This is a genomic window from Faecalibacterium sp. BIOML-A1 (assembly GCF_009679715.1).
In the GTDB taxonomy this organism is placed as follows: Bacteria; Bacillota; Clostridia; order Oscillospirales; family Ruminococcaceae; genus Faecalibacterium; species Faecalibacterium taiwanense.
Genome location: NZ_WKZJ01000011.1, coordinates 1 through 57,351, shown reverse-complemented (window position 1 = coordinate 57,351; position 57,351 = coordinate 1). Strand labels below are relative to the sequence as shown.

The window sequence follows — 57,351 nt, the reverse complement described above, 5'->3', positions numbered from 1 at the left end:
CTCTGGAGACTCCTGTCGCTGAGGGCGGCAAGGAAGAAGTTGGCAACGGTATCTACGGCGATTACGCTGTGTGCGAAGGCCCTCAGCCCTACTACTGGGGCGGCACCTGGATCTGCGGCGCAGCCGGCAGCGACAACATCGAGACCATTAAGGATGTTATGCAGAAGCTGACCTGCGATGAAGCCATCATGAAGCAGATCACCATGGATACGCAGGACTACACCAACAACGAGAAGGCTATGAACGAGATTGCAAACAGCGATTACAGCTCCGCTTTCCTGGGCGGCCAGAACCACATCGCTCTGTTTGCAGAGGCTGCAGCCAAGATCGATATGTCCAACGCCGGTCCGTACGATCAGGGCCTGAATGAGAGCTTCCAGAATGCATTCAAGGATTACTTTACCGGCAACGTGGACGAAGATACCGCAAAGGCAAACTTCGAGACCGCTATCAAGGAGAAGTATCCTGAGCTGACCGACGTGGTGTGGCCCGCATAATAGCAGCCGACCCTAAAACGGAAAAGTGAATACGCAGGGGCGGGCCGGACGCTGTTCCCGCCCGCCCCTGTTCTTTCCGCAAATTTATCAGGAGGCGATCCTATGGGAGAAAAGAAAAAGAAAGGGTCGATCAGCTACGCGAAATGGGGCTACATCTTCATTGCGCCGTTCTTCATCATCTTCGCGGTATTCCAGCTGATCCCTCTGGCATCCACCATTTACTACAGCTTTTTTGAATATTACCGCAGCGGCCTGAAGATCATCGGCCCCAGCTTTGTGGGCCTGAAAAACTACATTACCCTGTTCGCAACCGATCTGCCCAAGTACTTTGGCAACACGCTGATCCTGTGGATCATCGGCTTTATCCCGCAGATCGCCGTCTCGCTACTGCTGGCGGCATGGTTCACCGACCTGCGCCTGAAGCTGAAGGGCCAGACCTTCTTCAAGACGGTCATCTACATGCCCAACCTGATCATGGCCTCCGCCTTTGCAATGCTGTTCTTCGCGCTGTTCTCGGACAACGGCCCGGTGAACGCCGTGCTGCAGAGCATGGGCTGGATCGATGCACCCATCAGCTTTTTGAACACCGTGTGGGGCAACCGCGGGCTGATCGGCCTGATGAACTTCCTGATGTGGTTCGGCAACACCACCATCATGCTGATGGCGGCCATCATGGGCGTAGACCCCACCCTGTACGAAGCGGCTGAACTGGACGGCTGCACTCCGAACCAGATGTTCTGGAAGATCACCATTCCGCTGATCCGTCCCATCCTTGTTTACGTCATGATCACCTCCATGATCGGCGGCCTGCAGATGTTCGATGTGCCGCAGATTTTGACCAACGGCAAGGGCGGCCCGGACCGCACCTCCACCACCATGATCATGTACCTGAACAACCACCTGTTCAGCAAGAACTACGGCATGGCCGGTGCAGTCTCGGTGGTGCTGTTCCTCGTGTGTGCAGTGCTGTGCGTTGTGGTCTACTTCTCCCTTACCAAGGAGGATGACGGCCTGACCCGCGCCCAGCGCAAAGAACTGAACGCCGCCAAAAAGGCAGCAAAAGGAGGGAAATGATTATGGCACACACTCCTAGAAATCAATCGGAAAAAGCAACACTGGCTGCACGCCGCGCATGGTGTTATCTGGTGCTGGTGCTCATCAGCTTTTTGTGCCTGTTCTTCTTCTATGTGCTGGTGATCAACTCCACCCGCACCCACTTCGAGATCCAGAAAGGCTTCTCGCTGCTGCCGGGCAAATCGCTCATTACCAACTTCCAGAACGTGCTGGCCGATGCTAACATCCCTGTCATCACCGGCATCCGCAACAGCCTGATCGTCTCTGCCTGCTCGGCGGCGTTCAGCGTGTACTTCTCGGCCCTGACGGCCTACGGCATCTACGCCTATAACTTCAAATTCAAAAAGGCCGCGTTTGCCATTATCCTGCTGATCATGACCATGCCCACGCAGGTGTCGGCTCTGGGCTTTTTGCAGCTCATCACCAAGATGGGCCTGAAGAACAGCTTTATCCCGCTGATCCTGCCCAGCATTGCAGCGCCCACCGTGTTCTTCTTCATGAAGCAGTATCTGGACGCTTCCCTTCCCATGGAGATCGTAGAGGCTGCCCGCATCGACGGTGCAGGCGAGTTCTACACCTTCAACAAGATCGTGCTGCCCATTATGAAGCCCGCTTTGGCAGTGCAGGCCATTTTCTCCTTCGTGGCCAGCTGGAACAACTACTTCATTCCCGCTCTGGTGCTGGACAGCGCCGACAAAAAGACCCTGCCCATCCTGATCGCACAGCTGCGCAGTGCAGACTTCCTCAAGTTTGATATGGGCAAGGTTTACATGATGGTGGCTATCGCCATTCTGCCCGTCATCATCGTGTACCTGCTGCTTTCCAAGTTCATCGTCCGCGGTGTTGCTTTGGGCGGCGTGAAAGGCTGACGGCATTTTGCCTCAAACAACAAGAGGGTCCCGGAGAAAATTCCGGGACCCTTTTGCTGTTTGTTATTTTCAGGCCTTTGCCAGCTCGTCGCCCAGCAGATAGCCCTCGGTCAGGGTGCGGCCAATGGCCACGCCCACGATGTACTCAGGGTAATTGTGGGCAAAGAATCCGCCGCTGCAGTCACCTGCAGAGTACAGGCCCTCAATGGGGTTGCCCTCAGTATCCAGCACCTGCATCTTGGTGTTGATGCGCAGACCGTCCAGCGTGCACAGCACAGTAGCGCCCTGACGGCAGCCGTAATACGGCGGGTTCTCCAGCGGCAGCATACGGTAGCTCTCCTTGCCGAAGTCCTCGTCCTCGCCCTTGGCGCACAGCTCGTTGTAGCGCTCCACAGTAGCTACAAAGGCATCGGCGGGCATGTTCAGCTTTTCGGCCAACTCTTCCAGCGTGTCGGCCTTCTGGATCAGACCGCCCTGCTCCATGCCGGCCAGCAGGCCCTGCTCAGCTTCCCAGCTGAAGATCTGCAGCTTGCCGCCACTCTGGCTCGGCTCAATGCGGGCGCAGCCGATCTGCTGGAACTGCTTGACATGCTCCATCCAGTTGCTGTCGTAGATGGTGTTGTACAGATGGCCCGGCTCCATAAAGGCTGCGTGCAGGATAAAGTCGTAGGGCACGCTCTCGTTGCTGAAGCGCTCACCGTTCAGGTTCACCTTCAGCCAAGGCTCACTGCCCAGATGCATGTAGCCGGACTTCTCCCAGTTGCCGTCCACAGTCTCGTTCGGGGCAATGATGCCGCGGTCGAACAGCATCACAGTGGGGTCGGGGTCCTTATCAGCACCCACCCACATAGCAGCACGGATGCCGTCGCCGGTGTCCAGTGCAGATGCATCCGAACCAACGATGCTCTGGTAAGCATCCGGGTTCAGGGTGGCCAGCATCTGCTTGTCGGCTGCGTAGCCGCCGCAGCACAGGGCCACGCCCTTGGCTGCCTTGATGCGGATATAGTGGCCGTCGCCCGCCTTGGCGATCACGCCGGTCACCTTGCCGCCGTCCTGCTCCAGCTTGACCATGGCGACCTCGTACACGATCTCGCCGCCATTGTCGGTGACGCACTGCTGCAGGCTGGCAAAGCCGTATTCTGCAGTGGCAGAGCTGTAATCGTGCTCCGGGATATCATCTTGGAAGTTGTGCATGGTGGCGGGCACATAGTAGGTATCGTGGCCGCCCTTACCCACGTCCCACTCCATGTGGAACTTCACGTCCGGGTTGTACTGCTTGACCACCTCCTGGTACCAGTCCATGGCCTCGCCGCTGTGGTTCACCCACAGACGGATCAGGCGTTCGTCGCAGCGGTGGCTGGCGTAGCGGCACAGCTCTGCCACCAGCTTGTTCTTGTCCACTTCCACGCCGGCTTCCTTGGCAGCAGTGGTGCCCACAGCGCCGATCCAGTGGCGCTCGTTCATGCTGCTCATGCCCTTTTCGATCACCAGCACCTTTGCGCCCTGAGAAGCAGCGCGGGCAGCGGTCATCAGGCCGGCATTGCCTGCGCCCACCACCAGAACATCGGTCTCGATGGTCTCGGTGATGTCGCTTTCGGCCACTTCCGGAGCGGTGCCCAGCCAGTCGGTATTGCCGCCCACGGTCACATCGTCGGTCACGGCCACGTCGCCGCCCTCCACGATGGCACCGCCGCTGGCCTGACTGATGCAGTCGGCCACAGCCTGCTTGACAGCCTTGCTGGTCTTGGTGGCACCGGTCACGCCGTCAATGGCGCTGCTCTGTGCGCTGAGCACCTGGTCTGCCAGCTTTTCGGCGGCAGCAGCACCCACGTTCTCAGTCTCGCCGGAGGAATCCACCACCACGTTGGTAATGCTGGTCTCGTCAAAGGTGACGGTAACGGTCACATCGCTGCCGTAACCCTCGGCGGAAGCGGTGTAGGTGCCGGGAGTGTACACAGCACCGGAAGTGCTGGCGGCAGAAGAAGATGCGGTCTCCTTGCTGCTGCAGCCGGTCATCACGCCCAGTGCGCCCATGCCCAGTGCACTGGCAGCCGCGTACTTCAAAAAGCCGCGGCGGTTCATGTCGTTTGCCATTTTTCTTTCTCCTTGTTCTGTTTGTGTGTTGGCCGGTCTTGTTTCGGCCCTTCGTTAATATTATAGCAAGCTTTTTCTTGTATTGATAATGCTTTTGCTGTATTATTGATAACAAGAAAATTATTACAGGAGGATTCGCCATGACCTTTACCCAGCTGCGCTGCTTTATTGAAGTCGCTCGTCAGCTCAACTTTGCCCGCGCTGCCGAGACCCTTTATATCTCACAGCCCGCTGTCTCCCGCCAGATCCATGCACTGGAAAACGAGCTGGGCGTGCGCCTGTTTGACCGCACCCGCCATGTGGTGGCCCTGACCAGCGCCGGTGAGTCCTTTTACCACGACACCGTGGACATGCTGGACCGGCTCACCCTTGCTGTGCAGCGTGCGCAGAACACGCAGGCCCTGTTCAGTGAAGAGCTGCATGTAGGCTACAGCGGCAGTATGCAGATCCAGAAACTGCCGCAGATCTACCAGCAGTACCAGAAGCGCTGCCCGCAGGTGCATATCCTCAACGATGCGCGCTCCGGGCCGCAGTGGTCCCGCTCCTTTGACAAAAGTGTACCGGACATCGTGTTTGACAGCCGGGACGACCTGCCTGCGGACAGTATTCTGGAATACCGCAGCCTGTATCACGGAAAAATGGTGTGCGTGATGTACGAGGAGCACCCGCTGGCAAAGCACAAAACTGTCACACTGGAACAGCTCAACGGCGAGGTGCTCATTCTGCTGGATATGGCCCACATTTCCGCCCGTATGACCACTGCGCAGGAGTTGATCCGTCAGAAATGCCCGCAGGCTGTGTACTACTTCAGCAGTTCATCGGAGCATGCCCTGCCTATGATCCAGGGCCATGTAGGCCTTGCTGTGATGCCGGATTTTGTGTATGTACCGCTGCCGGGCCTTACCACTGTGCCGCTGGAGCCAGTGCTGGATACGGAGTTTGGCATTGCATGGCGCTCCGGCTGCACCGACCGCAAGGTACGCGAATTTATAAAGACCGCCTGTGCCGCATACGACGTAAAATGGTAACACAGCAAAAGGCTCCCGCCCAATGGGCAGGAGCCTTTTGCTGTGTCTAGGATATAAGGAATTTTTGGAAGAGATCAGGAGAAAAAACAAGGCATACACATTCTGTCGGAGGTTTTAAGGGGATAAGATTTACTCGCCGCGGACGGCTGCGAAACCTGCTTCCAGATCAGCAATGATATCGTCGATGTGCTCAGTGCCGATGGACAGGCGGATGGTGTTCTGATAGATCTGCTGCTCGGCCAGCTCTTCGTCGTTCAGCTGGCTGTGGGTGGTGGAAGCCGGGTGGATGACCAGACTCTTCACATCAGCAACGTTTGCCAGCAGGGAGAAGACCTTCAGGTTATCGATGAACTTGAATGCTTCCTCGCGGCCGCCTTTGATGTTGAAGGTAAAGATGGAAGCACCGCCGTTGGGGAAGTACTTCTCGTACAGGGCGTGATCCGGGTGATCCGGCAGGGAGGGGTGGTTGACCTTCTCCACCTGCGGGTGGTTTGCCAGAAACTCGACTACCTTCTTGGTGTTCTCCACATGGCGCTCGATGCGCAGGCTCAGGGTCTCGGTGCCCTGCAGCAGCAGGAAGGCGTTGAACGGCGAAATGGTGGCACCGGTATCACGCAGCAGGATCGCACGGATGTAGGTGACAAAAGCTGCGGGGCCTGCTGCATCGGCAAAGGAAACGCCGTGGTAGCTGGGGTTGGGGTCAGCAATGTTGCCGAACTTACCGCTTGCCTTCCAGTCGAACTTGCCGCTGTCCACAATGATGCCGCCCAGCGTGGTGCCGTGGCCGCCGATGAACTTGGTGGCGGAATGAACAACGATATCTGCGCCGTGCTCAATGGGACGGATCAGGTACGGGGTGCCGAAGGTATTATCGATGACCAGCGGCAGGCCGTGCTTGTGCGCGATGGCTGCAATGGCATCGATATCGGGGATATCGCTGTTGGGGTTGCCCAGAGTTTCCAGATAGACGGCCTTGGTGTTGGGCTGGATGGCATTCTCCACCTCAGCCAGATCGTGTGCATTGACAAAGGTAGTGGTGACACCGAACTGGGTCAGGGTGTGCTCCAGCAGGTTGTAGCTGCCGCCGTAGATGGTCTTCTGGGCCACGATGTGGTCACCGGCCTGTGCCAGTGCTTCGATGGTGTAGGTGATGGCAGCGGCACCGGAGGCGGTTGCCAGAGCAGCCACGCCGCCCTCCAGAGCAGCGATGCGCTTCTCGAACACGTCCTGCGTGGAGTTGGTCAGGCGGCCGTAGATGTTGCCGGCATCTGCCAGACCAAAGCGGTCTGCTGCGTGCTGGCTGTTGCGGAACACATAGGAAGTGGTCTGGTAAATGGGCACTGCACGGGAATCGGTTGCGGGATCGGCCTGCTCCTGGCCAACGTGAAGCTGCAGGGTCTCAAATTTATAGTTAGACATAGTATTTCACCTCTCTATTTGTACTTATAGTATAATTTTCTGATACAAAAAATCCCGATGCGTGATACAAAAGCGCATCGGGCAAACACAATTCAAAGCTATTCTGTCAACGTCACATTCGGGTACACATTCGTGCACAGCAAGAGGGCATCGTACAGTTCACAGCCAGATGTTCTGCCCGGTCACCGCACATTCGCCCACAGCGGAAGTTTGCATGCAGCAGGTCGTTCCAAATCAGCTTCATATCCGTGCCCTCCTTTCCCGTAAAACTCTTTCCCACTCATCTACAAACCGGCACCTCTATCTGCTCTGTACCGGGAAGCAAAACCTTTGCTTTCTTTTTCCCACTAGGTTTGTGGATTTGTTGTTTGCATTATATTCCCTCTTACCCAGTTTGTCAATAGGTTAATTCCAGTTTTTTTCAAATTGAGTTTTCTGCACGATGGGCAGCCCGCATTTGCAGCATCCCGTTGTGCAGTTCCAACAGGAGTAACACTTCTGCTTCTTCGAAAATTTTTATTTTTCCATTGATAAAACCTTAAAATTTTATTGTTATACTAAAGCTGTTCCTTGCAAACGCCCTGCAAATCGTTTATTATGGTAGCGTTCTTTTTTATCATCAAAGGAGTTTTTTCGATGCTGCATCGTTTCTTTCATTTTTTAAAGCAGAGCCTGCTCGTTGTTCTTTGCATCCTGCTGCTTGGCGGGCTGCTGGCAGGCGGCTGGTTCTTTTATCAGGGCAGGCAGCTGTACCGCAGTGCCGCCAGCAGTTACCCAGTGGCTTCCATGTACGACACCATCTGTGCCCGCGGGAGCTATACTTCCTACGATGCGCTGCCGCAGATCTATATTAACGCAGTCATCTGCACCGAGGACGAGCATTTTATGACCCACAAGGGCATCGACCCGGGGGCCATTGCACGCGCCCTGCTGGCCGACCTGCGCACCCACTCGCTGGCCGAGGGCGGCAGCACCTTGACCCAGCAGCTTGCCAAGAACGAGCTGTTCACGCAGGACAAGCATCTGGCCCGCAAGGCTGCCGAGATGCTTGCTGCTTTTGATCTTGAAAAGACCTACTCCAAGCAGCAGATCTTTGAGATGTACGCCAACACCATCTATTTTGGCAGCGGGTATTATGGCATTGCAGAAGCTGCCGAGGGCTACTTTGGCAAGGAACCGGCCCAGCTGACCGATGCCGAAGCGATCTATCTGGCGGGTATGCCCAACGCGCCTTCCACCTACGCCAGCAGCCCGGAGCTTGCCTTCAAGCGGATGCAGGTGGTGCTCAAGCGGATGGTCAAGTGCCGCGTGCTCACCCAGCAGCAGGCCGATGCCATTGCCGCAGATGCTGAAAACTTAACGGTTTAAACAAGACACCGCGCCCTGTCTGCTGCGGATCAGACAAGGCGCGGTGTTTTGTTTTGCGGTATTTGGTTTGGTAAAGGAGGAATCATGTTACCCGTTCAGGCGGTTGCGGCCCCGCCTGTCGGTAGCATTATCATACCAAAGAATTTCTGCGAAACCATGTTCTTTTTATGAAGGTTTTGTAAACTCACTCCGGCGCTTTCATGCTTTCCACCATGCTGATATGCCGCACATGCCGCCGCATGGCAAAGCACACCACAAAGGTGAACAGCATCGTCAATGCCACTGCCAGCAGATAACTGCTGGGTGCAATGGTGCGAATAAACATCAGCTGATCCATTTCCACGGTCAGGACGATGAACCGGTGCAGCGGCACGCCCAGCAGCAGGCCCACGCCGGAGCCGATGAGGGACAAAAGCTCGATCTCGCGGAAGATGTAGCGGTACACTTCTTTGTCATAGAAGCCCAGCACCTTGATAGTGGCAAGCTCCTTTTTGCGCTCGGCAAGGTTGACGCTGATCAGGTTGTACAGCACCACCGCCGCCAGCGCCGCCGCGCACACGATGATCAGTACCACCACGTAGTTCAGGCTGCCGATCAGGCTGCCGAACATGGAGGTGGTGTCCTCGGTGAAGCTGACGCTGCTCACATAGTTGCAGCCCAGCAGCTTTGTGCGCAGGGCGTTGTACTCCGCCTCGGTGGTACAGCCGGTCAGGCCGTAGACGGTGTTCCACTCCGGCGTGCTGCCCAGCAGGGCCTGCAGCTGCGCATTGGAGAGATACAGCCGGGTGAACATGTAGTTCTCGGTAATGCCGGTCAGCACCAGCGGCACGCGGCTTCCGTCTGCAGCCTCCACATAGAACGTATCGCCCACGCTCAGCTCCAGATTCAGGGCCGTTTTTTCGGTCAGGATCACGCTGTCCTCTTCAAAGGGAATGGGGTCGTGGCCCACCCGGGTGCGGAAGGTGAAGTATTCGGTCATCCGGGCATCGTCCTCCGCGCCTACGATGCTGACATCGGCGCTCCCGCCCTCTTCATTATAAAGGGTGGTGGACTTTGTGTAGAACGCGCCCCAGCTGCGGACCGCACTGCTGCTATCCAGCGTGTCGGCAAGGCCTTGCTCCATGGTCAGCGCCTTTTCATCGCTGAGCGAGATGGTGAGATCGTTGTGGGTCAGCTGCCTGGACTGCTTGTCCACGATGGGCAGGATGGAATCCTGAATGCCAAAACCGATCAGCAGCAGCGCCGTGCAGCCTGCCACGCCCAGCACTGTCATGAAGAAGCGCTTTTTGTAGCGGAACAGGTTGCGGGCTGTGGTCTTTTGGGAGAAGCTCATGTGCTGCCACAGTGGGGTGATGTACTCCAAAAAGATGCGCTTGCCTGCCACCGGGGCCCGGGGCAGCAGCAAAGCTGCAGTCTTTTCCTTCAGGCTGGCACGGCAGGCGTTCCATGTAGCAAAACCGATGACGGCCGCGCTGATGGCTACGCTGGCTGCCGCCATGCCGGGGTAAAAGTGCAGCGTAAAGGTGGACATGCTGAAGATCATCTGGTAAGCATACCAGATGATGAGCGGGAACACCACAAAACCGATGACCATGCCCACGATGCTGCCCAGCACGCTGGCGCTGAGGGCATAGAACAGATACTTTCCTGCGATCTTTGCGTTGGAGTAACCCAGAGCTTTCAGAGTACCCAGCTGCAGGCGGTTCTCGTCCACCATGCGGGTCATAGTAGTAGTGGCCACCAACGCCGCCACCAGGAAGAAGAACACCGGGAACACCCGTGCAATGGCATCCATGCGGTCGGCATACTGCTCAAAGGTGACAAAGCTCACGGTGGAGCTGCGGTCCAGCACATACCACTCGCCGCTCTTGATCTGGCTCACCTGCTCCTCGGCATCGTTCAGCTGGGCAAGGCCGTCGGCCAGCTGCTGTTCGGCATCGGCCTTCCGGCTCTCGTACTCCGCGCGGGAATCGGCCAGCTGCTGCACGCCGTCGTTGTACTGCTGCCAGCCTTCGTCCAGCCGGGTGCGTGCCGCATCAAACTGGGTGTAGGCTGTGGCCGTGCCGGTGGTGAGCTGCAGCTGACCCTGCAGAAGCTTTACCTTCATCTGGCGCAGTGCTGCCTTTGCCTCAGTCACCAGCTGCTCGTTGGAAAGGCTGGACGAAGAGATCAGCCCCTGTGCATACATCTGGCGCTTGCCCGCGTCCAGCTGGGCCTGATAGCCGTTCAGCTGGCCGCTGATGTTGTCGTAAGCATCCTGCGCCTTCTGCAGGGCATCCCGCAGCTCGGTGTACTCTTCATCGGCAGGTTCCGCTTCGTCCAGCGCTTTCTGTGCGTTGTGCAGAGCCGTTTCGGCATAGCCCAGCAGCGGGTCGGCCACCTTTTTCAGGTTCACCAGCATCTCGATCTGTTGCAGCTGATCCTCAAATTCCAGCAGTTGTTCCTCGCCGCTCACCAGCTCGTCCGCACCGCCCTGCATGGTATCCGGCAGGGCCTTTTTGTTGGCGGCAAGCTCCGCTTCGCCCGCGTCCAGCTGGGCTTTGGCGCTGTCCAGCTGTGCCTGTGCATCGGCCAGCTGCTGCTCTGCCTCCGCAAACTGACGGTCTGCTTCGGCTTTTTTGTCGTTGTACTCGGCCCGGGCGTCGGCCAGCTCTGCACTGGCGTCCTCGATCAGCTCCGCCCGCCGGGCCGTGCACTGTGCGCCGCTGATGGCCTTTACCCTTGCGGCTGTGTCATCCACTGTCGCCTGATACTCGTCCGAGTAATTATCATACAGGCCGGCATTTTTTACTTTGAGATAGCACGCCGTATAATAATCCGTGGTCAGGCTGCCTTCCGGCAGGAACACAATATCATCCAGCTGGCCGTCACCGGCGGTGCTGCTCTCCTTGTCCGTGGAAAAATGCTGCGGGTCCTGCACGGTGCCCACTACCGTGAACTGCTTCCGGCTCACATGTTCGGTGTCCTCCGGCATGGTGAGCACCGTGCCCGGCTCCACCGGGTCGCCGTAGCCCATCACATGCACCACGCACTCGTCCGGGGCCTCAGGCATCCGGCCCGAGAGCAGCACCAGACGGTTCATATTTTCTGCCGTGTCGGCCCCGGGGTCGGCGGGCAGCTGCTGCAGGCGCACCACCGCCGTCTCGCTCTGGCCCTGCCACTGGGCCTCCACGTCCTGATATTTCACCGGCTGCACAGCCTCCACGCCATCCACGGCGGCAATGGCGGCAATGTCCTCCTCCGAAAGGCCCAGCGTGGACAGCACCCGCAGGTCGAACACGTTCTGCTGCACGTAGTATTTCTGCCCGGCGATGCGCATGCTGGGCGCAAAACTCATCAGGCCGGTCAGCATCATCACGCCCAGCGCTACGATGCCGAACAGCGAGACCATGCGGCTCAGGTTGTCCTTCATTTCCCGCAGGATGTTTTTACGATAACTTTTCAGCACAGCTCTCACCACTCAATCTCCTGCACCGGCACAGGGTGCTCGTTGACCTGATTGGAGACGATCTTGCCGCTGCGCACCTGAATGATGCGGTCTGCCATCGCCGTCAGGGCGGTGTTGTGGGTAATAACGATCACCGTGCGGCCGGTGCGGCGGCAGGTATCCTGCAAAAGGGCCAGCACCTGCTTACCGGTCTTGTAATCCAGTGCACCGGTGGGCTCGTCGCAGAGCAGCAACTTGGGGTTTTTGGCCAGTGCGCGGGCAATGGACACCCGCTGCTGCTCGCCGCCGGAAAGCTGAGCCGGGAAGTTGTTCAGCCGCTCTCCCAGACCCACGCTGCGCAGGGTCTCTTTGGGGTCCAGCGGGTCGCGGCAGATCTCGCTGGCCAGCTCCACGTTCTCCAGTGCGGTCAGGTTCTGCACAAGGTTGTAGAACTGGAACACAAAGCCCACGTCGTACCGGCGGTAGGTGGTGAGCTCTCTGGCGGTAAAGTGGCTCACGTTCTGGCCGTCCAGCCAGACATTGCCCTCGTCGCAGCTGTCCATGCCTCCAAGGATATTCAGCAGGGTGGTCTTACCTGCGCCGGAAGGCCCCACGATGATGCAGAACTCCCCCTTATCCACATAGAAATTCAGGTGGTCTGCGGCGGCGATCTTCACACTGCCGGTCTGATAGTATTTGCAAACGTCCTCAAACTCCACAAAATGCTCCATGGCGTTTTTTCCTTTCTATCGGGAATGCATACTGTTTCAATTTAACTATAACATCTCCCGGCAGACTTTGCAAAGACATCTGCGCAAATTTTCAAAAACTTAACAGAAAAGCGCAAAAAGGGCCGCTGCACATCTCTGCGTGCAGCAGCCCTTTCATCATTTGATCTCGGCGGTCAGCGCCCCACGATCAAATCGCGGCGGCAGCGCAGGCCCACGGTGAGGAAGGTGTTTTCGCCCAGTCGGCGCAGCACCACGCGGTCGGTGCCCTTCTGGCCCTCCACCAGCAGAGACAGGTTCAGGGTGGTGGAGCCCTTCTCAGTCTGGACCACCAGCGTGCTCACACCCTCGTTCAGCAGGGTCTGCATGTCCTGCACGGTGGTGCGGAAGGTAGCAGAACCGGCGGGCACATCCAGCGTCAGCACACTGTCCTTCTGGCGGGCAGTGTACAGCTCTTCTCTGCCGAACAGGCCCTTGACGGTGTAGCGGGCCTCGCTCTTTTTCGCCGCTGCATCTGCGGACGGGGCGGCCAGCTCATCGCCGGAGATCAGCATGATATTGCCCTGAATGGGGTTTCCCTCCGGTGCACCGTAGCCGCCGTAGTTGGGGTCCTTTTCGCCGATCGCCACATCGGCGCTGTGCAGGGCGATATCCCCCTGCACCATCTGCTCCTGCGGGGGCAGATAGCCTGCGGCAGCAGGGTCGTTGATGTCTGCCTCTGCGGCAAATGCGCCCACGCTCAGCATGGCGGCAGCACCCAGCACTGCAGCGGTGGTGGTGACGGTACGGACAAATTTATGGTTCAGTTTCATTTGGAATACCTCCGTTGACGGCGGTTTTGCACCGCACATTTTTGTTTTGTGGAAAACCATGGTCTGCCATGCGGTGTAATACAAAACCGCCGCATCTGTCTTATAAACGGATGCGGCGGCGGGATTATTGCAGCAGGCTAAAAAAAATTTTTGGCAGCTCTGCCGCCGGGGTCACTGGGCCTGTGCCGGTTCCCGGTTCAGGATCTCCATGAACTCCTCGCCGGTGATAGTCTCTTTCTGGTACAAATACTGTGCCAGCTCATCCAGCTTGGCGCGGTTGTCGGTCAGGATGCGGACAGCCTTTTCGTGCTGGGCCCGGACCAGCTCCACCACCTTCTGGTCGATCTCGCGCTGGGTCTGCGCCGAGCAGGCCAGCGAGGTGTCACCGCCCAGATACTGGTTGTTCACGGTCTCCAGCGCCACCATGTCAAAGTCCTTGCTCATGCCGTAGCGGGTAAGCATGGCGCGGGCAAGCTTGGTGGCCTGCTCGATATCGTTGGAGGCACCGGTGGTGATGGATCGGAACACCACTTCCTCGGCGGCGCGTCCGCCGGTAAGGGTGGCGATCTTGTTTTCCAGCTCTTCCTTGCTCATCAGGTAGTGGTTGCCCTCGTCCACCTGCATGGTGTAACCCAGTGCGCCGGAGGTGCGGGGGATAATGGTGATCTTCTGCACAGGGGCAGAGTTGGATTGCTTGGCCGCCACCAGTGCATGGCCGATCTCGTGGTAGGCCACGATGCACTTTTCCTTGTCGGTGAGGATGGAGTTCTTCTTCTGGTAGCCTGCAATGACCACCTCGATGCTCTCCTCCAGATCGGCCTGCGTCACGCTCTTACGGCCTGCACGCACAGCGCGCAGAGCTGCTTCGTTGACAATGTTGGCAAGTTCCGCACCGGATGCACCGGAAGCCATGCGGGCCACAGTGTTGAAGTCGATGCCCGGGGCCAGCGCCACCTTTTTGGCGTGCACTTTCAAAATCTCTTCGCGGCCCTTAAGGTCGGGCAGCTCCACCGGCACACGGCGGTCAAAACGTCCGGGACGGGTCAGCGCCGGGTCCAGCGAATCCGGGCGGTTGGTAGCCGCCAGAATGATGACGCCGGTGTTGCTCTCAAAGCCGTCCATCTCGGTGAGCAGCTGGTTCAAAGTCTGCTCACGCTCGTCGTTGCCGCCGAGATTGCCGCTGTTGCGCTTCTGACCGATGGCATCGATCTCATCGATGAACACGATGCAGGGGGCCTTTTCCTTGGCCTGCCGGAACAGGTCGCGCACCTTGGATGCGCCCATGCCCACGAACATCTCCACGAATTCAGAACCGGAAATGGAGAAGAACGGCACGTTGGATTCGCCTGCCACGGCCTTGGCCAGCATGGTCTTGCCGGTGCCCGGAGGGCCCACCAGCAGGATGCCCTTGGGCATGGATGCGCCAATGCTCTCGTACTTGCCGGGGTCGTGCAGGTAATCCACGATCTCCTGCAGGTTTTCCTTGGCTTCATCCTCACCGGCCACATCCGCAAAGCGGATGCCGTGGGTGGACTGCACATAGACCTTGGCGTTGGACTTGCCCACGCCGCCGAACATCATGGACCCCGGGCCGCCGCCGGCCTTTTCCATCAGCTTTTTGTTCATCTGGTTGCCGATGAAGCTGAACAACAGGATGGGCAGCAGGAACCAGATCAGGAAATTGAGCATCGGCGACCCCTGCTCCACGATCTCGCTGGAAAACTGTGCTCCGGCATCATACAGGCGCTGGGTAAGCTCCGGGTCGTTCATCAGGCCGGTCTTGTAGACCTGCTTTTCCTCTTTATCGGTAAAAATGATCTGGTTGGATTCAATATCCACACGGCCGATGTTCTTTTCCTCGGTCATGGTCATAAAGGTACCGTAGTCCACTTCCTCCACCTGACGCTCGCTCATCCACGGCAGCAGCACAAGGTTGAGCAGCAGCAGGACCGCCAGCACGATGGCGTAGTAAATCGCCAGCGGCTTTTTGGAAGGTTTGACTTCTTTCATGTGGCAATTCCTCCTTTGGTTCCTGATGCAAGTAGTATAGCACAGTAAAACCGGGCGCAACAGCAATTCGAGCACAACTTTCCAAAAACTTAGCAAATTGTTAACATTAACGCCTCGTGCATAATTTTGGAAAATTCTGCCCCTTATTTTGTGAAATTGTTTCATTTTGAGAATGAGTCAGATTGCTTGACACTGCCCGCGAATCATGCTAAACTTAGTCCACTTTGAAAAAAGCACAAATGCGTTGACGGGGAAAAAACGATTTTCTTCTGCGTATAGAGAGCCGCCGGGTGGTGCAAGGCGGGTGCAGAGGGTTTCGGTTACTGGCCCCTGAGCGGCAGGGCTGAACACACAAGTAGGCTCTGACGGATGTCCACCGTTACAAGGACAGCGATTCGCCGCAAAAAGCCGATCGTGCAAAGCGGCTGTGCCCAAAGGCGCAGCAAAGAGAGTGGTACCACGGATGCCCTGTAGTTTGAACTTTACAGGCTCTCGTCTCTCAAGGTTTTCGCCTTGAAAGACGAGAGCCTTTTCGTATATCTGCCTTTTGGAAGCAGGCTTGCCCTCTCCGTCACGGCTTACGCCGTGCCACCTCTCCCAAAGTGAGAGGCCTTGGCAGTACGGCAAAGTTTTCGGTTTTGCCAAGGGCTCCCCCCTTTGGGGGAGCTGTCGAACGAATGTGAGACTGAGAGGGCAAGGACGCTCACAAAGAGCATGGAGCAAGAAGTGTAAATTGTTTGGGAGGACGCGCAAATGATGGACGCAACCAAGTACGCTCCGGGTTACTACCCGGTACCCGCAGGCTATGACAGCTGGGTAAAGAAGGATCACATTGAAAAAGCCCCCGCATGGTGCAGTGTGGACCTGCGCGACGGCAATCAGGCACTGATCGTGCCCATGAGCCTTGAGGAAAAGCTGGAGTTCTTCCAGATGCTGGTCAAGATCGGCTTCAAGGAGATCGAGGTGGGCTTCCCTGCCGCCAGCGATACCGAGTACGAGTTCCTGCGCACCCTGATCGAGAAGAACATGATCCCCGAGGATGTCACCGTGCAGGTGCTGACCCAGTGCCGTGACCACATCATCCGCAAGACCTTCGAGGCCGTCAAGGGCGCACCCCGCGCGGTGATCCACTTCTACAATTCCACCTCTGTGGCCCAGCGCGAGCAGGTGTTCCACAAGAGCAAGGAGGAGATCAAGAAGATTGCCACCGACGGCGCAAAGCTGGTCAAGCAGCTCAGTCAGGAGTACGAGGGCAACTTCCTGTTCGAGTACAGCCCCGAGAGCTTCACCGGCACCGAAGTGGACTACGCCGTGGATGTGTGCAATGCCGTGCTGGACATCATGCAGCCCACCCCGGACCGTCCCATGATCATCAACCTGCCCGTTACCGTGGAAATGAGCATGCCGCACGTCTACGCAAACCAGATCGAGTACTGCGACAAGCACCTGAAATACCGTGACAGCGTGATCATCTCCACCCATCCCCACAACGACCGCGGCACCGGCGTGGCCTGCGCAGAGCTGGCCGTGCTGGCGGGTGCACAGCGGGTGGAGTGCTGCCTGTTCGGCAACGGCGAGCGCACCGGCAACGTGGACGCGGTGACGCTGGCCATGAACATGTACAGCCACGGCGTGGACCCCAAGCTGGACTTCTCCGATATGCCGGACATCTGCGCCACCTACGAGCGTGTGACCCGGATGCACATTTACGAGCGCACCCCCTACGCCGGTCAGCTGGTGTTTGCCGCTTTCTCCGGCAGCCATCAGGATGCCATTGCAAAGGGCATGGCCTACCGCAAGGAGCATGGCGAACACCGCTGGACCTGCCCCTACATCCCCGTTGACCCCCACGACATCGGCCGCACCTACGATGCCGATGTGATCCGCATCAACAGCCAGAGCGGCAAGGGCGGCATCGGCTTTGTGCTGGAACAGAACTTCGGCTACAACCTGCCGCCCAAGATGCGCGAGGCGCTGGGCTACAAGGTCAAGAGCGTTTCCGACCACAGCCACAAGGAGCTGAGCGCAAACGAGGTGCTGCACATCTTCGAGGATGCCTTCCTCAACCGTTGCAAGCCGCTCAACGTTCTGGAAGCCCACTTTGCACAGGTGGGCGGCATCACCGCCACCGTCGCGCTGGAGCTGAACGGTCAGCGCAAGGTGGTCACCTCGGTGGGCAATGGCCGTCTGGACGCTGTGGCAAACGCCATCCAGAGCGCCACCGGCATGGAGTTCCACCTCGAGACCTACTCCGAGCACAGTCTGGACGAAGGCTCCACCTCCCGCGCTGCCTCCTACGTCGGCCTTGTCTGGGGCGATAACACCGTCACATGGGGTGCCGGTACCGACACCGATATCATCGTGGCTGGCATCAAGGCACTGGTGAGCGCCATCAATAATAAATAATTAAAAAGAGGGCAGCGTCCTCGCCCTCTCCGTCACGGCTTACGCCGTGCCACCTCTCCCAAAGGGAGAGGCCTTGGCAAAGAGATGAAGTTTACGTGGACTGCCAAAGGCTCTCCCTTTGGGAGAGCTGCTGAGCGAAGCGAAGCTGAGAGGGCAAGCCGCCTATCCAATAGAGAGTATCAAAAGGAGAGTACCATCATGGGAATGACCCTGACGCAGAAAATTCTTGCCGCACATGCCGGTCTTGCCGAGGTCAAGGCAGGCCAGCTCATCAATGCAAAGCTGGACATCGTGCTGGGCAACGATATCACCACCCCGGTTGCCATCAACGAGTTTGAAAAGGCCGGTTTTGACGGTGTGTTCGACAAAGAGCACATTGCCATCGTGCTGGACCACTTTGTGCCCAACAAGGACATCAAGAGCGCCACCCAGTCCAAGCAGTGCCGCGAGTTCGCCAACAAATACGATATCCTCAACTTCTACGATGTGGGCCAGATGGGCATTGAGCACGCCCTGCTGCCGGAAAAAGGCATCGTGACCGCAGGCGACTGCGTGATCGGTGCGGACAGCCACACCTGCACCTATGGTGCACTGGGTGCCTTCTCCACCGGTGTCGGCTCCACCGATATGGCTGCCGGCATGGCCACCGGCATGGCATGGTTTAAGGTGCCCTCTGCCATCAAGTTCGTGCTCAAGGGCAAGTTCGGCCCCCGCGTCTCCGGCAAGGACCTGATCCTGCACATCATCGGCATGATCGGTGTGGACGGCGCACTGTACAAATCCATGGAGTTCACCGGCCCGGGCGTTGCCAGCCTGACGATGGACGACCGCCTGTGCATCTGCAACATGGCCATCGAAGCCGGTGCCAAGAACGGCATCTTCCCCGTAGACGATGTGACCAAGGCTTACCTCAAGGGCCGCAGCCAGCGTGAGCCGGTGTTCTTTGAGGCCGACCCGGATGCCGAGTACGAAAAGACCATTGAGATCGATCTGGACAAGCTGGAACCCACCGTCAGCTACCCCCACCTGCCCGAGAACACCCACCTTGCCAGCGAGGGCAAGGACATCAAGATCGATCAGGTTGTGATCGGCAGCTGCACCAACGGCCGTCTGGAGGACATGGAAGCCGCCTACAACGTGCTCAAGGGCAAGCACATTGCCAAGGGCGTGCGCGGCATCATCATCCCCGCCACCATGGCCGTTTACAAGGAATGCATCCTGCGCGGCTGGACCACTGCCTTTATTGATGCAGGCTGCATCGTGTCCACCCCCACCTGCGGCCCCTGTCTGGGCGGCTACATGGGCATTCTGGCCGAGGGCGAGCGCTGCGTTTCCACCACAAACCGCAACTTTGTGGGCCGCATGGGCCATGTGAAGAGCGAGGTCTACCTTGCTTCTCCCGCCACTGCCGCCGCCAGCGCACTGACCGGCTGCATCACCGACCCCCGCACGGTCTGATCGGAAAGGAGCACAACAATGAACGCAAAAGGTTCTGTTTTCAAATACCCGGACAACGTGGATACCGATGTCATCATCCCGGCCCGCCACCTGAACACGCAGGATGCCAAAGAGCTGGCCAGCCACTGCATGGAGGACATCGACAAGGACTTCGTCAAGAAGGTGAAGGACGGCGACATCATGGTGGGCGGCTGGAACTTCGGCTGCGGCTCCTCCCGTGAGCACGCACCGCTGTGCATCAAGACCGCCGGCATCTCGGTCGTGATCGCCAAGAGCTTTGCCCGCATCTTCTACCGCAACAGCATCAACATCGGTCTGCCCATCATGGAGTGCCCGGAGGCTGTGGATGCCATCAATGCGGGCGACACCGTGAGCGTGGACTTTGACACCGGTGTCATTACCGACGAGACCAACGGCAAGGTGTTCCATGCCGAGCCCTTCCCGCCGTTCATTCAGGAGATCATCTCCGCCGGTGGACTGATGAAGTCCATCAAGGCGAAGCAGTAAGGCAAACTCCTTCCGTCTCGCATTCGCTCGACAGCTCCCTCACAGAGGGAGCCTCTGGCGAAGAGGGAAAGTTTCCGATTTTGCCAAAGCCTCCCTCTCAGAGGGAGGTGGCATCGCTCAGCGATGACGGAAGGAGTTTCATTCATAAAAGGAGTACCACCAATGGAAAAAAACATTGCTGTCATCTGGGGCGACTGCTCCAGCCCGGAGATCGTCAAGCAGACCATCCGTGTGCTTGACAAGGTGGCCGAAAAGTACGGCCACACCTTCCACTACACCGACGCTGCCATGGGCGGCGAAGCCATTGACAAGTACGGCGACCCGCTGCCCCAGCACGAGCTGGACAAGTGCCTTGCCGCGGACAGCGTCCTGCTGGGTGCCGTGGGCGGCCCCAAGTGGGAGGGCCTGCCCGGTGAGCAGCGCCCGGAGAAGGGCCTGCTGCGTCTGCGTGCAGGCATGGGCCTGTACTCCAACAACCGCCCGGCCAAGATCTGGCCGCAGCTGGCTCCTGCCAGCCCCCTGAAGCCCGAGATCGTGGCACAGGGCATCGATTTCATCATCGTGCGTGAGCTGATCGGCGGCGTATACTTTGGCAATCACGAGACCCACACCCTCGCCAGCGGCGAGAAGCAGGCCATCGACTCCATGCCCTACGCGGAGCACGAGATCGAGCGCATCGGCCGCATCGGCTTTGAGACCGCACGCAAGCGCCGCAAGAAACTGTGCTGCGTGGACAAGGCAAACGTTTTGGACACCAGCCGTCTGTGGAGAAGCGTGATGCACCGCCTGCAGGCCGAATACCCGGATGTAGAATACAGCGAGATGTTCGTGGACAACTGCGCCATGCAGATCGTCAAGAACCCCGCCCAGTTCGACGTGATCGTTACCGAGAACATGTTCGGCGACATCCTGTCGGACGAGGCTTCCATGATCACCGGCTCCATCGGCATGATCCCGTCCTCCTCTCTGGGCGACGGCACCCGCGGCCTGTATGAGCCCATCCACGGCTCGGCCCCCGATATTGCGGGCAAAGACATCGTGAACCCCACCGCCTGCATTCTGTCTGCCGCCATGATGCTGCGCTACTCCTTCGGCATGGCCGAGGAGGCCGATGCCATTGAGACCGCCGTGAACAAGGTGCTGGACAAGGGCCTGCGCACCGCCGACAACATGAGCGAGGGCTGCACCTGCCTTGGCTGCACCGCCATGGGCGATGCCATTCTGGCCGAGATCTGAGTTTTTCCATAACGCACAAAGGGGAACGACAGCCGTCGTTCCCCTTTTCGTCTGCACAAAAAAGAGCAGCTGTTCCCAGCTGCCCTTCCGTGATACAGTTTCTTACTTGGTGCCGTAGATGCGGTCGCCTGCGTCGCCCAGACCGGGAACGATATAGCCGTTCTCGTTCAGGTGGTCATCCTCTGCGCCGAGGTAGATGTCCACATCAGGGTGTGCCTCGTGCAGGGCCTTGATGCCTTCCGGAGCGGCGATCAGGCCGATGAACTTGATGCGCTTTGCGCCATGCTTCTTGATCTGGGTGATGGCATCGATGGCGCTGCCGCCGGTAGCCAGCATCGGGTCCAGAACCAGAACATCGCGCTCTGCAATGTCCTGCGGCAGCTTGCAGAAGTACTCCACAGGCTGCAGGGTCTCCTCGTCGCGGTACAGGCCGATGAAGCCCACCTTTGCAGCGGGCAGCAGGGTCAGCATACCGTCCAGCATACCCATGCCTGCGCGCAGGATGGGCACCAGAGCCAGCTTGCGGCCAGCCAGCACCTTGGTCTTTGCCATGGTGATGGGTGTTTCGATCTCCACCTCTTCCAGAGGCAGGTCACGGGTCGCTTCGTAGCACAGCAGGGTCGCGATCTCGCCAACGAGGTCACGGAACTCCTTGGTGCCGGTCTGCTTGTTGCGCAGAATGCTCAGCTTGTGCTGCAGCAGCGGATGCTCAACGATCATCGGGGTCATAAAAACACGCTCCTTATTTTAAATAGATAACTCTATCGGGTCCAAGATTACGATTTAAAACAGCTCCGCATACGCTTCGCCATGATCAGCGGTTCTCCAGTGCGGTCAGCTTGTCGATGCGGCGCTGATGGCGGCCGCCCTCAAACTCCGTATTCAGGAAGAGATCCACCAGCTGGCAGGCAAGGCCGGGGCCGACCACGCGGCCGCCCATGCACAGAGCATTGGCGTCGTTATGGCGGCGGGTATACTCGCAGCTGAAGCTGTCAGAGCAGCAGCAGGCACGAATGCCCTTGATCTTGTTTGCTGCCATGCTGATGCCCACGCCGGTGCCGCAGAACAGCAGTGCCTTGCTGCACTCGCCGCTCACAACTGCATCGCAGGCGGGCACGGCCATATCGGGGTAATCCACGCTGTCGGTGCTATGGGTGCCAAAATCGATGTATTCCAGCCCCAGCTCCTTCAGATGCGCCTTGACAGCTTCTTTCAGTTCAAATCCGCCGTGGTCAGCGGCCAGTGCAATGGGTTTTGCCATGGAAATGTTCCTTTCTCTCAGTCACGCAGGGTTTTATGCCTGCTCCTTGTTTTGGGCGGCATTGGCTGCAGCTTCTGCTGCAAGGCGCTCTGCGCGCTCCCGCTCGGCCTGACTCAGGCGGTGGTAGTCCGGCAGCAGAGCCTCCGGCAGCACAGCCTTTCTGGCTTCGGCCATCTGCTTTGCCACAAGAGCCACTGCAGCAGCACGTCCGCCGCGCAGGGCCGCAGGTGCCTGCAGCACGCCCGGCACACTGCCGTATTTATTATAGCACAGAGATGCGCCATCACCAACAAAAAACAGGGGCTTTTTGCAATTTTCTACAAAATCGGCCAGATCTGCCACCGCCCGGGCATCGTCTTCCAGCAGGCGGCTGTGGGTGGCAAGGTCGAACGCGGCACTGTATACCTGCGCACGGCGGGCATCCAGTGCGCACAGCACGGTGCCCTCGCCCGTGTGGGCTGCGGCCAGTGCTTCCAGCGTGGAGACCGGTGCGCACAGCGTTTCCCGCGGGAAGGCCAGACCCTTGACCGCCGCCAGACCGATGCGCAGCCCGGTAAAACTGCCGGGGCCTGCGTTGACACCGTACAAGTCAATATCTGCACAGGTCATGCCGCACATCTTCAGGCAGGTGTCGATCATGGGCATCAGCGTTTCGCTGTGGGTCATGCCTGCGTCCAGATACACCTCGTACAGCAGGCGGTCATCCTGCAAAAGAGCCACACCAGCCGTTTTGCCCGCTGTATCCACAGCTAAGATGTTCATAGCGTTACCCCCTCAATGGTGATCCTGCGGGTATTTTCGTCCACGCGCTGGATATCCACCCGGATGGGGTTTTCCAGTGCCAGCAGGTCTGCAAAGTTCTCGCTCCACTCTGCTGCCACAATGGCCCCCTGATCCAAATAATCGTAAAAGCCTGCAGCACACAGGTCGTTCTCAGTGGAAATACGGTACAGGTCAAAGTGCGCCAGCGGCTTTGGGCCGCGGTAGTAGTTCACAATGGCAAAGGTTGGGCTGGACACCGGGTCGGTGCAGCCAAGGCCCTCGGAAAGGCCCTCGGTAAAAGCGGTCTTGCCCGCGCCCAGCCCGCCGGTGAACGCAACCAGCGAACCCGGTGCCAGCACTGCGGCCATACGGGCACCCAACGCCACCGTCTCGGCGCGGGAGTGGGTGATATATTCTGACATGAAGCTTACCTCATTTTATAAAGCAAAAGGGACGGCAGAATGCTCTGCCGCCCTTTAGTATAATATACTTTGTGCAAAAGTGCAATGCCGTGTGTTGCTTACGCCGCCGCATCCACATCCGCTGCCGTGTAGGGGTTAGGCAGTGCAGCGCTTCGGTCTCCGCTGAGCATCGCATAGGATGCCGCCGCATGGGACCGTCTGCCGCCCTGCTCATTGTACCAGATGATATCATCGGTGCCGTAGATGCTCTTGGCATAGTCCACGGCCTGTTCCAGCGTTTCGCCCTCGATCATCCGGTTTACAGCGGCCCACAGCATACTGCGGGAATACACCGAGTAGACATTGTTCACATAGCCCATCACCGCCTTGGCACCGCCTGCCAGCAGGCCGTCTGCCATAGAGGTATCCACATGGCCGTTCTTGCCGTAGAACTCGCAGGTCTCGCTGAGCACGATGCCATTGCCGTGGTAGGCACTGCGGAAGAAATCGCCGTTGACGGCATACATACCGTTCACCTTGACCACGCGGTGGGCCAGCAGGTCAAAGCCATAGCGCAGATCGCTCCAGAAATCCGATCTCTCGGTCAGCAGGATCAGCGGTTCCGTGGTAGTCTTTTTGAACAGCCAGCCGTATTCATAGGTGTAGTACGCGCCGTGGGTGCTCAGGATGCACAGGTCGTAGCGGCCCATCCTGCGCAGGTCGGATACAGTAACGGTGGTATCCAGATCCGTCTGCAGGCCCACCGAATCCCAATAGGTCTGCATGTAGGCATAATACGGGTAGCGGGTGCTGTTGATCGTGTTGTCAAACGCATAATAGATCGCCGCCGTGCCCACCCGCTTGTTCTCTGCCAGCTCCTGCAGCTGGCTCTCGTCCAGCTCCGGCAGGGCTGCGGTGTTCTCCTCCTCCGGGTCGGTAAGCAAGATGCCGCCCAGCGCGCCGCAGCTGTAGGTAAAGCTGATCATGCCGTTTTCGGCATCGGTGTAGACAGACCCCTGCTTCACAAGGCCCTGTGCGGTCAGCGCATCCAGCTGCTGCAAAGCAGCATCTGTGCGCTCGTCCTCGGTCATCTGTGCATAGTCGCTGCCTCCGGTCAGTGCGGTCACAGCAGCATCTGCCTGCTGCATCTCGCGCACATCTGTGGCCGAAAGGCTCTGCTGCACAGCCGCCTGTTCTTCCGGCTGCTGTGCAAAAGCCGCTGTGGGCAGCGCTGTGAGCGCGAAAGCCAAAGCGCACAGTGCACACCCAAAACGGCGGAGCATATCGTGTTCCATTCCCATTTCCTCCGGGCATATCTGCCGCCCAATGCGGCACGCCGCCCTTTTCCAGCAGGCATCTTCCTGCCATTTTCTTTGCGCGGCAGGCGCTCTGCAAAGGAGCTTTCTGCTGCACCTTCATTGTAGATGGTGCGGTCTGCTTTGTCAAGCATTCGTGCGGATTTTGCAAAGCTGTCACACCCGGTGGATTGCAAACGGTGTGCAAGCTGTGTATAATAGGATAAACTGGGTTGGTATTGCCCGCTGCAGCGGCAAAACCCGGTGTGCATCTGGGAACGAAAGGTGGTGCTTTCTTGGAAAGCATTCGACAATATTTTAAACGAACGGATAAGATCTATCTGCTGCTGTGCATCTTCAGCAGCACCATGGCGGTGGTGGCTCTTGCCTCCTGGGCCGCAAAGCAGGGCAACGGCTTTGCCACGGACGAGATCACTGGTGCCATTACCGGCATCGGCGATTACCGCCGCGCGCTGGTGCAGGCCGGTGCGGCGGTGCTTGGCATCGTGATCGCGCTGCTTCTCTCCTGCATCGACTACCGCAGCCTTGTCAAGGTGTGGCCGGTGCATGTAGCCCTGACATGGGGTCTGGTGCTGCCCACGCTGTTCATCCGCAATGTGGCCATCGGCCCGCTGACCATCGGCTTCAACGCCGGTGACACCGACAACTACTCCTGGTACAAGCTGGGCGGCTTTACCTTCCAGCCCACGGAGCTGGCAAAGATCAGCTTTATCCTTACCTTTGCCATGCACCTGAACAATGTGCGCAGCCGCATCAACGAGCCAAAGGAGCTGGTAAAGCTTCTGCTGCATCTGGCCGTGCCCATCCTTATCATCCACATTCAGGGCGACGACGGCACCGCCATCATCTACGCCATCATCGGCTGCTGCATGATGTTTGCAGCGGGCCTGAGCTGGAAGTATATCATCGGTGCCATTTCGGCAGCAGCTGTGGCCGTGGCGGCGGCGTTTGCCTTTTTCAGCGATAAGATCGGCAAGGGCTACCAGTGGTACCGCATTCTGGCCGTTATCGACCCGGAGAATTCCACCGGCTGGGCACCCAACGAAGCCACTTGGAAAAACATCATCTACCAGCAGCAGCGCGGCGAGATCGCCATCGGCTCCGGCGGCATCTTCGGCAACGGCCTGTTCAGCGGCCGGTACTACAGCGTGCCCAATGCCCACAACGACTTTATTCTCAGCTGGATGGGCAATGTCATTGGCTTTGTGGGCCTGTGCATCGTGCTGGGGGCACTGCTGGCACTGGTGATCAAGACCTTTGCCACCGGTGCGCGCAGCGAGGACCTGCTGGGCAGCTATATCTGCGCCGGCATCGGCGGTGCTCTGATGGCTCAGATCGCCGTGAATGTAGGCATGAATCTGCGGGTGCTGCCGGTCATCGGCGTCACCCTGCCCTTTTATTCTGCGGGCGGCAGCTCGGTGCTGATGCTGTATATCTGCGTGGGGCTTGTGCTGTCGGTCTATATGCACAACACAAAGAGCCTGTTCGGGTAAGGCTCTGACGCACCGGTCTGTCTGTTCATCGTTTTCCACCTCTGTGATCCGGTTTTTTCTGATATACCAGACAAAAAATGGTTCAACTCTCTTGCAATCCGCCTGTACACATGGTAAAATTGTACAGAAGTTTGCAGTTTTATTGTGCAATAGGTGCAATAACTGTGTGGGAGAGTTTGGGGCTCTCCTGTTTTCATGTTATAGGATCAATGGAGTGAATCTAAGTATGACAACTGTAACCACTGCGCCAGAAGCGGAATACTGGCTGCAGACCGGTTGGATGGAGGAACCCGGCGCAGAGCTTGGCATCCGCAAGCCGATTACGATCGATCGTAAGACGAATCTTCACGAGCACCGCGCCTACTGGTGTGTGCGCCGTGCACAGGATATCTTCTTTTCTCTGCTGGCGCTGATCGCACTTTCCCCGCTGATGCTCCTCACCTGCATTGCAGTCTGGATCGACAGCCCGGGTGCAAGCCCGGTGTTCAGCCAGCTGCGGGTGGGCCGCAACGGCAAGCTGTTCCGGCTGTACAAGTTCCGTTCCATGTGCCCGAACGCTGAGAGCAAGCTCAACGATCTGCTGCAGGACAACGAGATGGACGGCCCGGTGTTCAAGATGAAGGACGATCCCCGCATCACCCGGGTGGGCCATTTCATCCGCAAGACCAGCATCGACGAGCTGCCTCAGCTGGTGAACATCCTCATGGGCGATATGAGCATCGTGGGCCCGCGCCCGGCTCTGCCCCGTGAGGTGGCCCAGTACACGCCCTATGAATGGCAGCGGCTGTACGTGACACCCGGCCTTTCCTGCTACTGGCAGATCGCCCCGCACCGCAACCAGCTGAGCTTTGAGGAGTGGATGGCGCTGGATGTGAAGTATGTCAAAGAGCGCAGCTTCCTGGTGGACTGGAAGATCATCTTTGCAACCTTCCGTGCGGTGCTGTTCGGCCACGGAGAATAAATTTTTGCCTGAGAAGTGACAAAGCCTGTCTGCTTTGCCGCTTTCTTTTTTTATCTATGGGCCTGCAGGAAAAAAACAGAGGGACGACGCGGGGTCGTTCCTCTGTTTTTGCTTAGATCATCAAATTACTTCAGCACAGCGCCCAGATTTGCACTGGTGACCATGCGTGCGTAGCGGCTGAGCCAGCCGGTCTTGATGTTGGGTTCGGGTGCAACATACTTTGCCTTGCGCTGGGCCAGAACTTCGTCGCTGACTTCCAGCGTGATGGAGGCATTGGGGATATCAATGTTGATGGTATCTCCCTCCTCGATCAGGCCGATGGGACCGCCGGAAGCAGCCTCCGGGCTGACATGGCCGATGGCTGCGCCGCGGCTTGCGCCGGAGAAGCGGCCATCGGTGATGAGGGCCACGGTCTTGTCCAGCTTCATGCCGGCCAGTGCGGAGGTGGGGTTCAGCATCTCACGCATACCGGGGCCGCCCTTGGGGCCTTCGTAGCGGATGACCACCACATCGCCCGGGACGATCTTACCTGCGTAGATGGAAGCAATGGCCTCGTCCTCGCTGTTGAACACGCGGGCCGGGCCGGAATGCTGCTGCATCTCGGGGGCCACGGCGCTGCGCTTGACCACACAGCCGTCCGGTGCAATGTTGCCCCACAGGATCTGCAGACCGCCGGTCTGGGAGTAGGGGTTGTCGATGGGACGGATGGCCTTGTCGTTCAGGATGTGTGCGCCCTTGATGTTCTCGCCCAGCGTCTTGCCGGTAACGGTGGGCACATCCAGATCCAACAGGCCCTTCTTGGCCAGCTCTGCCTGCACGGCGGGGATGCCGCCTGCGGCGTACAGGTCCGGCATGTGGGTGGGGCCGGCCGGTGCCAGATGGCACAGGTTCGGGGTCTTGGCGCTGATCTCATTGAACAGCTTCAGGTCGATGGGCACACCGGCCTCATAAGCGATGGCCAGCAGGTGCAGCACGGTGTTGGTGGAGCAGCCCAGAGCCATATCGCAGGTCAGAGCGTTGCGGATGGAGCGCTCGTTGATGATCTGGCGTGCGGTGATGCCCTTCTTGACCATATCCATAATGGCCATACCGGCGTGCTTTGCCAGCTGCAGACGCTTGGAGTAGACGGCAGGAATGGTGCCGTTGCCGGGCAGTGCGATGCCGATGGCCTCGCACAGGCAGTTCATGCTGTTGGCGGTGTACATGCCGGAGCAGCTGCCGCAGCTGGGGCAGCAGTTGCAGGTGCAGTCTTCCAGCTGATCCTCGGTGATCATACCGGCCTTGTAGGCACCCACAGCCTCGAACATCTTGGAAAGGCTGACCTCTTCGCCGCCGTAGGTACCGGCCAGCATGGGGCCGCCGGAGCAGACCACAGCGGGCACATCCATGCGCACCGCTGCCATCACCATGCCGGGCACGATCTTATCGCAGTTGGGCACCAGCACCAGACCGTCCAGCTGGTGGGCCATGAGCATGGTCTCCACGCTGTCGCAGATCAGCTCACGGGATGCAAGGCTGTACTTCATGCCCACATGGCCCATGGCGATGCCGTCGCACACGCCAATGGAGGGGATCAGGATGGGCGTGCCGCCTGCCATCTCAACGCCGGCCTTGACGGCATCGGCGATCTTGTCCAGATTCATATGGCCGGGCACGATCTCGCTGTAGGCGCTCACCACGCCGATCAGCGGGCGCTCCAACTCTTCCTTGGTGTAGCCCAGTGCGTAGAACAGGCTTCGGTTCGGGGCGCGCTCCGAACCCTTGGTCACGTTGTCACTTCTCATTGTTTATTCCTCTTTTTCTTATAGCAAAAGACTCCCTCCCAAAGGAGGGAGCCTTTCTTAGTTTTAAAAGCAACTTTTGGCTGAACTCCTTCCGTCATCGCTTGCGCGATGCCACCTCCCTCACGGAGGGAGGCTTCACGCTGCGGTCAGACAAAAGGCTCCCTCTTTGAGGGGGCTGTCGCCGCAGGCGACTGGGGGAGTTAATTACTTCTTCAGCCAGCTCATCATGCCGCGCAGCTCTGCGCCGACCTTCTCGATGGGCAGCTCTGCTTCCATGCGGCGCTTTGCCAGGAAGTGCACCTTGCGGCCGCCGTTGGGGCTCATCTCGGTCAGGAACTCGGAAGCGAAGGTGCCGTCCTGGATCTCGGTCAGAACCTTCTTCATTTCCTTGCGGGTCTCGGCGGTGATCAGGCGCTTGCCGGTGCGGTAGTCGCCGTACTCAGCGGTGTTGGAGATGGAGTAACGCATCTTGGAGAAGCCGCCCTCGTTGATCAGGTCAACGATCAGCTTCATCTCGTGGCAGGTCTCAAAGTATGCCATCTCGGGCTCGTAGCCAGCTTCCACCAGCGTATCGAAACCGGCGTGGATCAGCTCGGAAACGCCGCCGCACAGCACTGCCTGCTCACCGAACAGATCGGTCTCGGTCTCCTCCTTGAAGGTGGTCTGCAGGATGCCTGCACGGCCAGCGCCGATGCCGGAAGCGTATGCCAGAGCAATATCCTTAGCCTTGCCGGTGTAGTCCTGCTCCACGCAGATCAGAGAGGGGCAGCCCTCACCCTCGGTGTACAGGCGGCGGACGATGTGGCCGGGGCCCTTGGGAGCGATCATAATAACGTCCACATTCTTGGGAGCAGTGATGGTCTTGAAGTGGATGTTGAAGCCGTGTGCAAAGGCCAATGCCTTGCCCTCGGTCATGTAGGGAGCTACCTGCTTGTTGTAGATGTCAGCGCACAGCTCGTCGGGCACCAGCATCATGACAACGTCGCCGGCCTTGGCAGCTTCTTCCACTTCCATGACCTTGAAGTTCTCGTGAGTTGCTGCGAACTCAGAAGCCTTCTCCCAGTGAGCAGAGCCCTTGCGCAGGCCGACGACGACGTTCACGCCGCTCTCGGCCAGGTTCTCAGAATGTGCGTGGCCCTGGCTGCCGAAGCCGATGACAGCGACGGTCTTGCCGTCCAGCACGCCGAGGTTGCAGTCGGAATCGTAGTATTTCTTGATAGCCATGGTAGTTGTTCTCCTTTTTTGTTTTGTGTTTATTCAGTGGCTGATTGTAAACATTTTATTTTTTCGCTCACTGTGGAGCGGAAAAGCGAAGTTTTAACCCTCTCAGTCATCTCGCTTTGCTCGATGCCAGCTCCCCCGAGGGGGGAGCTTTTATCATACCTTCTCTTTTGATGATGCATAAAACCTCGCCCTTCGGGAGAGGTGGCACGGCGCAGCCGTGACGGAGAGGGTTCGTTCTTACTTTCTCTCCGGGCAGTGGGTTCCCGGCAGAGGCAGCTGTGCTTCGCGCACCTCCTGCGGAGGCTTCTGCATATGCTGATGCATCCCGCCGCGCTCCAGTGCGGTAACGCCGGTGCGGCACTGCTCCAAAATTTTGTAATCTGTAAACATTTTCAGGAAGGCATCGATCTTATCCGGCTTGCCGATCAGCTCGAACACCATGCTGTCCGGCGAAAGGTCGATGATCTTGGCCTTGTAGATACTGGCGATCTCCCGCAGCTCGCTGCGGTTGTGCACATCGGACGCTACCTTCAGCAGCAGCAGTTCCCGTTCCAGAGATTTTTCGCCGTCCAGCACGAACACCTGACGGGTAACTTCCAGCCGTTCGGTCTGCAGGACCAGCTGGCTGAGTGCCTTTTCGTCGCTGGTGATGGTAACGGTGATGCGGCTGACCGCCGGGTCGTTGGTAGCCGAAACGGTCAGGCTGTCAATGTTGAAGCCGCGGCGGCAGAACAGGCTGGACACACGGGCCAGAACACCGCTCTGGTTGTCCACCAGCAGGCTGATGACCCTGCGCTTGTTGGATTCCATATTGCTGTGTCCTCCTTATTCCATGATGATGTCGTTGATATCGCCGCCGCCGGGGATCATGGGCAGCACCTTTTCGTCCTTATCGATGATGCACTCGATCCAAGTAGGGCCTTTCTGCTTCATTGCATCGGCAAAGGCAGCCTGAAACTCCGGCAGGTTTCTGCAGCGGTAGCCCTTCAGGCCAAAGCCCTCGGCCAGCTTGACGAAGTCCGTCTTGCGGTGGGGGTCGGTCTGGCTGTAGCGCTTTTCGTAGAAGATGTTCTGCCACTGGCGCACCATGCCCAGCACCGAGTTGTTGAAGATCACGGTGATGATGGGCAGCTCATAGCTCACGGCGGTGCAGGCCTCGTTCAGGTTCATGTGGAAGGAGCCGTCGCCGGTAAACATGACCACCCGCTGGTCGCGGCCCAGAGCCATCTGTGCGCCAATGGCGGCACCGTAGCCAAAGCCCATGGTGCCCAGACCGCCGCTGGTGATAAAGCCGCGGCTCTTAGCGTGGCGCAGGTACTGTGCCGCCCACATCTGGTGCTGGCCCACATCGGTCACATACACGGCCTCCGGGCCGCACTGGTTGCACACCTCGCCGATCACCTGATGGGGCATCAGGCGGGTGGGGTCGGACACCGGGTGGTAATCCTGTGCCTGCCACTCACGGATCATCTTCATCCAGTCGGGATGCTTCTTTTCCTCGATCTGCGGCAGCATGGCGTTCAGCACGTAAGCGGCATCGCCCACGATGGAAAGATCGACCTCCACATTCTTGCCCAGCTCACTGGGGTCGATGTCGATCTGGATGATGGTGGCGTTCTTTGCAAAGGTCTTGGGGTTCAGGGCCACACGGTCCGAAAAGCGGGTGCCCACCGCGATCAGCACGTCGCAGTCGGCCACGGCACGATTGGAGGTGTAACAGCCGTGCATACCCACCATGCCAATGTTCATCGGGTCACCGTAGGGCACAACGCCTGCGGCCATCAGGGTGTAGGTGGCCGGGATCTCTGCCTTGTGCAGCAGATCACGCAGCGGCTGGCAGGAGGCTGCGCTGCGCACGCCGCCGCCAAAGTAGACCAGCGGGCGCTGGGCCGCATTGATAAGATCCGCTGCCCACTTGACCTGCTCTGCGTTGAAGGTGGTAACGGTGCGGATGGGCTCCGGCTTTTTGGGGGTGAACTCGCATACCGCCGCTGTCACGTCCTTGGGGATATCCACCAGCACCGGGCCCTTGCGGCCGCTCTGTGCAATACGGAAGGCAGAGCGCATGGTATCGGCCAGCTCTTCCACCCGGCGCACCGTGAAATTGTGCTTGGTGATGGGCATTGTGATGCCCTCAATGTAGGCTTCCTGAAAGCTGTCCCTCCCGATCCCGTCCGTGGTCACGTTGCCGGTAAAGGCTACCATGGGCACCGAGTCCATATAGGCCGTGGCAATGCCGGTGACCAGATTGGTGGCACCCGGGCCGCTGGTAGCCAGCACCACGCCGGTGCGGCCGGTCGCGCGGGCATAGCCGTCTGCCGCGTGGGCCGCGCCCTGTTCATGTGCCGTCAGCACATGGGTGATGCGGTCCGAATTTTTGTACAGTTCATCGTAAAGGTTCAGCACTGCGCCGCCGGGATAACCAAAAAGGGTGTCCACGCCCTGCTCGCAGAGGACCTCCACAAAAATCTGAGAACCATTCAACTGCATGGTGAGTTTCTCCTGTTTTCCTAACCTTTTTCCACTTTTTACACGTTCCCGGGGAGCTTCTTTTTAAAAGAAAAGGCCTTTGTCCCCTGTTATCAAGAGACAAAGACCTTGTGATCATCAAGCTCTCTGCGGTACCACTCTCGTTGGCGTGCTGTGCACACCCTCTCACGGGCTTCCAACAAAGCCCTGCACGGTAACGGCTGCAACCGGCGCTGCTTACAAGGGTTTTGCACCCGTTGGGCAGGCTGCTCCGGGATGATTTTCCGCACGAAGCACTGACTGCCTTGCACCAGACGGCAGCTCTCTGAACAGTGGGGATCGTGTGGTACTTTTTCCCATCTGCGCATTTGTTGATGTAAATTATACTATAAATCGGCCTTTTGTCAATCGACAATTTGTAACCTGAATCACCCCAAACATGAAGTTAATTGAACACCTCTTGCGCCATAGCACAATGCGCTGTATACTTCTGATATGCGCGCCTGCGCGTTTAATTTAAGACCAACTAGAGGACAGGAATATGAAATTGAGAGAATGGAATGCCCGGCTGCACGGGCTTGTTGTTTTCCGCAGCCTGCTGGACGACCCCGTTGTGGCAAAGCTTTTGGACCTGACCGACCGCATGGAAGCCGGTGCGCCCGGCTATGGCCCGGTGTGCGACGCTGTGGCCCAATTTGAAGCCGCACTGTTCGAGCACACCACCAACTGGGGCAGCTACCTCAGCGCCGCTGTGCTGGAAGCCGAGACCGTCTGCGTGCGTCAGGCTGCATCGGGCACCCTTGCCCCTGCACTGCAGACCGCGCTGGACAGTGAACTGGCTTTTCTGCAGGCTCTGTGCGGCCTGACGCTGGACGAGCTGCTGGCCGCTGCCGGTTCTGCCACAGGGCAGGCGCAGGAGCTGGCTTTCCTGCCCCGGTGGGAGACCTCCGGCATCGACCTGCCTGCCGCCTACGCCCAGCGCATGAGCGAAGTGGGAAAAAAGGGCTATGGCATGTTTGCCAAGCACCATGTGTTCACGGTGGAGAACGGCCAGCTGGTGCCGGTGAAATACCCGGACCCTCAGCGCCTTTCCGAGCTGCCCGGCTACGAGAAGGAGCGCGAAAAGGTCATTGCCAACACAAAGGCCCTGCTGGCCGGGATGCCCGCCAACAATGTGCTGCTGTACGGCGATGCAGGCACCGGCAAGTCCAGTGCGGTGAAAGCCATTGCCAATGAGTTTGCGCCTGAAGGCCTGCGGCTGGTGGAAGTGAAGAAGAACCAGCTCTACCAGATCCCGGATCTGATGGACAAGCTGGCCGCGAACCCGCTCAAATTCATCCTGTTCATCGACGACCTGAGCTTTACCGCCAACGACGACAACTTTGCCGCCCTGAAGGCCATTCTGGAAGGCAGCGTGGGCGGTCGGGCCAAGAACATTGCGGTATACGCCACCTCCAACCGCCGCCACCTTATTAAAGAAACACTGACCGACCGCACCGGCGACGACATCCACGAAGCCGATACCCGACAGGAGCTGATGAGCCTTTCGGCCCGATTCGGCCTGACGGTCACTTTCCAGCGGCCGGAGAAGGCCCGGTTTGAGAACATTCTGGCCGAACTGGCAAAGCAGCACGGCATCGACATGCCGATGGATCAGCTGCTGGTCAAAGCCGAAGCCTTTGCCATCCGCGCCGGCGGCCGCAGCCCCCGCGTGGCAAAGCAGTTTATTGAGCAGTGCGAGGCGGGCGTGCAGAAGTAATTAGTTTGTCTTTATTTTAACATCAAAGTCTCTGACAAATCTTTCACAAAATGCCGAGAAGTCGTGAATTTTTTCACCTTCTCGGCATTCTTTGTCTATTTTTTATTTATCGGTAAAAAGCCTTGCATTCTATGGAAATTCAGGCTATAATATGGCCAACATCAGCCAATTGAGCACTTCTGGAGGGCAACTATGGGCTTTTTAACGGGTAAGACCGCTATCATCACCGGCGCAGGCCGCGCCGTACTTTCCGATGGCAGCTGCGGCTCCATCGGCTATGGCATTGCCACCGCCTTTGCAAAAGAGGGCGCAAATCTGGTCATCACTGGCCGTAATGTAAAAAAACTGGAAGAGGCAAAAAACGAGCTGGAAGCCAAGTATGGCATCCGCGTTCTGCCGGTGCAGGCAGATGTGTGTGCAGGCACCGACAACGAAGCCACCGTGCAAAATGTCGTCAATCAGGCTGTGGATACCTTTGGTGGCATTCAAGTGCTGGTGAACAACGCACAGGCATCCGCTTCCGGCGTGCCGCTGGCAGAGCACACCACCGAGCAGTTTGATCTGGCCCTTTATTCCGGCCTGTACGCCGCATTTTACTATATGAAGGCCTGCTATCCCTATCTGGCCAAGTCCAAGGGCAGCGTGATCAACTTTGCATCCGGTGCAGGCTTGTTTGGCAACTTCGGCCAGTGCTCCTACGCTGCCGCCAAGGAGGGCATCCGCGGCCTGTCCCGCGTGGCCGCTACTGAGTGGGGCAAGGATGGCATCAATGTCAACGTGATCTGCCCGCTGGCCTGGACCGCCAAGCTGGAGCAGTTCCAGCAGGCATACCCGGATGCGTTCAAAGCCAACGTCAAGATGCCGCCCATGGGCCACTATGCCAACCCCGAGACCGAGATCGGCCGGGTATGCGTGCAGCTGGCCATGCCGGACTTCAAGTATCTGTCCGGCGAGACTCTCACGCTGGAGGGCGGCATGGGTCTGCGCCCGTAATTGCTGTTCTCATTCTTCCTCACACATGCAAAAGGGGCTGTGCCAGCGGCACAGCCCCTTTTGTGTTTAGGCCTGATCATTCGCGCACGGCGATGCACTCGATCTCCAGCTTTGCGCCCTTGGGAATGGCGGCCACCTGCACGCAGCTGCGGGCAGGGAACGGCTCAGCAAAGGCCTTGGCATACACGGCATTCACAGCGGCAAAATCGTTGATATCGGCCAGAAAAATGACAGTCTTGACCACATTTGCCATGGAAAGGCCAGCCTCGGCCAGAATGGCCTTGAGGTTTGCAAGGCTCTGTGCAGCCTGCTCTTCAACCGTATCGGCCATCTTGCCGGTAGCAGGGTCTACCGGGATCTGGCCGGAAACAAACACCATATTGCCCAGATCGATGGCCTGGCTGTAAGGGCCGATGGCTGCGGGTGCGTTGGAAGTGGAAACGACTTTCATGATAAAACGTTCCTTTCTTTTTTCTTCTATTATACTCTTTCGCTCACAAGCTGGAAACCCTCTTTTGCAAGCTCTGCGCGGATCTGCTCGATCTGCTCGGCATCGCGGGTCTCAAGAGTGAGCTTGAGGAAGCAGCTGGAAATGGGCATGTTGGGATCGGAGCCATCGTGCTGCACCGACACCACATTGCTGCCGCAGCGGGACACGATCTCGGCCACCTTCTTGAGCTGGCCGGGCCTGTCCTCCAGCGCAATGGTCATGTTCGCCTTGCGGCCGCTCATCACCAGACCGCGGGTGATCACGCGGTTGAGGATGTTCACATCGATGTTGCCGCCGGAGACGACGCAGGCCACCTTTTTGCCCTCGACCGGCAGCTTGTGGAACAGCACTGCAGCCACCGGCACGGCTCCGGCACCCTCGGCAACCAGCTTCTGGTTCTCCATCAGCGAAAGGATGGCGGCAGCGGTCTCATCCTCGCTCACGGTCACGATGTCGTCCACATACTGCTCACAGATCTGGTAGGTCAGCTCACCGGGAGTTTTGACCTGAATGCCGTCCGCAAAGGTAGAAACGGCTTTCAGGGTCTGGTACTTATGCTCGTGCAGGCTGCGGTACATGCTGGGTGCACCCTCGGCCTGTACGCCATAGACCTTCACCTCCGGGCGCAGACTCTTGATGGCAAAGGCCACGCCGGAGATCAGGCCGCCGCCGCCCACCGGCACAACGACCGCATCCACATCCGGCAGCTGATCCAGAATTTCCAGACCAATGGTTCCCTGCCCCGCGATGACCTGCTCATCGTCATAGGGGTGGATAAAGGTCATGCCGGTCTCTTCCTGCAGCTCCACAGCCTTGTCGTGGGCATCATCGTAGGTGCCGGGCACCAGACACACCTCTGCGCCCAGATTCTTGGTATTCTCCACCTTCATGATGGGGGCACCATCCGGCATACAGACGATGCTCTTGATGCCGCGGCGGGTAGCAGCCAGCGCCACGCCCTGTGCGTGGTTGCCGGCAGAGCAGGCGATCACGCCCTTGGCGCTCTCCTCCTCGGAAAGCTGGCTGATCTTATAGTAAGCACCGCGCACCTTAAAGCTGCCGGTGGCCTGCAGGTTTTCGGTTTTCAGGTACAGTTGGCAGTCCTTGGAGAGCTTGGGTGCCTCGATGAGGTCGGTCTTGCGGGCAACATCCTTGAGCACAAAGGCTGCATGGTAGATCTTATCCAGAGTCAGCATGGTTTTCTCCCTCTATTTTTATCGTTCCCTGCTCTGCGGCTTTTCCGCTCTCAGAGCCTTTATTTCTGGCTTATTATGCATGTTTCTCAGTATAGGTTAACAAAGTTGATTTGTCAAATGAATTTCCTTCACGCCTGAAACCTAAAAAGAGAACTGCCGCAGGCATACCGCCCACAGCAGTTCTCCGTGTTTTTGTGTTTTTAACGGCCGCGACCACCGCCGCCGCCGTGGCTGCCGCCGCCGCCCATTCCACCGAAGGAGCCGCCGCCGAACGAGCCGCCCCCAAAGGAGCCACCTCCGCGGGAGCCACCGAAGGACCCGCTGCCAAAGCCGCCGCCCATGGGAGGACGGGGCGGACGCCGGTTGTTGTTCCGGGGCGGGCGGGGCCGGTCATTGCGGGGGCCGGGGCCATAGCCCGGGCCGTATCCGGGGCCGAAGCCGGGGCCCGGAGGGGGCGGCGGGCCGGGACGGTGCCGGCGGGCCGAACCTGCCATGTAGCCCCATGCGAAGGGACCCCAGTTCCAGCCTGCTGCGTGGCCGATGGGTGCAATGAACACCCGGAACACGAACAGTACGATGATCAGCATCACCATCAGGGACATGAACAGGATCACGATACCCAGAACGACATCCTCAAAGGTAGTGGGGCCGTCGTCCGGCTCCGCGTAGCTGCCATCGTCGTAGCTGCCATTGTTCAGATTTACCCCATAAACACTTGCAATGGTGTCGGCCACATTGTTGGCACAGGTGATTACTGCATCGCTGTAATCGCGGTTAACAAAATCACCTTCCATGGTCTGAGCGAGGGCACTGGCCTGACTTTCCAGCGTGGTGTTGCGGAAGCCGTCGCCGTAGGTCACGTAGTAATCGCCGTCCTCGTAGATGGGCGATTCCATCACCAGCAGGATCAGCACACCGTTGTTCTCGGAAGCCGAGCCGATGCCCCAGGCGTTGAGGGCCTGTGTTGCATAATCCTCAGTGGAATAATTACCCGTATAATCTACAGTCAGTACGCCGATCTGTGCTCCGTTGCAGCTGGACTGCAGCTGGTTGTTCAGATCAACGATGGTCTGGGTAGTGCTGTCGCTCAGGATGTTGGCATCGTCCACCACACATTCGTCTTTGGGCAGGTCCGGCAGGCTGGCGGCGGCAAGGGCCGCCGGGCACAGGGCCGCTGCGCCCACCACAAGGGCCAGCACCAGAGCGCTTACGCGTTTTGCAAAATTTTTCATGCGAAGGGTTCAACCTCCTTTACACCGGCAATGCTGCCCAGCACGCTGGCCGGGAAGCCGCCGGTCTCTTTCTGGTAGTCGTAAACGGCATCGTTGTATTTCAGGGTGCCGATAATGGTAGCCGCACTGTTGAACTGGCCGTACTGGCCCTGCACCGCGCCCATCTTCATGGGGTCTGCGGCCTGCTCCTGCAGCTTTGCGTAGAGCTGATCGATCCGCGACCCCAGCACCTCGTTGGCCTGATACAGCGCATGCATCGTGCTGCCCTGATAATAGGGCAGCGAGGTGAGTGCCTGACTTTTGCCGCCGTTCTGCACGGCTTCCAGACAGGCGGTAAAATCGCTCAGCGCGCTCTGTGCGGCCTGTACCTCGGCACTGTCCGCTCCCAGCGTGCTGCCGGCGGTGGTGATGATGTTTGCCGCCGTGTTCATGCGGGTGGTCAGCTCCTCGTTGAGGTTATAGCCGTTGTCTGCCGCCACACCCACCGTGTACCATTTGCGGACTTCGTTGTACCGGCTGCGCAGCTTGGCGCTGCCAAAGCCCAAAAAGGCCGCCAGCATCACCACCACGCTCAGCGCCAGTGCAGCTGCGCGGGTGGAAAGGGCTGCGGGCAGCTTTGCTTCCAGCCCTGTCAGCTTCTGCTGCAGAGGTGTCAGCGGCACGGCCTGCTCCGGCTGCTTTTGTTCGCGGTAGCTGCCCGCGTCAAAACCGCCGGAAGTGCTGTTCTGTTTTTGCGAAAAATCTGCGTTTGCCATCTCAGCTCCGGATCTCCATCATTTTTGCTTTCAGTTCGTCCTCGATGCGGTTCAGCTCCTGCTCGGCGGCAGCGCGCTTTGCGCGGCCCTCGCTCTGGATCTTGTTCAGCTCGTCCAGCGTCTCGATCAGGCTCTTGTTGGTCTGCTGCAGGGTCTCGATGTCCACCACACCGCGCTGGCTCTCCTTTGCGGTCTCGATGGTACCCATCTTCAGGGCCTCGGCGTTCTTCTTGAGCAGGTCGTTGGTCATGTCGGTCACGGCACGCTCGGCCTGCATGGCCTGCTGGCTGTGGGCCAGACCCAGTGCCAGCACCATCTGGTTCTTCCACAGGGGGATGGTGTTGACGATGGTGGACTGGATCTTTTCCGCCATCATGGTATTGTTGTTCTGCAAAAGGCGGATCTGCGGCCCCATCTGCAGGCTGATGTTGCGGGTCAGCTCCAGATCATAGAGCTTCTTCTCAAAGCGTTCGCACTGGTCGGCCAGATCACGAGCCGCCTGTGCATCCTCCGGCAGGCCGGAAACCTTGGCCTTATCCATGGCCTGCTGCAGCTCGTTTGCGCGCACATCGGCCAGCTTCTTTTTGCCGGCAAGGATATACATGCTCAGCTCCTTGAAGTAGGCCATGTTCAGATCATACATCTTATCCAGCATGGCGATGTCCTTGAGCAGCTGCACCTGATGGCCCTCCAGCATGGACTGGATCTTTTCCACGTTGGTCTCGGCCTTGTTGTACTTCATCTTCATGGCATCCAGCTGGTCGCCCTTCTTCTTGAAGAAGCCCAGAATGCCCTTTTTTTCTTCCTCGCCTGCATCAAAGCTCTTCAGCTCACCGATCAGGCTGGTAATCATATCGCCCACTTCGCCCAGATCCTTGGTGGCCACCTTGGAAAGGGCGGCCTCGGAGAAATCGCCGATCTTCTTCTGACAGGCGGAGCCGTACTGCAGCACCTGCTGGCTGTTGGTAATATCGATCTTTTCAGCAAACTGATCCACCATGGCCTGTTCTTCCGGGGTCAGGTTCACCTGCGGCTGCTCCGGTGCGGCAGCTTCCTGCTGGGCGGGTGCTGCCTTTTCCTCTTCTGCCGGGGTGGGGTCCAGCGTCAGGGTGGGTACTGCGGGTGCATCGAGGTCAAAGTTGAATGTATTATCAGCCATAAGAGATTCCTTCCTTTCCAAATACCGTTTACCTTTTTTCTTAGCTCAGGCCCTGCCCTTTGAGCATGTTCTGCAGCACCGTGATATCTGCAGAAAGGTCCATGCTCTCGGCGGCGTACAGGGCATCCAGCTGGTTTTCAAACGCCGTGGCAATGGAAGCAGCATTGTGCTCCACCTCGGTACGGATGGCTGCGGCATTCTCGCCGCGCACGCCCTGCTTTGCCAGCTTTGCATACTGCTGCAGAACGTTCACCGCATCCGGCAGGTAATAGTTTGCGAACCTGCGCACCTGCTTTGCCTTTTCCGGGTTTGCTTCCACCGCTTCCACAATGGAGCGGCCCGCCTTTTCCATGCGGGTCATGGCGGCAGAGAGCTGCGGGTCCGGCAGCTGCTCGTTGAGGGTGTGCAGGGTATCCAGTTTCTGCTGGATGTCGGTCAGCATCGCGTCCACATCCTCCACACCGGTGTGGAAAGGCACTTCGTGCTCCACCACCCGGGGCGGGCAGACCTTCTGTGCCGCACCAAAGGCCACAAATGCACCGCCCAGCGCCGCCAGCAGCGCCCACAGCTTATACACCGGCAGTACCGCGCACAATACCAAAAAGACCAGTGCCATTGCATAAAATGGCAGAACGCTGGGCTTTCTGGTGCGGATGATCTTGCTCATGTTTCTTCTCCTTGTCCGGGGCATTGCCCCTTATGTCATCCATAATACCGCACCCCGCGAAAAACGCAAGGCTTTCACGGATAATTTACAACCTGGCCATCATTTGTTGATCCACGGCAAGAGGGCCGCGCCCCAGATTTCGCGCAGCTTTTCCGGGCGGCAGGCAGCGTTTGCCGGGCTGGTGCTGGGCAGCTTTACCGCTGCAATGCCAGACACCGGCTGCAAATACTTTGTATAGATCCGGTATGCGGTGGCTCCGTTGCAGAATACTGCTTCGATGGGTGCCTTTGCCAGCAGAGCGGCAATATCATTCGGCACTGCATCCTTGATGGAAGCGTCCGCTGCGCCGGTGATGGTGCAGCGTTCCAGCGTGTCCCAGAGGGCCAGCCCATGGCGCAGGATGATCTGCTTTTTGGCTTCAATGTCCTCACGGGCAGGCACCGGCTCACCGGTCAGCGCGGCCATCATGGGCCAGAAGCGGTTCTGCGGGTGGCCGTAGTAAAAGGCCATCTCCCGGCTTTTGGGGCTGGGCCATGTGCCAAGGATCAGCGCCCGGCTGTGTTCGTTATACACCGGTTCAAAGCTCATTGTCCGCCTGCACTTTCAATTTTATCCCAAGGCGAGCCAAGGTCGCGGCCGGACGGCTCTGCTCTGGGGCCGTCGAACCACAGCTCATCGATCAGGTCGGCAAGGCCGTCCTCCCGCACATCGCCAATGATGCGGTCGGCGGCAGCCTTTGCGTCCGGCGTGCCGTTTGCCATGCAGCAGCCAAGGCCCGCTGCCTTCAGCATGGCCACATCGTTGGCAGAATCGCCTGCCGCCACGGCATCGGCCAGTGTCAGGCCCATCTTTTCGCACAGGTCGGCAAGGCCCACGCCTTTGTCCATTCCACCGCGCACGATGTCGTAGTAGCACAGGCCGTCGGCATTCTGCGCGCCCACCTGCATCCAGTGCAGGCCCAGATGGCCGTACTTTGCCGCAAAATCTGCCACGTGCTCCGGCGGCACTGCCGCAAAGGCCGCGTGGGGCATGTCGATCAGGTGGCGGTCCTGATCTTCGCCGTCCATACAGTCCAGCCCGATGCTGTTCATCTGCTGATAGCCCCTGTGCAGATATTCATACTCGCAGTAGGCGTAGCAGGCATCCCTGAAATTGAACTGCAGCGGATAGTTATAATCCTCGCAGAAATCCACCAGCGCGTACATTTCCTCAGCAGTGAGCGGGTGCTCGGCCACGATGCGGCCCTCGCGGTCCACCACACAGGCACCGTTGCAGGTGATGGCATAATCGAACCGGATGCCGCCCAGCTGGCCTTTGAGGTTGACGCACGGATACGCGCGTCCGGTGCTGAGCACAAATCTGCCGCCTGCGGCCTGCAGCTTCTTTACCGCCTTGACCACCTTCTGACGCGGCTTGCCCTCGCCAAAGGGCACCAGTGTGTTGTCGTAATCGCTTGCCAGAATCTTATATTGCATTCTATTCTCCCCTATGGAACTGAGTTTTGTATCAGTATACCATACTTTTTTAAAATTGGGGTGCATTTGGGCATAAAAATAAGGCTACTGCACAGAATTCCATGCAATAGCCTTATTTTGTTTCACGATGCCGTTTTCTTTGCAGCGCCTTCTCGGGATCACGCAAACACGGCCACGACCACCTGCATTGCCACGCCGAGGAATGCGCCTGCACCCCATGTCAGGCCGGTGATGAACAGGTTCTGCTTCCACGAAGGATTGGTGCGCCACAGCACCGCAAGGCCCACGCCTGCACCGGTGCAAAGGCCCGCCACCAGACTGGAAAAGCGCAGAGCACCTTCCACATACAGCTGGGTCAGCAGCACGCTGGCGGCGCAGTTGGGGATCAGGCCCACCAGCGCAGCCACTACCGGCTGGAAGAAGCCCATGCTGCCCAGAAGGTCTGCAAACACATCTTCGCCCACGCCTTCCACGATCAGGCCGAACACCAGACTGAACGCAAAAATGAACACAAAGATCTCCAGCGTGTGGCGCAGGGCCGTTTTCCAGATGGGGGCGGGCTTGCCCTCTTCGTCGCTGTGCTCCTCGTGACAGTCCACCTCGTCGGCATGGCCGGTGTAGCCGCCGCGCAGCGATTTGGGCAGCACGCCGCGCAGCACAAAATCCAGCACGAAGCCCACCACAATGGCGTATACCACCTTGATGACCATGAGCACAGCCAGCTTATTCCAGTAGGCCGGCATGGATACCAGCAGCGGGATGGCTTCGTCGCTGGTGGCAAGGTAGACGGCCATCAGGGTGCCCAGTGTGATGACGCGGGAGGAGTAGAAGTTGGACGCAATGGCCGAAAAGCCACACTGCGGCACACAGCCCAGCACCGCGCCCGGAATCGCGCCCCAGCGCCCGCCGCCTGCCAGCAGTGCTTCAATGCGCTCACCGTGGCGGGTCTCGATATACTCGATCAGAAGATAAGCCAAAAACAGGAAGGGCAGCATCTTGGCGGTATCCACCAGAGATTCGCCCAGAACATCCAGAAACAGTTCCATATACGCTCCTAAAAACGACCGTTCGTCGCTTCATTTTAGTAAATTGCAAATTGGTTGCATTTTTGAACAGGGATGATTATACACGATATTCTCTCCAATTGCAATACCAAAATGCAAATTGATTGCAAATTTATGTTATGGAACGCTGCATCGCAAAAAATACGATTTCAAATGGTCTCCGCTGATGCTCTGACCATTTTCAGCGGAATTATTATTTTATTTCGCAATTCTGGAAAATCTGCGGCTTTTCCAGAATTGCCTTTTCACGGGAGGAGTCATAACCGAAAGCGGAAGCTGCCGCGCTGGTTTCCTGCGGAAACATTCACGCGGCGGAATTAACGTTCTGCCCGCAAGCACAAGCCTTTCCTCCACGACCCCCGCCCATGAAAATGGGGTCCAGAAACACCCGCAGGCGTTTCTGGACCCCAAAATCAAAAATATAATTTCCTTAGCTTATGCGCAAAGCAACGCGGAGCGCATTCAAAATCGTCCCACACAGCAGGAGTCTGCCTTTTGTTTTACCCCTTCATTGGCACAAAGCCCACAAGGTCTTTTACCACCTCGCCGCCGATGATCAGGCCAGCCACCGAGGGTACAAAGGCATTGGAACCCGGCACCGAACGGCGCTGGGTGCACTTGCGCTGGGTGCCCGGAGGGCAGATGCAGTGATTCTTGCAGCTGATGTCGTCATCCTCGATGGGGGTCATGGCAGGCTCCTTGGAGTAGACCACCTTCAGGTGCTTGATCCTGCGCTTGCGGCACTCGGTACGCATCACCTTGGCCAGCGGGCAGACCGAGGTCTTGTAGATATCGGTCACTTCAAAGCGGGTCGGGTCCATCTTGTTGCCTGCGCCCATGGAGCAGATAATGGGAGTGCCCACCTCCTTGCACTTCATCACAAGGGCCAGCTTGCCGGTGACGGTGTCAATGGCATCCACCACATAGTCGTACTGGGTAAAGTCGAACTGATCCTGTGTTTCCGGACCAAAGAAGCACCGGTGGGTGGTCACCCTGATGTCCGGGTCAATGTCGTGGATGCGCTGCGCAGCCACATCTACCTTATATTGCCCTACTGTGCTGCGGGTGGCGATGATCTGGCGGTTGAGGTTGGTCAGGCAGACCTTATCATCATCGATCAGATCCAGTGCCCCCACGCCGCTGCGCGCCAGCGCTTCCACCGTGTAGCCGCCCACGCCGCCGATGCCGAACACCGCCACGCGGGAATTGTGCAGTTTTTCCATAGCTTCCGCGCCCAGCAGCAACTGCGTGCGGGAATACTGATTTTGCATTTTGTTCTCCTTGTTACTTTTCCACTCTCGTAATGGTGCCGCCGCCCAGCACGGTGTCGCCCTGATACAGCACCACGGCCTGACCGGGCGTAGGGGCGCGCTGGGGCTGGTCAAATTCCAGCCGGAAGCCGCACTCCGCCGGGTAGACGGTGGCGGCCTGCTCCACCTGGTGGTACCGGGTGCGGGCTGTGACCCGCAGCGGCCCGGTCAGCTCCGGAATGGCGATCCAGTTCACCTCGTCCGCATACACGATGCGGTCGAACAACATCTCCTCCGGCCCTACCGTGACGGTGTTTGCCTGCATGTCCTTGCCGCAGACGTACACAGGTGCCCCCATGGCAAGGCCCAGCCCCTTGCGCTGGCCGATGGTGTACCGCACCGCGCCGTTGTGGGTGCCCACCACCCTGCCGCTCTCATCCAGAAAATCACCTGCCGGGTAGTGTTTGCCGGTGAAGTCCTCCATAAAGCGGGCATAGTCGCCATCCGGCACGAAGCAGATGTCCTGACTGTCGTGCTTGCGGGCATTGACAAATTTGTGCTGCTCCGCGATCTCGCGCACCTCAGTCTTGTGCAGGCCGCCCAGCGGCAGACGGATATGCGCCAGCTGCTCCTGAGTGAGGTTGTAGAGCACGTAGCTCTGGTCTTTGCCCTCGTCCAGCCCCTTTTTGAGCAGGAAACGGCCGGTGGCCTCGTCCTGCTCCACCCGGGCATAGTGGCCCGTGACCACATACTCCATGCCGTGTGCCCGGGCCCAGTCCAGCAGATGGCGGAACTTCATATATTTATTGCAGTCGATGCAGGGGTTCGGCGTGCCGCCCGCCTCATACACGCGGACGAATTTTTCAATGATCTGTTCCCGGAAGTCGGCCGTGAAATCCAGCACCTCGTACGGGATATCCATGGCAAACGCCACCTCTGCCGCGTCCTCGATGTCCTTTTCCGAGCAGCAGGTGTGAAAGCCGGACTGTCCCAGCGTTTCGTTGCGGGTGAGCCGCATGGTGATGCCGGTGCAGTCATAGCCTGCCTGCTGCATGAGCCATGCCGCCACCGAGCTGTCCACGCCGCCGCTCATGGCAATGAGGGCACGCGGCTTTGAATCAGGGGTCTGTGTGGTCATAAGTTCTCCTTTGGTGCATTCAACACACTAAAACAGTAGTATAATAGTAACTCTGAAAAAAGAGCTTGTCAAGACGCCGCGAGCTGCTGCACTGCGGCCAGCAGGGCTTGCCGCTCGTTGGGATATTCTTCCCGGATCACACCGTCCAGCAGCGCTTCCAGCACTTTGCGGATGCCCGGCCCCGCCGGGACGCCTGCCGCCATCAGGTCGCGGCCATTCACAGCCAGCTGGCTGACGCGGCAGCATACGCCGTCCGCGTCCAATTGTTCGGCCAATTCGGAAAGTGCAGCAAAATCAGCCGCCCGTTCCGGCTGCAGGGCTGTGCCCAGTGCAGCAATGCGCTGCACGGTACACAAGTTATATTTGCCCAGTAGTCGGCGGGCGTAGATGGTAAAGCCGGGTGTGACGGTAGTTTCTCTGAGGACCGTCCGCTGGGGTGGGACCCTGTTGCCGAAGGCAATAGGGCGGGCGATGGAATGGCCTGCAACGGCAACGACTGCCGCCTGTGGCGGAAACAAGGAGTTGCTGTTGGGGCAGCGGCCAGCAGGATGCGAGTGCTGCTCAAAGCACGAAGCATCCGCTGGGTGCCGCAACCCGTACTCGTGTCCGAAGAGAAAGCTACCGTCACACCCTCTGGCTTCCCGCACCAACACCGCCGCCTCTTCAATCAAGGCGTTGGAGCAGCGCAGGCGCTTGAGGGTGCGGCGGATGCCATCCTCGCCAAGGCTGTACAGCAGCGCCGCCAGCCGGATGGACAGGTTTTCTGCACCCGCCGGGCAGGCATCCACCACCGGCTTTGCCGCCGCCAGTGCCTCCGATGAAAGCTCCGGAAGAATAACAAGCAGTATTTTTTTGTCAAGATATGCCGCAGGGGCGGGTGCGCTCAGCAGTTTTGCAAGCTCTTCCTCGATGCGCTCCACCGATACACAGTCCAGATGGGCACACAGCTCCTGTGCCGCCTGCGCCGTGGGCGGGTCGATGGCAAAGCCAAACCGGGCTGCGAAGCGGTACAGCCGCAGGATGCGCAGCGCGTCCTCGGTGAACCGCTGGCGGGGCACACCCACCGCCCGTACGATGCCGCTTTGCAGGTCGGCCTGCCCGCCAAAGGGGTCCACAAGGCCCTCTTTTTCATTGTAGGCCATGGCGTTGATGGTAAGATCCCGCCGGGCCAGATCCTCCCGCACATCCGGCACAAAGTGCACCTCGTCCGGGTGGCGGCCATCTGTGTAGGTGCCTTCTGTACGGAAGGTGGTGATCTCGTAAAGGGCACCGCTCTGCTTCACCGTTACCGTGCCGTGCTGCAGACCGGTGGGGATGCACCGCTGCGCGCCGAACAGCTCCATCACCTGCTGCGGCAGAGCACTGGTGCACAGGTCCCAGTCGTGCGGTGTAAGGCCCAGCAGACTGTCCCGCACGCAGCCGCCCACCACGTAGGCTGCATAGCCCGCCTTGTGCAGGGTGTCCAGCAGCTCTGCCGCACCCTCGTCCATCCGGATGGTCATGGCTGTGCCTCCTCGTACTGCAGGGTGATGCTTTTGCCGTCAAAGCCGCACTCCGCCGCCGGGAAGATGCTCTGTGCCTGCGCGGCATATTCCTCCGGGTCGGTGATCATGGGGGAATAATGGGTCAGCCAAAGCCGCTTTGCCCTCGCCTGCGCGGCAAGGGATGCGCTCTGCCCAAAGGTGCTGTGCCCCCACTGACGGGCCTGGTCTTCCTGCTCCGGAAGGGCATAGGTGGCATCGCATATCAGCAGGTCTGCGTCATGCGCCGCCTGCAAATAATACGGGCAGGGGGCCGTATCGCCGGAAAATACCACGCTCAACCCCTTGCGCGGGGCGCCCAGCACCTGCGCAGGCTGCACCGTTCTGCCCTCCACGGCAACGCTCTGCCCTTTCTGCAGCAGCTTCCATTGCTGCACCGGCACCCCCAGCGCCTGGGCCTGCTCCGGCGAAAATTTGCCTGCACGGGGCAGCTCCAGCCGGTAGCCAAGGCTTTTTACCCGATGCTTTGTGGCAAACGGCACCAGCCGCGCACCGGCAGGCCAGCCCTCGCTCAGCGCATCCAGCGCCAGCGGCTGGCCCGGCATAAGCACCTGCGGCTTCACCGGATAGGGCAGCGGGCCGGTCAGTGCCCGCACCGCCGCCCAGATATCCGGCAGGCCCTCCGGACCCAGCAGCGCAAGCGGTCTTGTGCGGCCCTGCGCCCCCAGAGTCTGCAAAAGGCCCGGCAGACCAAAGATGTGGTCGCCATGGTAGTGGGTCAGGCAGATGGCATCTGCCCGCATCAGGTTCACGCCCGCCCGGTGTGCCGCTGCCTGCGTGCCCTCGCCGCAGTCCCACAGCAGGCCGTGGCCGCCGCAGGCAGCAAACGCCGCCGAGAGTGCCCGGTCCGGCAGTGGCATGGTAGCCGCAGTGCCCAGCAGTGTGATGGTCAGCATAAAATCGTTCTCCCTGCACAGTAGATTTCGATATTTTATTGTACCACAGCCCAGCACGTTGCACAATCACTGCTGGCCGCGCATAGCATGGGCCAGCACAGCAAAAAGGGGGCAGCGGGATGAGACGCAAAAAAGGGGATTCTTTTTCTGGCAGGCCGCACAGCGGCCTTGGATGGGTGCTGCTGCTCGCCGCACTGGCCCTGTTTCTGCTGGCCGGTGCGCCCGGCTGCATGGCCCAGCGGATGGCGTGGTCTGCCCGGGGAACGATGATCTTTCTGCCCAGCGGGTTTTGAAAAAATGGGAGCATCCTGCTGCACAGAACGCTCCCATTTTTCTTTTTACTTTCCATCCGAATAGGGCAGCTGGCCGGTCAGGGTCAGCGTTTCGGCAAGTTCGTCCTCCGAGCGGAACCGCCACGCCGCCGCTCCCACGGCCACATAGCAGGCATCGGCACGACCCTCCGGTGTAACGGCAAGGATCATCGTTTCACCGTCGCCCACCGCCGTTACCATGCCATCCGCACTCACAGTTGCCACGCCCGGATTGCTGCTGAGCCATGTCATCGTTCCGTTTTTGGTGCCTGCAGCCTGCGCGGTCAGCTTCTGACTGGCTCCCACTGCCTGCAGCAGCATGGCGTTTTTGCTCATCTGCACCCGTCCGATCTCCGATGTGACCGTTACCGTGCAGCGCAGCACCTGCCCGGCTGTGGTCAGTGCGCTGATGACGGCCTTGCCGGACCCCTGCGCCTTTACGGTACCGTTTGTGCTTACCGATGCCACCGCCGGGTTGCTGCTGATCCACTGCCGCACATAGGTAAACCCGCCTTTGTTCTGTTCCAGCTTCAGCTGTTTCGTCGGGGCAGGCTCCTGCTCTGTAATGGTAAGCATCAGATCGCTGGTGTTCAGCACCAGGCGGCTGGCTGTGCTTTTGCGCACCGTGATGGTACAGGTGGTCTTTTCGCCGCGCTCATTGCGGGCCGTGACGGCCGCAGTGCCCTCGGCATGGCCGGTCACCTTGCCAGTGCCGTCCACCGATGCCACTGCCGGATCACTGGAAGTCCAGATCAGAAAGAAGTAGTCGTTGGGTGCCTGCACATTCAGGTAGGCCACCGGGGCCGGGTCTCCTTCGGTGATATCCAGCGTCAGTTCGGCAGTGTCCAATGTCATGCCGCTGTCCGGCAGCGGCTGCTCCTGCGCAGCATAGGCCGACAACGCCCCGGCTGCAAACAGTTCTGCGCACAGCACCACTGCACAAACACACGCTTTGAACCCCTGCTTCATGGGCTTTGCCCTCCCCGCCTGCTTTGCTGCAAGATCCTTTAAATATTCCTGTCTCCGTATTATTTTACACGCAGTGCAAAACCGGGTCAAGTTTTTTGCCCATTCTGCCGGGCAGCCGAGCCTTATTTTGTGGAGAATAATAAAATCCGCTTTTCAATTTTGTACAAAACGCCGCCGCACCCGGCAAACCGGATGCGGCGGCGCTGTTCTGCTTTTGAATTTGCAGCTTAGTAGTTGATCTTTTTCAGCTCAAAGTAGCTCTGCGGATGTGCGCACACCGGGCACTTAAGCGGTGCGGACTTGCCGATATAGGTGTAGCCGCAGTTCCGGCACTGCCATACCTGCTGCTCCTCGCGGGCAAAGACCTTGTTGTTTTTCAGGTTTTCGGCCAGCGCACGGTAGCGCTCCTCGTGCTCCTTCTCGATCTGTGCCACCATGGTGAACAGTGCTGCGATCTGAGGGAAGCCCTCTTCTTTGGCCTCCTTGGCCATGCGGGGGTACATCTCGGTCCACTCGTCGTGCTCACCGCCTGCTGCCATGTCCAGACAAGTCAGGGTATCGGGGATCGCGCCGCCGCACAGCAGCTTGAACCAGATCTTTGCGTGCTCCTTCTCATTGCTGGCGGTCTCCTCAAAGATCGCGGCCAGCTGCTCGTAGCCTTCTTTTTTTGCCATGCTGGCAAAGAAGGTGTACTTGTTGCGTGCCTGGCTCTCGCCTGCAAACGCTTCCATCAGATTTTTCTCGGTTTTGGTACCCTTCAGTTCCATGATGCTCTCCTTTCAAAAACGGATCTTCTGTCAGGATCGACCGATCCCGGCTCTATCATTCAGCCCGGCGGTAATTTTTTCGCCTGCGGCTCAGGTTCTGAACAGAGTATACCATATTTTTTGAGAGAAATCAAGAATAATTCCTATTTATTCTGAGAACATTTCTCAGTTATGTTGTTTCAGTGCACACACAGCAATGCTCAGGGCGCTCCACGCTGCCTGATACATCAGCACCGTTGCCACCGAAAGCTCCCAGATGCTGCCTGCACTGGTGAGCAGCGCTGCAATGATAATGGAGAACAGCACCGAGACCATCTGTACCGTGGTGGCGCTGCTCTCGGCGTTCTGGGCCTGATCCGCAGCCTGCAGGCCGCCGGTCAGGCTGGCAAACGCCTTGAGATGGATCATGCAGCAGGTATCCTCCGGGTCTTCCGGTGCGGCCTTGATGGCGTTGCACTGCTCCTGATCCAGCACGGTGATCATGCCTTCCGGCAGGCGGTATGCTTCGGTAATGTGGTGTGCAGTCAGACTGGGGTCCTGGCATGTGACCAGCAGGCGGATGTTCTCCTTTTGCAGCACGGCAAGGCCGCGGGCCACATTGCGCCCGCCCACATATTTCAGCACGAACATAGCGTGCAGGTTGCCGGACACAGCCAGATACAAAATTTGCAGCTCGCCGTTCTTCGAGTGCTGCATCTCGTATTCCTCGTCCGGCAGCGGCACGCCCTCCTGCTCCAGATAGCGGCGGGTACCAATGAGGATGCGGTTGTTATCGCACCAGGCGGAAAAGCCCAGCCCATGGTGCTGCTCCAGATCCTTGACCGGGAACAGGATGTCTGTGCGTTCCTCAACGATCTGGCGGAACAGCCCCTTCAGGGTGCCGTGGCTCTCGTTCAGCACGCTGGCCGCGTACAGGATGGCGCGGTCGATGCGGCCGCCCTTGAAGATGCGGATATCCTCCAGCTGTGCGCTGTCGGCGGTGAACAGGTCGTCTGCATCGATCTGCAGCGTATCAATGCCGCCCAGCTGCTCAATGGCCTGCCAGCCGGGCACGACTGCGCCCACAGCCGCAGCCGCACGCTGCAGCCGTAGCGAGGCAACGCCCGCGATCAAGGTAGAAGAAAGCGGTGCGCCCATGCACAGCACAGCGGCTATGGCAGCCGCAGCTTTGTTCCAGCCGGCACCTGCCAGCAGGAACAGCACGCCGCTGAGCAGGGCAACGCCCAGCAGGATGTACGAAACTTTGCGTGCACGGCGCTCGCTTGCGCGTTCGCTCAAGCTCTGCTCCACAAAGCCGTCAGCTTCCTTCATCGGGCGGCTCAGCAGCACCCAGGGGTCCTTCTGTTCCAGATCCCGTGCAAGGGCACGCAGCAGGTCTTTGTCCTTGGCGCGGTAGGCGCCCTCGAACTCCACACCATTGGTCACCAGCTCATAGCCGCCCTTGACAGCAGCCAGCATCACCCGGCTGCCCAGCAGCGCAAGGAACAGCCCCAGCGCGGCCATGCCGCTGAGCAGCGAGATGCCGGTGGTGCCGCGGTAAACATTTGCGTTCAGCATGGCTGTGACCGCCTGCACCAGCGCTGCTACTGCGGCCAGCGCCGGCATCGTCTCGGAAGAAGACCGTCCGCGCAGGCCGTTCAGGCCGTCGCGCAGCACCGGGAAGCCCACGCACAGGCTTGCTGCCAGCAGCAGCAGGTTTGCACCATAGAATGCCGCCGGGGCAGCATCCGGGTCCAGCGCCGCCATGGCGGGCAGCAGCCCATCCGACACCAAACCAAAATGCAGCAGCACCACAGCCAGAATGCCGCCCAGCACGCAGCGCAGCGTCAGCTCTGCGCTCATGCGGTGCAGCTTATCCACCGTAGCCTCCGGCTCGGGCAGCTCCGTTTCGGCATGTTCCTCCGGAGACACCGCGTCCTCCGCCTCAGCTTTCAGTTCCGGCTGTGGCGCAGCGGATGCCTTCTCCGGTGCCTGCTGCGGCTCTTCACCGTCCAGCGGCAGCAGCGGCAGGCTCATGGTGTCCTCTTTTGCGGCAGGCTCCTCTGCCGGGGCCAAAGGTGCCTGCGGTGCGTCCTCGCTCTGCGCCTTGCCAAAGAAATCGACCACCGGCTGCTTTTCCGGCTGCTCCGTTTTTTTCGGCTGCGGCACAGGTTCCGGCTGCAGCTCCGGTGCCGTCTCCTTTACCGCTGCAAACACAGCCGCGGGCAGCGGTGCACCGGACGGTTTCTTTTTGCTTTCAGCCGGTTCAGTTTCTGCTGCCGGGGCTGCTTCGGCCCTCGGTGCAGGCTTTTCCGGCTTCTGGTCGCTCAGGCCGTTGATCATCGCCTTGAGCTGTGCCATCTCCTGCTGCTCCTGCTCTTCCTGCGGCAGCAGCACCTCCGGCGCATTCTTGGGGTGCCGGAGAGGCTTTGCCGTGCTGTGCTGCTCTGCGGGTCTTGCCGCCGGGACAGCGCTCTGCCGGGGTGTTTCCGGCTTCACTGCCGCCGGGGGTTCTGCCGTTTGCGGTGCAGATTTTTCCTCCGGCTTTTTGGCGGGTGCTTCCGGCTGTGCATCCTCTGCTTCCTTTTCCAGAAAAGGCCACGGGGCCAGTTCCTGTTCCGGGTCTGCCTCCGGCTTCAGCATCAGTTCCAGATCCGCTTCCGGTTCCGGCTGCGCATCCTCACCCAGCCGCACCTCACCGGTGGGCATTTCCTGCGGCTGCTCTGCTGCAGCTTCGTCAGTCTCCTGCTTTTCCTTACCACGGCCAAACAGGCCAAACCGTTTCTGCGGCTTTTCCTCCGGCTGGTTTTCGTCTCTCCGGGTCATCTCCTCCGGGATATCCACCGCCGTGGTGCTGAAAAAGGAGCGGAACTTTTCATCCGGGGTCATTTCCCGGCCATTATTTTTATCTTTCGGCATTCTAGTCCCTCCTGTAATTCAAATTGAGGTTCCGGCCCGAATGCCGGATCATGCCTGCTGTGCTGCGCGCTGGGACTGGATCTCGTACAGAATAATGCCCGCAGCCACCGACACGTTGTAGCTGTCCACACCGGTGCCCGGTGCTGCCATATCCAGCCGCACCACGCCGTCGCACAGCTTTTTCACCAGCTGCGAAACACCGCTGCCCTCGCTGCCCAGCACCAGTGCAATGGGGCCGGTCAGGTTGTTCCTGCGCAGAGACACGCCGTCCATATCGGCGCAGTAGACGAACACGCCCTGCTCCTTCAGGCGGCGGATGGTCTCGCCGATGTTGGCCACACGAGCCACCGGCAGGCGTTCTGCGGCACCTGCGCTGGACTTGATAACGGTGGGCGTCACCGATGCGCCGCCGCGCTTGGGGATCACGATGCCATGCGCACCGCACAGCAGAGCACTGCGCATCACGGCACCCAGATTGTGCGGGTCTTCAATGCCATCGCTCAGCACCAGAAAAGGTGCCTCGCCCTTGTCCTTGGCTTCTGCCATCAGGTCGTCTACCGTCACGTATTCGATCTCGCTGGCAAATGCCGCCACACCCTGATGGCTCTCGGTGCCGGTCATCAGGCGCAGCTTGTTGGGGTGCACCCGCTTCACCGTGGCACCCGCTTCCTTTGCCAATGCGGTATAGTAAGCCGCCACGGCCGGAGCCATGCCCTCAGCAATGAGCACGGTGTCCACGCCGGAACCGCTTTTCAGCAGTTCGGTCACCGGATTTTTGCCATAAACAAGGCTCTCGTTCTTCTGCAGCGGCTCTTCCGGGCTGCGGCGCGGACGGCGCGGCTGGTTCTTTTCTTCCATGATGATTTTCTCCTTCCGTTGTATCACCGGAAGGTGCTGTGCACACCCTCCAAAAGGCGCGCCGCACTCTGGGCCGCGCACCGGTATGATCTGAAGATGATAACTCATTTTGAAGTATAGCATAAGCCGACCTTGTTTGCCAGCAAATTACCGTTTTTTATCCGCGTCCTGCAAAAGTTTTTCTGTTCGTGGTGCCGGAGACCGTTTCCGCTTTTTTGCAGAAATGTTCTGCCGCCCTGCATCAGCTTTACCCGGCTGCTGGGTAGATATCCCTCTGTTTTGCCGGAGAAAAAAGTTTTCCACAAAAACGCGGTATACAATCCGTAGAAGAGCGATTATTTTTCCACATGTTGAAAACCCTGTGGAGAAAGTTCAAAAGTCCAGCTTTAAAGCCTGTTTTGCCTGTGGAATTCCACACTTTCCACAAGGTTTTCCACTTTTTGGTTCGACCTTTTTTGATTTCCTGCGTACAATTTGTAGAATACAAGTCGGAAATATGACAATTTTTTGAACTGCATCCTGTCCGCTTTTGCCAAATTGCCCAATATCATTTTGACGAATGTGGATCTGTGTTGAAAATCCGTCCTTCATCAAGCTTTCTGTCTTTCGGCCGCTCGTTGCACATTATATGGAAATTTGTTGCATTCTATCGAATATACGCGCTTCTGGCAGTAACCCCCTGCACCCTGCCAGAAACAGAATCCCCGCATTGTTACAGGAAAAGCACCGGTTTGGATTGATTTTGGCCGCTGTTTGGGGTATACTAATTCTGTAGGTTCGTTAAACCGTGCACAAAGCGGATATGAAACGAGCAAGACCCCAATGATTTTGTGGAGGTAATGAATAATGTTGGTAAATGCAACCGAAATGCTGATCAAAGCACGTGATGGCCACTACGGTGTGCCTCAGTTCAACATCAACAATCTGGAGTGGACCAAGTCCGTTCTGACCGCCTGCGAGGAAATGAAGAGCCCTGTGATTCTGGGTGTTTCCGAGGGTGCCGGCAAGTACATGACCGGTTTCAAGACCGTCGCTGCCATGGTCAGCGCAATGGTCGATTCCATGGGCATCACCGTTCCCGTTGCCCTGCATCTGGATCACGGCACCTATGAGGGCTGCAAAGCCTGCATCGAGGCCGGCTTCTCTTCCATCATGTTCGATGGCAGCCACTACTCCATCGAGGAGAATGTGGAAAAGACCAAGGAGCTGGTTGCTCTGGCACACGCTAAGGGCTTGAGCATCGAGGCCGAGGTCGGTTCCATCGGCGGTGTCGAGGACGGCGTCGTGGGTGCCGGCGAGATTGCAGACCCCGAAGAGTGCGCAAAGATCACTGCTCTGGGCATTGACTTCCTGGCTGCCGGCATCGGCAACATCCACGGTGTCTACCCGGCAAACTGGAAGGGTCTGGACTTCGAGGCTCTGGACCGCATCCACAAGGCCACCAATAACATTCCTCTGGTTCTGCACGGCGGCACCGGCATCCCCGACGAGATGATCGCAAAGGCAATCAGCCTGGGCGTTTCCAAGATCAACATCAACACCGAGTGCCAGCTGGTGTTTGCTGAGGCCACCCGCAAGTACATCGAAGAGGGCAAGGATCAGCAGGGCAAGGGCTTCGACCCCCGCAAGCTGCTGGCTCCCGGCGCAAAGGCCATCGAGGCCAAGTGCAAGGAGAAGATCGAGCTGTTCGGCTGCGCAGGCAAGGGCTAAGCGGAAGCTCGTATCGTAACCGGTACACCACCCAATAAAGTATGCGCCCCCGCTGCACCGTTATGCACAGTGCAGCGGGGGCGCTTTTTACTTTATATGCGAGCACTCAGACGCGGGTCTTTTCCATATCTCCAAAAATGTATTGCATACAGTCCTGCACCCAGAAGCAGGCAAAAAATCGAATAGCTAAGGATCGGAAGCCGCAGCAGTACGATCTTACCCGCGATCTGGGTAAAGAACCAGCCCGTTCCATACAGAGTCACGATATAAAGCACCAGCCATGTAGCATATTTCAGCCAATGCTCTCGTGGCGGAAAGCCTACCTGCTCCATCATCCGGCGGAACAGTGCGCAAAAAACCGTCACTGCAACAACAAGCTGCATCAGATAGCCTACAGAAAGTTCAAAAAACCAATCACCAATTACCGGGTAAAGCAGCAGCCCTTCCACGCCCCACTCAAAGAAGAAATACAGCGGTGCAACAAACCAGAAGTAATCCGCAGCTCTCAGTGTTTTCAAACATGGCTTGACCTCCTCTACAAAGGTTTTTGCATCCGAAATCGAATCGAACAGTTCCTGATTTTCTGCATTGGCTTGGATGGAAATATCAAGCAGATCGCTGCACACAAGTTCAATGCCGCAGAAATCCCAGCTGACCCGGCGAAGATACCGGATCACATCTTTCAGCTGCTCCTGGCTTTTTTCGTTCAGCAGCTTTGTACGCATCCGATTTGCCTTTCGCAACGCAAAATACTTATTCATATGGCTCCTCCTTAAAAATTTTCTCCACCAGCTGGCAGAGCTGATACCAATCCTGCCGAAACTCAAGAAGTGCCTTTCGACCTTCTTCAGTTACAATATAATATTTCCGGCTCGGCCCCTTAGGGGAAGGTCTGCGTTCTACTGTAACCTTTCCTTGCTGCTCCAGCCGCAGCAGCAGCGGATAAAGCGTGCTTTCACTCAAGTCAGAAAACCCGACCTGTTTTAGATGCATCACGATCTCATAGCCATAGGTCGGCTCTCTGCTAATGAATTTCAGAACACAGAATTCCAAAACGCCCTTGAGCAATTGTGTGTTGTTTTCCACTGGATACCTCCTTTTGCCTATTATGTAATACATAGTAGCTTATCTATATTGTATTGCATAGTAGTATTTTTGTCAAGTCCTGTCCTGTTATCATTTCGACCAAAATCCGCTCCATATTTTTGTGCAACAAAAAAGCCCTGAGATTTCTCTCAGAGCTTTCTGTTCAAGTCGGCGACTACCTATTTTCACGCGCCGTTTCCAGCGAACTATCTTCGGCACAAGTGAGCTTAACTTCTGTGTTCGGAATGGGAACAGGTGGAACCTCACCGTCATCGACACCGACCGATCTGACTGAACCAGTATAACATGTTTGTCGTACTTTGTCCAGTATTTCTTAGAAGGACGTGCCTTCAAAACTGAATAATCACTGCTCACATTTTTTCGTTGACTCTCAGAGTCTCAAGCGAATTGTGGTCAAGCCCTCGACCTATTAGTACACGCTTGCTGAATGGATCGCTCCACTTACACATCGTGCCTATCAACCTTGTAGTCTTCAAGGGGTCTTACTTGTTTGAAACAATGGGATATCTTAT

At 58.4% G+C, this 57,351-nt stretch carries 50 protein-coding genes, 2 rRNA genes and 2 other annotated features (1 of these 54 only partly in view); of the genes, 15 read left to right on the top strand and 37 right to left on the bottom strand.

Features of this window, described 5'->3' with window-relative positions; all coding sequences use genetic code 11:
- The 3 genes from GKG36_RS11670 to GKG36_RS11660 form a co-directional block, all read left to right on the top strand.
- Positions 1-497: the final stretch of a twin-arginine translocation signal domain-containing protein gene (locus tag GKG36_RS11670; RefSeq protein WP_154255883.1), read on the top strand. Its footprint begins 934 nt before the window's first position; the window shows 497 of its 1,431 coding nt (coding positions 935-1,431); its start codon lies beyond the left edge, outside the window; its stop codon occupies positions 495-497.
- Positions 498-599: 102 nt separating this feature from the next.
- Entirely contained in the window at positions 600-1,571 is a 972-nt protein-coding gene (locus GKG36_RS11665; protein WP_154260857.1) for a sugar ABC transporter permease, read from the top strand.
- A gap of 2 nt (positions 1,572-1,573) precedes the next feature.
- The gene (locus GKG36_RS11660) at positions 1,574-2,440 is read left to right on the top strand and encodes a carbohydrate ABC transporter permease (protein ID WP_097774020.1); all 867 of its coding nucleotides are present in this window, start codon (positions 1,574-1,576) and stop codon (positions 2,438-2,440) included.
- A 69-nt stretch (positions 2,441-2,509) separates the two neighbouring features.
- Here the strand turns inward: GKG36_RS11660 and GKG36_RS11655 are convergent, their stop codons facing one another.
- A complete protein-coding gene (locus tag GKG36_RS11655) occupies positions 2,510-4,534 on the bottom strand; it encodes an FAD-dependent oxidoreductase (RefSeq protein ID WP_154260855.1) in 2,025 nt (674 codons plus the stop codon).
- 140 nt (positions 4,535-4,674) lie between these two features.
- Between GKG36_RS11655 and GKG36_RS11650 the strand changes: the two genes are divergently transcribed.
- Positions 4,675-5,562 carry a LysR family transcriptional regulator gene (locus tag GKG36_RS11650; protein WP_154260853.1) on the top strand — a complete coding sequence of 296 codons (888 nt, stop codon included), beginning with the start codon at positions 4,675-4,677 and terminating at the stop codon, positions 5,560-5,562.
- Between the two features lie 129 nt (positions 5,563-5,691).
- On the opposite strand, the gene GKG36_RS11645 is transcribed toward GKG36_RS11650, so the two are convergent.
- Both GKG36_RS11645 and GKG36_RS14995 read right to left on the bottom strand, forming a co-directional pair.
- Positions 5,692-6,981 carry an O-acetylhomoserine aminocarboxypropyltransferase/cysteine synthase family protein gene (locus GKG36_RS11645; RefSeq protein WP_120081370.1) on the bottom strand — a complete coding sequence of 430 codons (1,290 nt, stop codon included), beginning with the start codon at positions 6,979-6,981 and terminating at the stop codon, positions 5,692-5,694.
- A 112-nt stretch (positions 6,982-7,093) separates the two neighbouring features.
- Positions 7,094-7,225, bottom strand: coding sequence for a hypothetical protein (locus GKG36_RS14995; protein ID WP_005942280.1), 132 nt, complete (start codon positions 7,223-7,225; stop codon positions 7,094-7,096).
- A gap of 392 nt (positions 7,226-7,617) precedes the next feature.
- Between GKG36_RS14995 and GKG36_RS11640 the strand changes: the two genes are divergently transcribed.
- Entirely contained in the window at positions 7,618-8,349 is a 732-nt protein-coding gene (locus tag GKG36_RS11640; RefSeq protein WP_242960029.1) for a biosynthetic peptidoglycan transglycosylase, read from the top strand.
- Between the two features lie 184 nt (positions 8,350-8,533).
- Here the strand turns inward: GKG36_RS11640 and GKG36_RS11635 are convergent, their stop codons facing one another.
- The 4 genes from GKG36_RS11635 to ftsH form a co-directional block, all read right to left on the bottom strand.
- Positions 8,534-11,806, bottom strand: a complete 3,273-nt coding sequence (locus GKG36_RS11635; RefSeq protein WP_243145087.1) for an ABC transporter permease — start codon at positions 11,804-11,806, stop codon at positions 8,534-8,536.
- Positions 11,803-12,507 carry an ABC transporter ATP-binding protein gene (locus GKG36_RS11630; protein WP_005942271.1) on the bottom strand — a complete coding sequence of 235 codons (705 nt, stop codon included), beginning with the start codon at positions 12,505-12,507 and terminating at the stop codon, positions 11,803-11,805. The genes GKG36_RS11635 and GKG36_RS11630 overlap by 4 nt, the downstream gene beginning before the upstream one ends.
- 173 nt (positions 12,508-12,680) lie before the next feature.
- Positions 12,681-13,316 carry a transcriptional regulator, IclR family protein gene (locus GKG36_RS11625; RefSeq protein WP_154260851.1) on the bottom strand — a complete coding sequence of 212 codons (636 nt, stop codon included), beginning with the start codon at positions 13,314-13,316 and terminating at the stop codon, positions 12,681-12,683.
- A gap of 171 nt (positions 13,317-13,487) precedes the next feature.
- On the bottom strand, positions 13,488-15,326 hold the full coding sequence (gene ftsH / locus GKG36_RS11620) for an ATP-dependent zinc metalloprotease FtsH (protein ID WP_154255886.1): 1,839 nt from the start codon (positions 15,324-15,326) through the stop codon (positions 13,488-13,490).
- Positions 15,327-15,561: 235 nt separating this feature from the next.
- Positions 15,562-15,829: a binding site (T-box leader), on the top strand.
- A gap of 250 nt (positions 15,830-16,079) precedes the next feature.
- Between ftsH and GKG36_RS11615 the strand changes: the two genes are divergently transcribed.
- From GKG36_RS11615 to leuB, 4 genes are all read left to right on the top strand, one after another.
- A complete protein-coding gene (locus GKG36_RS11615; protein ID WP_154260849.1) occupies positions 16,080-17,732 on the top strand; it encodes a 2-isopropylmalate synthase in 1,653 nt (550 codons plus the stop codon).
- Positions 17,733-17,930: 198 nt separating this feature from the next.
- Positions 17,931-19,190, top strand: coding sequence for a 3-isopropylmalate dehydratase large subunit (gene leuC / locus GKG36_RS11610; protein WP_118529126.1), 1,260 nt, complete (start codon positions 17,931-17,933; stop codon positions 19,188-19,190).
- 18 nt (positions 19,191-19,208) lie between these two features.
- Positions 19,209-19,697 (top strand): 3-isopropylmalate dehydratase small subunit, encoded by a 489-nt coding sequence (gene leuD / locus GKG36_RS11605; RefSeq protein ID WP_097774026.1) that lies wholly within the window; start codon positions 19,209-19,211, stop codon positions 19,695-19,697.
- A gap of 162 nt (positions 19,698-19,859) precedes the next feature.
- Positions 19,860-20,933 (top strand): 3-isopropylmalate dehydrogenase, encoded by a 1,074-nt coding sequence (gene leuB / locus GKG36_RS11600; protein ID WP_097774027.1) that lies wholly within the window; start codon positions 19,860-19,862, stop codon positions 20,931-20,933.
- A 102-nt stretch (positions 20,934-21,035) separates the two neighbouring features.
- Here leuB and upp read toward each other — a convergent pair whose 3' ends face one another.
- The 5 genes from upp to GKG36_RS11575 all read right to left on the bottom strand — a co-directional run bounded on the left by upp (position 21,036) and on the right by GKG36_RS11575 (position 24,652).
- On the bottom strand, positions 21,036-21,662 hold the full coding sequence (gene upp / locus GKG36_RS11595; protein ID WP_097774028.1) for a uracil phosphoribosyltransferase: 627 nt from the start codon (positions 21,660-21,662) through the stop codon (positions 21,036-21,038).
- A gap of 85 nt (positions 21,663-21,747) precedes the next feature.
- Positions 21,748-22,194: a ribose 5-phosphate isomerase B gene (gene rpiB, locus GKG36_RS11590; RefSeq protein WP_005942243.1), complete on the bottom strand. Its 447-nt coding sequence runs from the start codon at positions 22,192-22,194 to the stop codon at positions 21,748-21,750.
- A 33-nt stretch (positions 22,195-22,227) separates the two neighbouring features.
- Positions 22,228-22,956 carry a tRNA (adenosine(37)-N6)-threonylcarbamoyltransferase complex dimerization subunit type 1 TsaB gene (gene tsaB / locus GKG36_RS11585; protein ID WP_154260848.1) on the bottom strand — a complete coding sequence of 243 codons (729 nt, stop codon included), beginning with the start codon at positions 22,954-22,956 and terminating at the stop codon, positions 22,228-22,230.
- A complete protein-coding gene (gene tsaE, locus GKG36_RS11580; RefSeq protein WP_154260846.1) occupies positions 22,953-23,378 on the bottom strand; it encodes a tRNA (adenosine(37)-N6)-threonylcarbamoyltransferase complex ATPase subunit type 1 TsaE in 426 nt (141 codons plus the stop codon). The genes tsaB and tsaE overlap by 4 nt, the downstream gene beginning before the upstream one ends.
- Positions 23,379-23,476: 98 nt before the next feature.
- Entirely contained in the window at positions 23,477-24,652 is a 1,176-nt protein-coding gene (locus tag GKG36_RS11575; RefSeq protein WP_154260844.1) for a hypothetical protein, read from the bottom strand.
- Between the two features lie 296 nt (positions 24,653-24,948).
- Here GKG36_RS11575 and GKG36_RS11570 point away from each other — a divergent pair, with 296 nt between their 5' ends.
- Both GKG36_RS11570 and GKG36_RS11565 read left to right on the top strand, forming a co-directional pair.
- Positions 24,949-26,166 carry an FtsW/RodA/SpoVE family cell cycle protein gene (locus tag GKG36_RS11570; RefSeq protein ID WP_223388173.1) on the top strand — a complete coding sequence of 406 codons (1,218 nt, stop codon included), beginning with the start codon at positions 24,949-24,951 and terminating at the stop codon, positions 26,164-26,166.
- A 280-nt stretch (positions 26,167-26,446) separates the two neighbouring features.
- Entirely contained in the window at positions 26,447-27,127 is a 681-nt protein-coding gene (locus GKG36_RS11565; RefSeq protein ID WP_154260895.1) for a sugar transferase, read from the top strand.
- Between the two features lie 125 nt (positions 27,128-27,252).
- Here GKG36_RS11565 and ilvD read toward each other — a convergent pair whose 3' ends face one another.
- The 4 genes from ilvD to ilvB all read right to left on the bottom strand — a co-directional run bounded on the left by ilvD (position 27,253) and on the right by ilvB (position 32,625).
- Positions 27,253-28,911: a dihydroxy-acid dehydratase gene (gene ilvD / locus GKG36_RS11560; RefSeq protein ID WP_154260842.1), complete on the bottom strand. Its 1,659-nt coding sequence runs from the start codon at positions 28,909-28,911 to the stop codon at positions 27,253-27,255.
- 204 nt (positions 28,912-29,115) lie between these two features.
- Positions 29,116-30,135 (bottom strand): ketol-acid reductoisomerase, encoded by a 1,020-nt coding sequence (gene ilvC / locus GKG36_RS11555; protein WP_097774032.1) that lies wholly within the window; start codon positions 30,133-30,135, stop codon positions 29,116-29,118.
- A 237-nt stretch (positions 30,136-30,372) separates the two neighbouring features.
- Positions 30,373-30,945: an acetolactate synthase small subunit gene (gene ilvN / locus GKG36_RS11550; protein WP_154260840.1), complete on the bottom strand. Its 573-nt coding sequence runs from the start codon at positions 30,943-30,945 to the stop codon at positions 30,373-30,375.
- Positions 30,946-30,960: 15 nt separating this feature from the next.
- Complete coding sequence (gene ilvB / locus GKG36_RS11545) at positions 30,961-32,625, bottom strand: biosynthetic-type acetolactate synthase large subunit (RefSeq protein WP_154260838.1); 1,665 nt, start codon at positions 32,623-32,625, stop codon at positions 30,961-30,963.
- Between the two features lie 92 nt (positions 32,626-32,717).
- Positions 32,718-32,976: a binding site (T-box leader), on the bottom strand.
- 169 nt (positions 32,977-33,145) lie between these two features.
- On the opposite strand from ilvB, the gene GKG36_RS11540 reads away from it, so the two are divergent.
- Positions 33,146-34,363, top strand: a complete 1,218-nt coding sequence (locus GKG36_RS11540; RefSeq protein ID WP_154260836.1) for an ATP-binding protein — start codon at positions 33,146-33,148, stop codon at positions 34,361-34,363.
- 192 nt (positions 34,364-34,555) lie between these two features.
- Complete coding sequence (locus GKG36_RS11535) at positions 34,556-35,356, top strand: SDR family oxidoreductase (protein WP_044953736.1); 801 nt, start codon at positions 34,556-34,558, stop codon at positions 35,354-35,356.
- 76 nt (positions 35,357-35,432) lie between these two features.
- Here the strand turns inward: GKG36_RS11535 and GKG36_RS11530 are convergent, their stop codons facing one another.
- The 13 genes from GKG36_RS11530 to GKG36_RS11470 all read right to left on the bottom strand — a co-directional run bounded on the left by GKG36_RS11530 (position 35,433) and on the right by GKG36_RS11470 (position 48,219).
- Positions 35,433-35,807 (bottom strand): RidA family protein, encoded by a 375-nt coding sequence (locus GKG36_RS11530; protein ID WP_097774035.1) that lies wholly within the window; start codon positions 35,805-35,807, stop codon positions 35,433-35,435.
- A gap of 29 nt (positions 35,808-35,836) precedes the next feature.
- Positions 35,837-37,042: a threonine ammonia-lyase gene (gene ilvA, locus GKG36_RS11525; RefSeq protein WP_154260834.1), complete on the bottom strand. Its 1,206-nt coding sequence runs from the start codon at positions 37,040-37,042 to the stop codon at positions 35,837-35,839.
- 200 nt (positions 37,043-37,242) lie between these two features.
- Positions 37,243-38,274: a TPM domain-containing protein gene (locus GKG36_RS11520; RefSeq protein WP_154260832.1), complete on the bottom strand. Its 1,032-nt coding sequence runs from the start codon at positions 38,272-38,274 to the stop codon at positions 37,243-37,245.
- Positions 38,271-39,029: a LemA gene (locus GKG36_RS11515; protein WP_154260830.1), complete on the bottom strand. Its 759-nt coding sequence runs from the start codon at positions 39,027-39,029 to the stop codon at positions 38,271-38,273. The genes GKG36_RS11520 and GKG36_RS11515 overlap by 4 nt, the downstream gene beginning before the upstream one ends.
- 1 nt (position 39,030) lies before the next feature.
- A complete protein-coding gene (locus GKG36_RS11510; RefSeq protein WP_154255897.1) occupies positions 39,031-40,188 on the bottom strand; it encodes a toxic anion resistance protein in 1,158 nt (385 codons plus the stop codon).
- Positions 40,189-40,228: 40 nt separating this feature from the next.
- Positions 40,229-40,855, bottom strand: coding sequence for a 5-bromo-4-chloroindolyl phosphate hydrolysis family protein (locus GKG36_RS11505; RefSeq protein WP_005941432.1), 627 nt, complete (start codon positions 40,853-40,855; stop codon positions 40,229-40,231).
- Positions 40,856-40,954: 99 nt separating this feature from the next.
- On the bottom strand, positions 40,955-41,443 hold the full coding sequence (locus GKG36_RS11500; RefSeq protein WP_005941430.1) for a DNA-deoxyinosine glycosylase: 489 nt from the start codon (positions 41,441-41,443) through the stop codon (positions 40,955-40,957).
- Complete coding sequence (locus tag GKG36_RS11495; RefSeq protein WP_173012966.1) at positions 41,440-42,330, bottom strand: HAD family hydrolase; 891 nt, start codon at positions 42,328-42,330, stop codon at positions 41,440-41,442. Before GKG36_RS11495 ends, GKG36_RS11500 begins: the two co-directional genes overlap by 4 nt.
- A 158-nt stretch (positions 42,331-42,488) precedes the next feature.
- Positions 42,489-43,376: a putative manganese transporter gene (locus GKG36_RS11490; RefSeq protein ID WP_154260826.1), complete on the bottom strand. Its 888-nt coding sequence runs from the start codon at positions 43,374-43,376 to the stop codon at positions 42,489-42,491.
- Positions 43,377-43,894: 518 nt separating this feature from the next.
- Positions 43,895-44,665 carry a tRNA threonylcarbamoyladenosine dehydratase gene (locus GKG36_RS11485; protein ID WP_154260824.1) on the bottom strand — a complete coding sequence of 257 codons (771 nt, stop codon included), beginning with the start codon at positions 44,663-44,665 and terminating at the stop codon, positions 43,895-43,897.
- A 13-nt stretch (positions 44,666-44,678) separates the two neighbouring features.
- Complete coding sequence (gene mnmA, locus GKG36_RS11480; RefSeq protein ID WP_154260822.1) at positions 44,679-45,782, bottom strand: tRNA 2-thiouridine(34) synthase MnmA; 1,104 nt, start codon at positions 45,780-45,782, stop codon at positions 44,679-44,681.
- A gap of 68 nt (positions 45,783-45,850) precedes the next feature.
- Complete coding sequence (locus GKG36_RS11475) at positions 45,851-47,284, bottom strand: tRNA nucleotidyltransferase (protein WP_154260820.1); 1,434 nt, start codon at positions 47,282-47,284, stop codon at positions 45,851-45,853.
- Positions 47,281-48,219 carry a ribonuclease Z gene (locus GKG36_RS11470; protein WP_154260818.1) on the bottom strand — a complete coding sequence of 313 codons (939 nt, stop codon included), beginning with the start codon at positions 48,217-48,219 and terminating at the stop codon, positions 47,281-47,283. The genes GKG36_RS11475 and GKG36_RS11470 overlap by 4 nt, the downstream gene beginning before the upstream one ends.
- A gap of 119 nt (positions 48,220-48,338) precedes the next feature.
- Here GKG36_RS11470 and GKG36_RS11465 point away from each other — a divergent pair, with 119 nt between their 5' ends.
- Complete coding sequence (locus GKG36_RS11465; RefSeq protein WP_154260816.1) at positions 48,339-48,512, top strand: hypothetical protein; 174 nt, start codon at positions 48,339-48,341, stop codon at positions 48,510-48,512.
- Between the two features lie 45 nt (positions 48,513-48,557).
- On the opposite strand, the gene GKG36_RS11460 is transcribed toward GKG36_RS11465, so the two are convergent.
- The 4 genes from GKG36_RS11460 to rlmB form a co-directional block, all read right to left on the bottom strand.
- Entirely contained in the window at positions 48,558-49,499 is a 942-nt protein-coding gene (locus GKG36_RS11460) for an Ig-like domain-containing protein (protein ID WP_154260814.1), read from the bottom strand.
- A gap of 227 nt (positions 49,500-49,726) precedes the next feature.
- On the bottom strand, positions 49,727-50,266 hold the full coding sequence (gene rbr / locus GKG36_RS11455) for a rubrerythrin (RefSeq protein WP_154260812.1): 540 nt from the start codon (positions 50,264-50,266) through the stop codon (positions 49,727-49,729).
- A gap of 165 nt (positions 50,267-50,431) precedes the next feature.
- Entirely contained in the window at positions 50,432-53,164 is a 2,733-nt protein-coding gene (locus GKG36_RS11450; protein ID WP_154260810.1) for a cell envelope biogenesis protein OmpA, read from the bottom strand.
- 48 nt (positions 53,165-53,212) lie between these two features.
- Positions 53,213-54,145: a 23S rRNA (guanosine(2251)-2'-O)-methyltransferase RlmB gene (gene rlmB, locus GKG36_RS11445; protein WP_154260808.1), complete on the bottom strand. Its 933-nt coding sequence runs from the start codon at positions 54,143-54,145 to the stop codon at positions 53,213-53,215.
- A gap of 723 nt (positions 54,146-54,868) precedes the next feature.
- On the opposite strand from rlmB, the gene fba reads away from it, so the two are divergent.
- Positions 54,869-55,732: a class II fructose-1,6-bisphosphate aldolase gene (gene fba / locus GKG36_RS11440; protein WP_005941384.1), complete on the top strand. Its 864-nt coding sequence runs from the start codon at positions 54,869-54,871 to the stop codon at positions 55,730-55,732.
- 92 nt (positions 55,733-55,824) lie between these two features.
- Here fba and GKG36_RS11435 read toward each other — a convergent pair whose 3' ends face one another.
- The 4 genes from GKG36_RS11435 to GKG36_RS11420 form a co-directional block, all read right to left on the bottom strand.
- Positions 55,825-56,493, bottom strand: coding sequence for a hypothetical protein (locus GKG36_RS11435; RefSeq protein ID WP_154260806.1), 669 nt, complete (start codon positions 56,491-56,493; stop codon positions 55,825-55,827).
- Entirely contained in the window at positions 56,486-56,818 is a 333-nt protein-coding gene (locus GKG36_RS11430; protein WP_120081349.1) for a PadR family transcriptional regulator, read from the bottom strand. Before GKG36_RS11430 ends, GKG36_RS11435 begins: the two co-directional genes overlap by 8 nt.
- A 166-nt stretch (positions 56,819-56,984) precedes the next feature.
- Positions 56,985-57,101, bottom strand: a 5S ribosomal RNA gene (gene rrf / locus GKG36_RS11425).
- Positions 57,102-57,228: 127 nt separating this feature from the next.
- Positions 57,229-57,351, bottom strand: a 23S ribosomal RNA gene (locus tag GKG36_RS11420); the annotation flags it as partial.

Coding starts and splice junctions, on each gene's coding strand:
- GKG36_RS11615 (WP_154260849.1), top strand. CDS start 16,080: ATGATGGACGCAACCAAGTACGCTCCGGGTTACTACCCGGTACCCGCA.
- GKG36_RS11495 (WP_173012966.1), bottom strand. CDS start 42,330: ATGCAATATAAGATTCTGGCAAGCGATTACGACAACACACTGGTGCCC.
- GKG36_RS11530 (WP_097774035.1), bottom strand. CDS start 35,807: ATGAAAGTCGTTTCCACTTCCAACGCACCCGCAGCCATCGGCCCTTAC.
- leuC (WP_118529126.1), top strand. CDS start 17,931: ATGGGAATGACCCTGACGCAGAAAATTCTTGCCGCACATGCCGGTCTT.
- GKG36_RS11640 (WP_242960029.1), top strand. CDS start 7,618: ATGCTGCATCGTTTCTTTCATTTTTTAAAGCAGAGCCTGCTCGTTGTT.
- GKG36_RS11470 (WP_154260818.1), bottom strand. CDS start 48,219: ATGCTGACCATCACACTGCTGGGCACTGCGGCTACCATGCCACTGCCG.
- GKG36_RS11630 (WP_005942271.1), bottom strand. CDS start 12,507: ATGGAGCATTTTGTGGAGTTTGAGGACGTTTGCAAATACTATCAGACC.
- GKG36_RS11450 (WP_154260810.1), bottom strand. CDS start 53,164: ATGCCGAAAGATAAAAATAATGGCCGGGAAATGACCCCGGATGAAAAG.
- GKG36_RS11475 (WP_154260820.1), bottom strand. CDS start 47,284: ATGACCATCCGGATGGACGAGGGTGCGGCAGAGCTGCTGGACACCCTG.
- GKG36_RS11565 (WP_154260895.1), top strand. CDS start 26,447: ATGGAGGAACCCGGCGCAGAGCTTGGCATCCGCAAGCCGATTACGATC.
- GKG36_RS11660 (WP_097774020.1), top strand. CDS start 1,574: ATGGCACACACTCCTAGAAATCAATCGGAAAAAGCAACACTGGCTGCA.
- mnmA (WP_154260822.1), bottom strand. CDS start 45,782: ATGACCACACAGACCCCTGATTCAAAGCCGCGTGCCCTCATTGCCATG.
- GKG36_RS11540 (WP_154260836.1), top strand. CDS start 33,146: ATGAAATTGAGAGAATGGAATGCCCGGCTGCACGGGCTTGTTGTTTTC.
- GKG36_RS11485 (WP_154260824.1), bottom strand. CDS start 44,665: ATGCAAAATCAGTATTCCCGCACGCAGTTGCTGCTGGGCGCGGAAGCT.
- rpiB (WP_005942243.1), bottom strand. CDS start 22,194: ATGGCAAAACCCATTGCACTGGCCGCTGACCACGGCGGATTTGAACTG.
- fba (WP_005941384.1), top strand. CDS start 54,869: ATGTTGGTAAATGCAACCGAAATGCTGATCAAAGCACGTGATGGCCAC.
- GKG36_RS11520 (WP_154260832.1), bottom strand. CDS start 38,274: ATGAAAAATTTTGCAAAACGCGTAAGCGCTCTGGTGCTGGCCCTTGTG.
- GKG36_RS11505 (WP_005941432.1), bottom strand. CDS start 40,855: ATGAGCAAGATCATCCGCACCAGAAAGCCCAGCGTTCTGCCATTTTAT.
- tsaB (WP_154260848.1), bottom strand. CDS start 22,956: ATGAACATCTTAGCTGTGGATACAGCGGGCAAAACGGCTGGTGTGGCT.
- rbr (WP_154260812.1), bottom strand. CDS start 50,266: ATGGAACTGAAGGGTACCAAAACCGAGAAAAATCTGATGGAAGCGTTT.
- ilvN (WP_154260840.1), bottom strand. CDS start 30,945: ATGGAATCCAACAAGCGCAGGGTCATCAGCCTGCTGGTGGACAACCAG.
- upp (WP_097774028.1), bottom strand. CDS start 21,662: ATGACCCCGATGATCGTTGAGCATCCGCTGCTGCAGCACAAGCTGAGC.
- GKG36_RS11665 (WP_154260857.1), top strand. CDS start 600: ATGGGAGAAAAGAAAAAGAAAGGGTCGATCAGCTACGCGAAATGGGGC.
- GKG36_RS11535 (WP_044953736.1), top strand. CDS start 34,556: ATGGGCTTTTTAACGGGTAAGACCGCTATCATCACCGGCGCAGGCCGC.
- GKG36_RS11510 (WP_154255897.1), bottom strand. CDS start 40,188: ATGGCTGATAATACATTCAACTTTGACCTCGATGCACCCGCAGTACCC.
- GKG36_RS14995 (WP_005942280.1), bottom strand. CDS start 7,225: ATGAAGCTGATTTGGAACGACCTGCTGCATGCAAACTTCCGCTGTGGG.
- GKG36_RS11460 (WP_154260814.1), bottom strand. CDS start 49,499: ATGAAGCAGGGGTTCAAAGCGTGTGTTTGTGCAGTGGTGCTGTGCGCA.
- GKG36_RS11490 (WP_154260826.1), bottom strand. CDS start 43,376: ATGGAACTGTTTCTGGATGTTCTGGGCGAATCTCTGGTGGATACCGCC.
- GKG36_RS11645 (WP_120081370.1), bottom strand. CDS start 6,981: ATGTCTAACTATAAATTTGAGACCCTGCAGCTTCACGTTGGCCAGGAG.
- GKG36_RS11435 (WP_154260806.1), bottom strand. CDS start 56,493: ATGAATAAGTATTTTGCGTTGCGAAAGGCAAATCGGATGCGTACAAAG.
- ilvC (WP_097774032.1), bottom strand. CDS start 30,135: ATGGCTATCAAGAAATACTACGATTCCGACTGCAACCTCGGCGTGCTG.
- ilvA (WP_154260834.1), bottom strand. CDS start 37,042: ATGCTGACTCTGGATAAGATCTACCATGCAGCCTTTGTGCTCAAGGAT.
- ilvD (WP_154260842.1), bottom strand. CDS start 28,911: ATGAGAAGTGACAACGTGACCAAGGGTTCGGAGCGCGCCCCGAACCGA.
- tsaE (WP_154260846.1), bottom strand. CDS start 23,378: ATGTCAGAATATATCACCCACTCCCGCGCCGAGACGGTGGCGTTGGGT.
- GKG36_RS11575 (WP_154260844.1), bottom strand. CDS start 24,652: ATGGAACACGATATGCTCCGCCGTTTTGGGTGTGCACTGTGCGCTTTG.
- GKG36_RS11465 (WP_154260816.1), top strand. CDS start 48,339: ATGAGACGCAAAAAAGGGGATTCTTTTTCTGGCAGGCCGCACAGCGGC.
- leuD (WP_097774026.1), top strand. CDS start 19,209: ATGAACGCAAAAGGTTCTGTTTTCAAATACCCGGACAACGTGGATACC.
- ilvB (WP_154260838.1), bottom strand. CDS start 32,625: ATGCAGTTGAATGGTTCTCAGATTTTTGTGGAGGTCCTCTGCGAGCAG.
- GKG36_RS11500 (WP_005941430.1), bottom strand. CDS start 41,443: ATGAGCTTTGAACCGGTGTATAACGAACACAGCCGGGCGCTGATCCTT.
- GKG36_RS11515 (WP_154260830.1), bottom strand. CDS start 39,029: ATGGCAAACGCAGATTTTTCGCAAAAACAGAACAGCACTTCCGGCGGT.
- rlmB (WP_154260808.1), bottom strand. CDS start 54,145: ATGCTATACTTCAAAATGAGTTATCATCTTCAGATCATACCGGTGCGC.
- ftsH (WP_154255886.1), bottom strand. CDS start 15,326: ATGAAAGAAGTCAAACCTTCCAAAAAGCCGCTGGCGATTTACTACGCC.
- GKG36_RS11655 (WP_154260855.1), bottom strand. CDS start 4,534: ATGGCAAACGACATGAACCGCCGCGGCTTTTTGAAGTACGCGGCTGCC.
- leuB (WP_097774027.1), top strand. CDS start 19,860: ATGGAAAAAAACATTGCTGTCATCTGGGGCGACTGCTCCAGCCCGGAG.
- GKG36_RS11625 (WP_154260851.1), bottom strand. CDS start 13,316: ATGAAACTGAACCATAAATTTGTCCGTACCGTCACCACCACCGCTGCA.
- GKG36_RS11650 (WP_154260853.1), top strand. CDS start 4,675: ATGACCTTTACCCAGCTGCGCTGCTTTATTGAAGTCGCTCGTCAGCTC.